Annotated in this window: 49 protein-coding genes (1 of these 49 running past the window's edge); 18 read left to right on the top strand and 31 right to left on the bottom strand. The window is 62.5% G+C overall.

Annotation, left to right across the window (positions count from 1 at the left end; all coding sequences use genetic code 11):
• On the bottom strand, positions 1-1,232 hold the 5' portion of the coding sequence (locus B0G75_RS33960; protein WP_106314202.1) for an NYN domain-containing protein. It extends 205 nt beyond the left edge of the window; the window shows 1,232 of its 1,437 coding nt (coding positions 1-1,232); it begins with the start codon at positions 1,230-1,232; its stop codon lies off the left edge, out of view.
• A gap of 243 nt (positions 1,233-1,475) precedes the next feature.
• Positions 1,476-2,123 (bottom strand): ATP-dependent Clp endopeptidase proteolytic subunit ClpP, encoded by a 648-nt coding sequence (clpP, locus tag B0G75_RS33955; RefSeq protein ID WP_106314201.1) that lies wholly within the window; start codon positions 2,121-2,123, stop codon positions 1,476-1,478.
• A 299-nt stretch (positions 2,124-2,422) separates the two neighbouring features.
• On the opposite strand from clpP, the gene B0G75_RS33950 reads away from it, so the two are divergent.
• Positions 2,423-3,409, top strand: a complete 987-nt coding sequence (locus B0G75_RS33950) for a sigma-70 family RNA polymerase sigma factor (RefSeq protein WP_106314200.1) — start codon at positions 2,423-2,425, stop codon at positions 3,407-3,409.
• Here B0G75_RS33950 and B0G75_RS33945 read toward each other — a convergent pair.
• The 3 genes from B0G75_RS33945 to B0G75_RS33935 all read right to left on the bottom strand — a co-directional run bounded on the left by B0G75_RS33945 (position 3,365) and on the right by B0G75_RS33935 (position 7,844).
• Complete coding sequence (locus B0G75_RS33945) at positions 3,365-4,639, bottom strand: EAL domain-containing protein (RefSeq protein ID WP_106314255.1); 1,275 nt, start codon at positions 4,637-4,639, stop codon at positions 3,365-3,367. The genes B0G75_RS33950 and B0G75_RS33945 overlap by 45 nt on opposite strands.
• Positions 4,640-4,891: 252 nt before the next feature.
• Positions 4,892-6,349: a multidrug transporter subunit MdtD gene (mdtD, locus tag B0G75_RS33940; RefSeq protein ID WP_106314199.1), complete on the bottom strand. Its 1,458-nt coding sequence runs from the start codon at positions 6,347-6,349 to the stop codon at positions 4,892-4,894.
• Between the two features lie 76 nt (positions 6,350-6,425).
• Positions 6,426-7,844, bottom strand: a complete 1,419-nt coding sequence (locus tag B0G75_RS33935; protein WP_106314198.1) for a PLP-dependent aminotransferase family protein — start codon at positions 7,842-7,844, stop codon at positions 6,426-6,428.
• Positions 7,845-8,033: 189 nt separating this feature from the next.
• On the opposite strand from B0G75_RS33935, the gene B0G75_RS33930 reads away from it, so the two are divergent.
• Complete coding sequence (locus tag B0G75_RS33930) at positions 8,034-8,339, top strand: DUF2917 domain-containing protein (RefSeq protein ID WP_106314197.1); 306 nt, start codon at positions 8,034-8,036, stop codon at positions 8,337-8,339.
• Positions 8,340-8,376: 37 nt separating this feature from the next.
• Here the strand turns inward: B0G75_RS33930 and B0G75_RS33925 are convergent, their stop codons facing one another.
• Positions 8,377-9,618 carry a citrate/2-methylcitrate synthase gene (locus B0G75_RS33925; protein ID WP_106314196.1) on the bottom strand — a complete coding sequence of 414 codons (1,242 nt, stop codon included), beginning with the start codon at positions 9,616-9,618 and terminating at the stop codon, positions 8,377-8,379.
• A gap of 125 nt (positions 9,619-9,743) precedes the next feature.
• Between B0G75_RS33925 and B0G75_RS33920 the strand changes: the two genes are divergently transcribed.
• Complete coding sequence (locus B0G75_RS33920; protein WP_106314254.1) at positions 9,744-11,135, top strand: CoA transferase; 1,392 nt, start codon at positions 9,744-9,746, stop codon at positions 11,133-11,135.
• 80 nt (positions 11,136-11,215) lie between these two features.
• Here B0G75_RS33920 and B0G75_RS33915 read toward each other — a convergent pair whose 3' ends face one another.
• Positions 11,216-11,962 (bottom strand): GntR family transcriptional regulator, encoded by a 747-nt coding sequence (locus B0G75_RS33915; protein ID WP_012434145.1) that lies wholly within the window; start codon positions 11,960-11,962, stop codon positions 11,216-11,218.
• Between the two features lie 191 nt (positions 11,963-12,153).
• On the opposite strand from B0G75_RS33915, the gene B0G75_RS33910 reads away from it, so the two are divergent.
• Positions 12,154-12,999 (top strand): aldo/keto reductase, encoded by an 846-nt coding sequence (locus tag B0G75_RS33910; protein WP_106314195.1) that lies wholly within the window; start codon positions 12,154-12,156, stop codon positions 12,997-12,999.
• A 15-nt stretch (positions 13,000-13,014) separates the two neighbouring features.
• On the opposite strand, the gene B0G75_RS33905 is transcribed toward B0G75_RS33910, so the two are convergent.
• The 11 genes from B0G75_RS33905 to B0G75_RS33855 form a co-directional block, all read right to left on the bottom strand.
• Complete coding sequence (locus B0G75_RS33905; RefSeq protein WP_106314194.1) at positions 13,015-13,497, bottom strand: Rap1a/Tai family immunity protein; 483 nt, start codon at positions 13,495-13,497, stop codon at positions 13,015-13,017.
• A gap of 276 nt (positions 13,498-13,773) precedes the next feature.
• Positions 13,774-15,936 carry an ABC transporter ATP-binding protein gene (locus tag B0G75_RS33900; RefSeq protein ID WP_106314193.1) on the bottom strand — a complete coding sequence of 721 codons (2,163 nt, stop codon included), beginning with the start codon at positions 15,934-15,936 and terminating at the stop codon, positions 13,774-13,776.
• Positions 15,933-16,799: an ABC transporter permease gene (locus tag B0G75_RS33895; RefSeq protein ID WP_106314192.1), complete on the bottom strand. Its 867-nt coding sequence runs from the start codon at positions 16,797-16,799 to the stop codon at positions 15,933-15,935. Before B0G75_RS33895 ends, B0G75_RS33900 begins: the two co-directional genes overlap by 4 nt.
• The gene (locus tag B0G75_RS33890) at positions 16,796-17,806 is read right to left on the bottom strand and encodes an ABC transporter permease (RefSeq protein WP_106314191.1); all 1,011 of its coding nucleotides are present in this window, start codon (positions 17,804-17,806) and stop codon (positions 16,796-16,798) included. The genes B0G75_RS33895 and B0G75_RS33890 overlap by 4 nt, the downstream gene beginning before the upstream one ends.
• Before the next feature lie 44 nt (positions 17,807-17,850).
• Complete coding sequence (locus B0G75_RS33885; RefSeq protein ID WP_106314190.1) at positions 17,851-19,515, bottom strand: ABC transporter substrate-binding protein; 1,665 nt, start codon at positions 19,513-19,515, stop codon at positions 17,851-17,853.
• A 316-nt stretch (positions 19,516-19,831) separates the two neighbouring features.
• Positions 19,832-20,851 carry a HoxN/HupN/NixA family nickel/cobalt transporter gene (locus B0G75_RS33880; protein WP_106314189.1) on the bottom strand — a complete coding sequence of 340 codons (1,020 nt, stop codon included), beginning with the start codon at positions 20,849-20,851 and terminating at the stop codon, positions 19,832-19,834.
• Positions 20,852-20,869: 18 nt separating this feature from the next.
• Positions 20,870-21,385, bottom strand: a complete 516-nt coding sequence (locus tag B0G75_RS33875; protein ID WP_106314188.1) for a cupin domain-containing protein — start codon at positions 21,383-21,385, stop codon at positions 20,870-20,872.
• A gap of 176 nt (positions 21,386-21,561) precedes the next feature.
• Positions 21,562-23,667 carry an elongation factor G gene (gene fusA / locus B0G75_RS33870; RefSeq protein WP_106314187.1) on the bottom strand — a complete coding sequence of 702 codons (2,106 nt, stop codon included), beginning with the start codon at positions 23,665-23,667 and terminating at the stop codon, positions 21,562-21,564.
• Between the two features lie 324 nt (positions 23,668-23,991).
• Positions 23,992-24,510 (bottom strand): DUF192 domain-containing protein, encoded by a 519-nt coding sequence (locus B0G75_RS33865; protein WP_106314186.1) that lies wholly within the window; start codon positions 24,508-24,510, stop codon positions 23,992-23,994.
• Between the two features lie 145 nt (positions 24,511-24,655).
• Positions 24,656-24,850, bottom strand: a complete 195-nt coding sequence (locus B0G75_RS33860) for a hypothetical protein (protein ID WP_011489640.1) — start codon at positions 24,848-24,850, stop codon at positions 24,656-24,658.
• A 453-nt stretch (positions 24,851-25,303) separates the two neighbouring features.
• Complete coding sequence (locus B0G75_RS33855) at positions 25,304-25,873, bottom strand: pseudouridine synthase (RefSeq protein ID WP_106314185.1); 570 nt, start codon at positions 25,871-25,873, stop codon at positions 25,304-25,306.
• A gap of 315 nt (positions 25,874-26,188) precedes the next feature.
• On the opposite strand from B0G75_RS33855, the gene icd reads away from it, so the two are divergent.
• A complete protein-coding gene (icd, locus tag B0G75_RS33850) occupies positions 26,189-27,445 on the top strand; it encodes an NADP-dependent isocitrate dehydrogenase (RefSeq protein ID WP_106314184.1) in 1,257 nt (418 codons plus the stop codon).
• A 282-nt stretch (positions 27,446-27,727) separates the two neighbouring features.
• On the opposite strand, the gene B0G75_RS40905 is transcribed toward icd, so the two are convergent.
• Both B0G75_RS40905 and B0G75_RS33840 read right to left on the bottom strand, forming a co-directional pair.
• On the bottom strand, positions 27,728-27,976 hold the full coding sequence (locus tag B0G75_RS40905) for a hypothetical protein (protein ID WP_181309410.1): 249 nt from the start codon (positions 27,974-27,976) through the stop codon (positions 27,728-27,730).
• A 258-nt stretch (positions 27,977-28,234) separates the two neighbouring features.
• Positions 28,235-28,441, bottom strand: coding sequence for a cold-shock protein (locus tag B0G75_RS33840; RefSeq protein ID WP_007180614.1), 207 nt, complete (start codon positions 28,439-28,441; stop codon positions 28,235-28,237).
• Positions 28,442-28,990: 549 nt separating this feature from the next.
• Between B0G75_RS33840 and clpS the strand changes: the two genes are divergently transcribed.
• Together clpS and clpA are read left to right on the top strand one after the other, a co-directional pair.
• The gene (gene clpS, locus B0G75_RS33835) at positions 28,991-29,305 is read left to right on the top strand and encodes an ATP-dependent Clp protease adapter ClpS (protein ID WP_012434130.1); all 315 of its coding nucleotides are present in this window, start codon (positions 28,991-28,993) and stop codon (positions 29,303-29,305) included.
• Positions 29,302-31,599, top strand: a complete 2,298-nt coding sequence (gene clpA / locus B0G75_RS33830; protein WP_012434129.1) for an ATP-dependent Clp protease ATP-binding subunit ClpA — start codon at positions 29,302-29,304, stop codon at positions 31,597-31,599. The genes clpS and clpA overlap by 4 nt, the downstream gene beginning before the upstream one ends.
• 67 nt (positions 31,600-31,666) lie before the next feature.
• On the opposite strand, the gene B0G75_RS33825 is transcribed toward clpA, so the two are convergent.
• The 7 genes from B0G75_RS33825 to B0G75_RS33795 all read right to left on the bottom strand — a co-directional run bounded on the left by B0G75_RS33825 (position 31,667) and on the right by B0G75_RS33795 (position 41,982).
• Complete coding sequence (locus tag B0G75_RS33825; protein ID WP_106314183.1) at positions 31,667-34,177, bottom strand: hypothetical protein; 2,511 nt, start codon at positions 34,175-34,177, stop codon at positions 31,667-31,669.
• Positions 34,178-34,577: 400 nt separating this feature from the next.
• The gene (dut, locus tag B0G75_RS33820; protein ID WP_106314182.1) at positions 34,578-35,024 is read right to left on the bottom strand and encodes a dUTP diphosphatase; all 447 of its coding nucleotides are present in this window, start codon (positions 35,022-35,024) and stop codon (positions 34,578-34,580) included.
• A 13-nt stretch (positions 35,025-35,037) separates the two neighbouring features.
• Complete coding sequence (locus B0G75_RS33815) at positions 35,038-36,057, bottom strand: LLM class flavin-dependent oxidoreductase (protein WP_106314253.1); 1,020 nt, start codon at positions 36,055-36,057, stop codon at positions 35,038-35,040.
• 75 nt (positions 36,058-36,132) lie between these two features.
• Positions 36,133-37,347, bottom strand: a complete 1,215-nt coding sequence (gene coaBC, locus B0G75_RS33810) for a bifunctional phosphopantothenoylcysteine decarboxylase/phosphopantothenate--cysteine ligase CoaBC (protein ID WP_106314181.1) — start codon at positions 37,345-37,347, stop codon at positions 36,133-36,135.
• A 111-nt stretch (positions 37,348-37,458) separates the two neighbouring features.
• Positions 37,459-37,977, bottom strand: coding sequence for a signal peptidase II (gene lspA / locus B0G75_RS33805; protein WP_106314180.1), 519 nt, complete (start codon positions 37,975-37,977; stop codon positions 37,459-37,461).
• The gene (ileS, locus tag B0G75_RS33800; protein ID WP_106314179.1) at positions 37,977-40,814 is read right to left on the bottom strand and encodes an isoleucine--tRNA ligase; all 2,838 of its coding nucleotides are present in this window, start codon (positions 40,812-40,814) and stop codon (positions 37,977-37,979) included. Before ileS ends, lspA begins: the two co-directional genes overlap by 1 nt.
• A 172-nt stretch (positions 40,815-40,986) precedes the next feature.
• Positions 40,987-41,982, bottom strand: a complete 996-nt coding sequence (locus B0G75_RS33795; protein ID WP_106314178.1) for a bifunctional riboflavin kinase/FAD synthetase — start codon at positions 41,980-41,982, stop codon at positions 40,987-40,989.
• Positions 41,983-42,099: 117 nt separating this feature from the next.
• On the opposite strand from B0G75_RS33795, the gene purN reads away from it, so the two are divergent.
• From purN to nadC, 6 genes are all read left to right on the top strand, one after another.
• Positions 42,100-42,753: a phosphoribosylglycinamide formyltransferase gene (gene purN, locus B0G75_RS33785; RefSeq protein ID WP_106314177.1), complete on the top strand. Its 654-nt coding sequence runs from the start codon at positions 42,100-42,102 to the stop codon at positions 42,751-42,753.
• Entirely contained in the window at positions 42,750-44,009 is a 1,260-nt protein-coding gene (locus B0G75_RS33780) for an RsmB/NOP family class I SAM-dependent RNA methyltransferase (protein WP_106314176.1), read from the top strand. Before purN ends, B0G75_RS33780 begins: the two co-directional genes overlap by 4 nt.
• Before the next feature lie 75 nt (positions 44,010-44,084).
• Positions 44,085-45,440, top strand: a complete 1,356-nt coding sequence (locus B0G75_RS33775; RefSeq protein ID WP_106314175.1) for a mechanosensitive ion channel family protein — start codon at positions 44,085-44,087, stop codon at positions 45,438-45,440.
• 202 nt (positions 45,441-45,642) lie between these two features.
• Positions 45,643-46,839 carry a fatty acid desaturase gene (locus tag B0G75_RS33770; protein WP_106314174.1) on the top strand — a complete coding sequence of 399 codons (1,197 nt, stop codon included), beginning with the start codon at positions 45,643-45,645 and terminating at the stop codon, positions 46,837-46,839.
• Between the two features lie 130 nt (positions 46,840-46,969).
• Positions 46,970-48,109: a quinolinate synthase NadA gene (nadA, locus tag B0G75_RS33765; RefSeq protein WP_106314173.1), complete on the top strand. Its 1,140-nt coding sequence runs from the start codon at positions 46,970-46,972 to the stop codon at positions 48,107-48,109.
• Positions 48,109-49,008 (top strand): carboxylating nicotinate-nucleotide diphosphorylase, encoded by a 900-nt coding sequence (gene nadC, locus B0G75_RS33760; RefSeq protein WP_106314172.1) that lies wholly within the window; start codon positions 48,109-48,111, stop codon positions 49,006-49,008. Before nadA ends, nadC begins: the two co-directional genes overlap by 1 nt.
• A 90-nt stretch (positions 49,009-49,098) precedes the next feature.
• Here the strand turns inward: nadC and nadB are convergent, their stop codons facing one another.
• The 4 genes from nadB to radC all read right to left on the bottom strand — a co-directional run bounded on the left by nadB (position 49,099) and on the right by radC (position 52,377).
• Positions 49,099-50,697 carry an L-aspartate oxidase gene (gene nadB, locus B0G75_RS33755; protein WP_106314171.1) on the bottom strand — a complete coding sequence of 533 codons (1,599 nt, stop codon included), beginning with the start codon at positions 50,695-50,697 and terminating at the stop codon, positions 49,099-49,101.
• Between the two features lie 249 nt (positions 50,698-50,946).
• A complete protein-coding gene (gene rpmG / locus B0G75_RS33750; protein WP_007180630.1) occupies positions 50,947-51,114 on the bottom strand; it encodes a 50S ribosomal protein L33 in 168 nt (55 codons plus the stop codon).
• 10 nt (positions 51,115-51,124) lie between these two features.
• The gene (gene rpmB, locus B0G75_RS33745) at positions 51,125-51,358 is read right to left on the bottom strand and encodes a 50S ribosomal protein L28 (protein WP_012434114.1); all 234 of its coding nucleotides are present in this window, start codon (positions 51,356-51,358) and stop codon (positions 51,125-51,127) included.
• A gap of 239 nt (positions 51,359-51,597) precedes the next feature.
• A complete protein-coding gene (gene radC / locus B0G75_RS33740) occupies positions 51,598-52,377 on the bottom strand; it encodes a DNA repair protein RadC (RefSeq protein WP_106314170.1) in 780 nt (259 codons plus the stop codon).
• A 165-nt stretch (positions 52,378-52,542) separates the two neighbouring features.
• Here radC and B0G75_RS33735 point away from each other — a divergent pair, with 165 nt between their 5' ends.
• From B0G75_RS33735 to B0G75_RS33715, 5 genes are all read left to right on the top strand, one after another.
• A complete protein-coding gene (locus B0G75_RS33735) occupies positions 52,543-52,998 on the top strand; it encodes a peptidylprolyl isomerase (protein ID WP_075302429.1) in 456 nt (151 codons plus the stop codon).
• 2 nt (positions 52,999-53,000) lie between these two features.
• Complete coding sequence (gene ispH / locus B0G75_RS33730) at positions 53,001-53,960, top strand: 4-hydroxy-3-methylbut-2-enyl diphosphate reductase (protein WP_106314169.1); 960 nt, start codon at positions 53,001-53,003, stop codon at positions 53,958-53,960.
• 541 nt (positions 53,961-54,501) lie between these two features.
• Complete coding sequence (locus B0G75_RS33725; protein WP_106314168.1) at positions 54,502-55,701, top strand: branched-chain amino acid ABC transporter substrate-binding protein; 1,200 nt, start codon at positions 54,502-54,504, stop codon at positions 55,699-55,701.
• A 230-nt stretch (positions 55,702-55,931) separates the two neighbouring features.
• Positions 55,932-56,882, top strand: coding sequence for a branched-chain amino acid ABC transporter permease (locus tag B0G75_RS33720; RefSeq protein WP_091799725.1), 951 nt, complete (start codon positions 55,932-55,934; stop codon positions 56,880-56,882).
• Between the two features lie 18 nt (positions 56,883-56,900).
• A partial coding sequence (locus B0G75_RS33715) for a branched-chain amino acid ABC transporter permease (protein WP_106314167.1) occupies positions 56,901-57,671 on the top strand: 771 nt, incomplete at its 3' end.

Raw genomic sequence — 57,671 nt, 5'->3', positions numbered from 1 at the left:
GCGCGTTCGTTGCGGCGCTTGGATTGCCTCGCGCCTGTCTCCCGCTCGTCTGCCAGGCTCCCCGAGCCGTCCGGTTCCTCGGCCGTCACGGTTTCCGGCACCGCCGAAGGCGTTTCCGGCAGTTCAAAAGTGAACTGGGCATTTTCCGGCGTTTGCGCGTGCACTTCGCCCGTTCCAGGCTGAGCGCTGCCGCTCTGTTCGACGGCCGTACGCTCTTCGTGAACGGTCTCCTGCTGGCCGCGTCCCGCTTTGCGATTGCCTCGCCCCCGACGGCGCGACTCGTGTTTGCCGCCGGACTCGGCGATCACCGTTTCGGCGACCTGTGCCTCATACAACTGTTCCGCCGATTCGACGATTTCAGCAGGCTCGCCCGTGTTGTCGCCGGCCACATTCGCAGCCGTGCTCCGATAGACATACGCGCCCGACTTCTCGTCGCGGCCGAACTCGAGCAGCCCGCGAGCATGCGCTTCTTCGAGCAGATTGCCGAAAGCGCGAAAGCCGTAGTACGTCTCGTTGAAATCCGGCTTGCGGCGCTTGATTGCGTTCTTCAGCACCGACGCCCAGATTTTGCCGCTGTCGCCGCGTTCGGACGCGAGCGCGTCGAACGTTTGCACCGCGATCTCGACCGCCTTGGTGCGGCGTTTTTCGAGGTCTTCCTTGTTGCGGGTCTTCTCCTCGTCGGGCGCACGCTTAGCCGCCGGCTGGGCGGACTGTTGCGGGCGCGACGACTCGCGCTTGGCGACCGTGCGCTGACTCTCACGCACGAGGTCGTCATAAAAGAAGAACTCGTCGCAGTTCGCGATCAGCAGATCCGACGTGGATTGCTGCACGCCGACACCGATCACCTGCTTCGCGTTCTCACGCAGCTTCGACACCAGCGGCGAAAAATCCGAGTCGCCGCTGATGATCACGAACGTATTGACGTGCGATTTCGTGTAGCAGAGGTCGAGCGCGTCGACCACGAGCCGGATATCGGCGGAATTCTTGCCCGATTGGCGCACGTGGGGAATCTCGATCAATTCGAAATTGGCCTCGTGCATTGCGCCTTTGAAACTCTTGTAGCGATCCCAGTCGCAATACGCTTTCTTCACGACGATGCTGCCCTTGAGCAGCAAACGTTCGAGCACCAGCTTGATATCGAACTTGTCGTACTTCGCGTCGCGCACGCCGAGTGCGACGTTTTCGAAGTCGCAGAATAGCGCCATGCTGACGGTTTCGTTGGATGACGCCATGGTTTTCTCCCTTGAAACGATCGTCGAATTCGACGAATCGCGACCATGATAGCGATTCCAGCGGAGGTGATCAGCTTTTGTATTCCGGGCGCACCGATGCGCACGGCACGAACCCGCGACGGCGCGCGCTTCTTGTGACGTTCTCCAAGTTTTTTTTCAGGCCAGTCGACACTGCGCCTGAGCAGTTTCAGGATCGCAGCTCTACGGCGTTGATTAGCAGTGAATGCACCACGCGGGCCACCGCTAACTATCCATGTGATACGGCGCGACATTCAGCGCCGCGCGTGTTTCCAGCACCTCGTCGACGAGACCGTACGTCTTCGCGGACTGCGCTGACATGAAATTGTCGCGGTCGGTGTCGCGGGCGATTTCCTCGATGCTGCGCCCCGTGCGCTCCGCCATCATGGCGTTCAGCCGCTCTCGCAAATAGAGCACCTCCTTTGCCTGAATCTCGACGTCCGCCGCCGTGCCCTGGCTGCCGCCTGACGGCTGGTGAATCATGATGCGCGCGTTGGGCAGCGCATACCGTTTGCCGCGCTGACCGGCGGTCAGCAAAAAGGTGCCCATGCTCGCGGCAAAGCCGGTGCACAAAGTCGATACCTCCGGTTTGATGAACTGCATGGTGTCGTAGATCGCGAGGCCGTCGTACACCGAACCGCCCGGCGAGTTGATGTAAAAAGAAATATCCTTGTCGGGATTCTCGGACTCCAGAAACAGCAACTGCGCGACAATCAGACTGGCCGACTGCTCGTTCACGGGCCCGACCAGAAACACGATGCGCTCGCGCAGCAGACGCGAATAGATGTCGTAGGCGCGCTCGCCGCGACCGGACTGTTCGATCACGGTGGGCACGAGGCCGAGGCCCGTAATGTTTGGATAGTTCGAATGCATATTGACCTCGCGTATGCGGCCTGGGTGACCGCGGTTTGTGCGGAGCGCGTGGCTTCATGGCACGAAGCCTCTGACCGTGCGTTCGCCGATCCGGAACCTGCGCATTCTTTGCGTGGGTTGTTGTCCCTATGACGACGCGACGAAGCGCGACGTGACAGAAATATTTTTTTGCGGGGCTGTCACATCGTTGGATACCCGGCCGTCAAGACAAAAAGAATCAGGATGCCGGCGCGCGCCCGGTTCGCTTCGCAGGCAGGGTGCCGCGCGCTTTTCACCACGCACGATCTGGAGGTCTACATATGACGGAACAAGGAATCGACAAGGCATCCAGCTTCGAGGCCGCGCGCGCCCGCCTGCTCGCGCTGGCGTACCGGATGCTCGGCAGCCGCGCCGAAGCGGAAGACGTGGTGCAGGACGTCGGATTGAAATGGCACCTCGCGGACACGCAGGAACTGCAGGTACCCGCCGCCTGGCTCACCACGATCACCACGCGGGTAGCGATTGACAGGTTGCGGCGTGTGCAGCGCGAACGCGCCTCGCAGGCCGCCGGCTGGTTGCCGGAGTTGTGGCTCGACGAGGTGGCGCCATCGGCGGAAGAACTGGCCTTGCGCGCGGCGGAGATGTCCTATGGCGTGATGCTGCTGCTCGAGCGCCTGAAACCGGATGAACGGGCCGCGTTCGTGCTGCACGAAGCCTTTGATTGCGACTACGCGGAAATCGCCGCCATACTGGAGCGAACGCCGGCGGCCTGCCGGCAGATCGTCCATCGGGCCAAGGCGCGCGTGCAACGCGCGGGTGCGCCGATCGAGCCACCGGATCCCGCCGCTCATGCGCAGATCGTGGAGCGCTTGCGCACGGTGCTGGAGGCGCAAGATCGGGGCGGTCTATTGCAGCTCTTCAGTGACGCGCCGGAAGTGGTCAGCGACGCGCCTGTGTGCGCAGCTGTGAGCACATGCAAAGCGGCGGCGGCAGGGTGGATGGACACGGTAACGTCGCTGGTCGAGCACGCGAGCAACGCGGAGACAGTGTCGGTGGCGGGCACATTGTGTATCGCCTTGCTCTTCGAGGGCGACGTCGTCGGAGTGCTCGACGTGTCCACGAACAGCCTGGGCGATGGCTCAACGAAGATCGTCTCCATGCGCGTGGTGACGAGCACGGCGCGTCTGCAGGCCACCAACAGCGTGCTGGGCCGCGCGGCGGTCAGGCAACTGCTTGCACGGATCCAGCAGCGCGCTATGAGCTCAGTTGCGGTGGGCTGCGACTTCCCAGTTGATGTCCACGCATAGCACCTGCGTGCCCGTCGGTGTGTGCGCGGCGATCGAGGCGGTCACGCACAGATGCGCTTCGTTGATGGACAGATAAGGCGGGGTGAGATGCACGTGGCCGGGCGTGCGCATCGCCTGGATAAAGTACGGCCGGCGTTCCCAACTGGCGCCTTCCGAATGCAGAAGCGGGCGGAAACGCTTGGCGCGTTGCGAGGCGCGCCCTGGCGGGAGCACGTTGTCGCCGATCTGCCGGCCCGACCCGTCGAGCACGAAGCAGCGTGCCGTCTCGCCGAGCATCAGGAGCGGCGCAGTGGCTCGCGCAACGGACTCGCCGGCCACCAGTTGCGCGGCAGCCGTTTCGAGGGCCGTGACATACGGTGCGAGCCGCGCCGATTGTGCGTGTTCACGCGCAGTGACCCGTTCGCGCAGCGCCGCGGAGAGCGAGTCCATCAAACCGGCCGCCGCTTGCGGCTTGACCGGTTCGACGCTCGGGCCCGCGAAGAAGGCGCCTTGCACGAAGTCCACGTTGCATTCGAGCGCGATCAGCGCATCGCGTTCGGTGCTCAGGCCGCCCATCAGCACCAGTTGGCCGGATTCGTGCAGCAGCGAGACGAGGCCCGGCAGCACGCGCTCAATGTGCGAATGTTCGCTGGCTTGCGCGAGAATGCAGCGGTCGAGCGTGACGATGTCCGGGCGCAGATTCCACACGCGGTCAATGTTCGAATGTTTCGCGCCAAAGCCGTCGAGCGCGATCAGGAAGCCGGACTTACGCAACGCATCGACGATTTCGGCAAAGCGCGTCGTTTCGCCGCCCGCCTGTTCGGACACTTCGAGCACCACGCGCTGCGGCGGCAGGCCGAGCGCCTTGAGGCCTGCGAGCAGCGCGTCGCCGTAACTGGTGTCCATCAGCGCGGCGGGGTGCAGGCTCAGGAAGAGCCATTCGTCGTGACTGTCGAACGCGTTGAAGTTGCCCAGATGCAGCGATTCGGCGAGCCGTCCGAGTTCGAGCAGGTCGCCGCGTCGCGCGGCTTGCGTGAAGACCTCGTGGGACGGCACTTGCAGTGCGTGTTCATCGTGGGCGCGCAGCGACGCGTGATAACCGATCGCGCGCCGGTGCGATACGGAGAAAACCGGCTGGAACACGCTGAAAACGGTGTAGCCGCCGTACAGAACGGTGCGCCGGGAGCCTTCGTCGCCGGCCATCGGGCGCGGCGGCTGAAAGCCGGGAGGATCGAGGTCGATCATGCTCATCATGTCAGTCGTGTGGAGGTGGCTGCGCGCCTGCATGCTCGGCACTGGTTCGCACGCGCAAAATGTGAGTTTACAGGATAGGCGAGCAAGAACTATGCGCGTGCGGAAACACAGCACGCATGCCCGATTGTCACACTCGGATAAGACGATTGTGCGCCGGTACGGGCGCGAAGACGGCGATCCGCACTTTGCTGGTGCGGCCCGCGCCCCGTTGCGGGTCGGCGGCGGGCCCGGCGGCTAGGTGGCCGCGCATCAGGTTCGTTCGGACGGATCGGTCTTCTTCGCGGGCGTGCGGATGTCCGGCGACAGTTGCGCGAAGATCCACGACGAGCCTGCCGTGATGATGCCGACACACAGGAACGTCGCGTGGAATGCGGGCAGCGAGTTGGCGGCCGTCACTCGCGGCAGCAGGCCGGTGAAGGTCGCGAGCAGAGCGCCGGCAACGGTCACGCCGAGACTCATCGACAGCATTTGGACCAGCGAAAACAGGCTGTTGCCGCTGCTCGCGCCGCCGGTGCCCAAGTCCTTGAGCGTCAACGTGTTCATCGCGGTGAACTGGATCGAGTTGACGCCGCCGAAGAACGCCAGTTGCACGAGGCGCAGCCACAGCGGCTGATTCGCGGCCGTAAGTGCGAAGCTCGCCATGGTCAGGCCGACCAGCACCGTGTTGACGATGAGTACGCGTCGATAGCTGTGCTTGATGATCAGGCTCGTCACGAGTCGTTTGGACGCCATGCCCGCAGCCGCTACCGGCAGCATCATCATGCCGGCTTCAAAGGCGCTATAGCCGAGACTCACCTGCAATAGCAGCGGGATCAGGTAGGGCATCGCGCCGCTGCCGATCCGCGCGAACAGATTGCCGAGCAGGCCGACGCTGAAGGTGTGAATCTTGAAGAGGTCGAGCGAGAAAATCGGCGAGGGCTCGCGCACGGCGTGCAAACCATAGGCGACAAAGCAGGCGAGGCTCAGGATCAGCAGCACCAGCACCGTGGCGTGCTGAATGCCGAACTCGGTACGGCCGTCGAGCGCGAACGAAATCGCCACCATGCCGACGATCAGCAGCAGGTAGCCTTTCATGTCGAATTTGCCGACATGTTCGTTCCGGCTGTCCGGCATAAAGATGAGCGTGGCAATGCAACCCACGATCCCGACCGGCACGTTGATCAGAAAGATCCAGTGCCACGAGGCGATCTTCACGAGCCAGCCGCCGAGCGTGGGGCCGATCAGCGGTCCGATGAGACCCGGGATCGCCACGAACGAGAGCGCCGGCAAATAGCGTTCGGCCGGAAAGGTGCGCAGCACGGCGAGCCGTCCCACCGGCAGCAGCATCGCCCCGCCCACGCCCTGCATGATGCGGAAGGCCACCAGTTGATTCAGCGTATGCGCGTTCGCGCATAGCAACGAGGCGATCGCGAACACGAGGATCGCGCTGAAGAACACGCGGCGCGTGCCGAGCTTGTCGGCGAGCCAGCCGGACACCGGGATCATGACGGCCATCGTCAGCGAATAGGCGATCACTACTGATTGCATGCGCAACGGCAACTCGCCGAGGCTCGTCGCCATCGCGGGGAGCGCGGTGTTGACGATGGTCGAGTCGAGCGTCTGCATGAAGAAGCCAGTGGCGACGACCCACAGCATCACGGTGAGCGAGCGGGGCGAAGGTGTACTGGACGTAGTGGAAGCGGCGGCGGGCGGAGTCGGCGTGGACATGGAGGGCGGCTAGGCGCGCAGGGACGGGCTGGGACTCGCTATTCTAGGGAAAAGCGCAGGCTGGTGCTCATTCAACTCACTCCGACGCCGGCAATGCTGCCGCCGCGTGAAAGAACGCCTGCGCACGCGGGTCGTTACCGAATGCGATGTGAATTCTGGTCCACGGGCTCACTTCCATATTCGGCCGGAAGTGATTCCCCGGCACGACGGTCACCCCCAGCGGCACGCCGCATTCCACCAGCCGTTCCGCATTGGCGACATGCGGCACGCGAGCCCACACGAATTTCCCGCCCACGGGCTTGTCGAAAATTTCCCAGCCTGCGTCTTCGAGCGTCTGAATGGTCGAGCCGAGCGCGTCGCGCATACGCCGACGCAGGCGCTCCAGATACTTGCGATACGCGCCGCGCTCCAGCATCGCCACGGCGACCGCTTCGGCAAAACGCGAGCCGCCGATGCTCGTCAGCATCTTGATGTCGACCAGATCCTTGATGATCGCGTGGCTCGCCACCACACAGCCAATCCGCAGCGACGACGACAGCGTTTTCGACAGTCCGCCCACATAGATCACGTGTTCGAGCTGGTCGAGCGTGGCGAGCCGATCGGTGAGGTCGGTCTGAAAATCGGCGTAGATATCGTCTTCGATGATCGAAAAGCCGTGCTCGCGCGCCAGCTGCAGCAGCCGGAAAGCCACCGGCGGCGCCACATTGGTGCCCGTCGGATTGTGGAACACGGTGTTGATGAACAGCAGCTTGGGCCGATGCGACTTCAACTGTTCCTGCATCACGTCCAGATCGGGACCGTTGCGTGTGCGCGGAATGCCGACCAGTTTCACACCGTGCAGCTTCAGCAGACCGTGGAGGTTGTAGTAACCGGGGTCTTCGACAAAGATCGTGTCGCCTGCCTTGAGCATGTAGCGCATCAGCAGATCGAGCGCCTGGCTTGCGCCGTTGGTGATGAGGATTTGCGACGTGTCAGCCTGAATCCCCAACTGGCCGATGCGGCTCTGCAGATGTTCGCGCAACGTCAGGTTGCCGAGCGGGGTGGCGTAATCGACCATGCTCGCGAGATCGGTGCGCGACACGTGGCGGATTGCCTGCGCGATGCTGTCCGTGTCGCGCCACGCTTCAGGGATAAAGCCGCTACCGAGCTTGAGCGTTTCGCCCGGATGGTTGAACTGCTGCAAAAGATGGTCCGACTCGTCCTCGGCGCGGCGCGGATCCGAGGAACCCTGGCACTGCGTGCTCGCCGGCTGGCGATCGGCGACATAGAAACCGGAGCCGTGGCGCGAGTCGACGTAGCCGAGCGACACCAGCCGGTCGTACGCCTCGATCACCGGAAAGCGGCTCACGCCGTAGTCGGCGGAAAACTGGCGAATCGAGGGAAGCTTAGAGCCGGGGTGGGCGATGCGCGAGCGGATCCACGCCGTGACGCCAGTGACGATCTGCTCGGTCAGCGGCACGCCGTTGTCCCGATCGAGCTGGATTTCGAGTTTCAAGAGGATCCTCCTTCACCGAACCGCAGGCCGGATTCGCCCGAACTCTGCGCAAAGAACCCGCTGCCCGCCCAAACTGTCCGGTTTTTCAACTGAACAGTTCCGATAGAAGTGTTCGGAACTGTGCATGGGTAACGGATCATCGCACGTCAATAATCGGTACAACAGAAAAGTTCTTTGAAGGAGAGAGCGATGCGTGAAGTCCGGATTTTCGAATTGGAACATGACGAGCCCGCGACGGCCTGGCGTGTCGCGCGTCCGTCCATCTTCAAGGTCATCTCGGGCGAGATCTGGCTGACTATCCAGGGCGACAGCGAGGATCACTGGCTCGCGACCGGCCAGTCGATCGAACTGCCGCGCCGGGCGGTGGCGTGGATCAGCGCGGGTCAGGCCGGCGCGCGCTTCGCGCTGGCGAGCGGCTCCGAGCGCACCGCAACCAGGCCGATGTCGGGCTCGCCGGTCTTGAACTGGCTGCCGCGCTGGCTCGGCGCAGCCTGACGATTCGCGAGGTCCATCGAGCCGGGTCCGCGGCGTCTCAGTCCGGCCCGGCAGCCTCATATTCACCGATGTAACGTGCGCGCGGCCGGATCAAGCGGCCGTCGCGCGTCTGTTCCATGGCATGCGCAATCCAGCCGACCACCCGGCCGACCGCGAACAGCGTGAAGGCCGAGCCCGCCGGCAATGCCAGCACACGCTCGATGGCGGCAAGCGCGAAGTCCACAGTCGGCTCCGCGCCGGTCGTATCGCGCACCGTGCGCGCCAATCCCAGTACTTCAGCCAAAGGCGAACGCGCCGGCGCGCAGTCAGCGAGGAAGGCTAACAACAGTCGCGCCCGCGGGTCGCCGTCCGGATAAAGCGGATGGCCGAAGCCCGACAGCACCGGCCCGTGCGCGCCGTGTTCGACGCGGGCGAGGCGATTAGCCAGATAGCGGTCGAGATCGGGCGCGCGCGCGGCCTCTTCGAGCAGCGCGGCGATGCGCACCGTTTCGCCGCCATGACGCGGGCCCGACAAGGCGGCGAGACCACCCGCCACCGCGCCGAACAGATGCGTCCCCGTCGATGTAATGCAGCGCACCGTGAAGGTCGACGCATTCAACTCATGATCCGCGCAGGCCACCAGCGCCGCGCGCAGCAAGCCAGCCTGCTGGCGATTACGCACGTGCCACGCTAAAGCCAGTTGCCGATGCAGCGGTTCGTTCGACGGCGCCGCCGAGATCATCGCGGCGGCCAGCAGGCGCATGACGGCGCAGGCCGTATCGAGTTGCGCATCGCGGCCGAGCGCCCACACTCGCGGCATTTGCGCCGCTGCGGCCGGCAACAGCACGAGCGCGCGATCGAGCGGCGTGCTGTCGCCCCACAACTTGAGCCACGCGGCCCATTGAGCGGTGGCGAACGGCACGGCCGGCGCATCGGTAATGCGCCGTGTGCTGCATTCCCACAGCAGCGCCGCGATGTCCTCGAGCGACGCGCTTTGCGCCAGTTCCATCGCATCGTGCCCGCGATACAGCAAGCGCCCATCGGCCACCAGCGTGATGGACGATTCGAGCACCGGCACGCCCCAGTCCAGCACCTTCTGCGCGACCTTGCCCGCGCGCTTGCCGTCTTCCTTGCGGCGCGCGAGGCGCCGCACTTCGCCGGCGTCGTAGAGACGATGCTTGCCTTGCGCATCCGGCGACGAACTCAGCATGCCGCGGCTCACATAAGCATAGAGTGTAGGCAAGCTGATGCCGAGCGCGGCGGCGGCTTCAGCAGCGGTCAGGGAGTTGGATGTCGGCATGGGTCTGCATGGAAAAGTGCGGAAACCGAAGAAATCAATATATATTGATTATCATAATCAAGGTTGATTGCGACGGGGCGGAATTCTAGACTCGGTTCACCTCTTCCTGCTTCGCTATGGACGACATGACACCTGAACTCGCTCTCAAACATATCTGGACGCTGGCCGGATGTGATCCGACCGCGCTGCATTCCGTGACGATGACGGGCGCTGATCCTGGCTTGCCGTCGGTCTACCGGGTCGGCAGCCTGGCCTCGGCGAGCATCGCCGCGACCGGTCTTGCTGCGGCCGAATATCAGCGTTTGCGCACAGGGCACCGGCAGCACGTGACGGTGGAGATGCGGCGCGCGCTGGCCTCGTTTCGCAGCGAGCGCTATCTGCGTGTCGACGACGGCCCGCCGCCCGCCTTGCGCGATCCTGTAACGGGTTTCTACGAGACACGCGACGGCCGCTGGATTCAACTGCATACGAATTTCGCGCATCATCTCCGGGGCGTTTTGCAGGTGCTCGGCTGCGAGAACGATCCTGCTGCCGTGGCCGCCGCGATTCGCAACTGGGATGGCGCGACGCTCGATCAAACCCTCGCTGACGCCGGCCTCTGCGCGGCGCTGATTCGCACGCCCGACGAGTGGGCCGCGCTCGATCAGGCGAAAGCGATCGCGGGCTTGCCGCTTTTCGAGATCGAGCGCATCGGCGACGCGGCGGCCGGGCCGCCGCGCGAGGACGGCGCGGCTCGGCCGCTGGCGGGCGTGCGGGTGCTGGATCTGTCGCGCATCATTGCCGGTCCGGTGGCCGGGCGGGCGCTCGCGCAGCATGGTGCGGACGTGTTGATGATCAACGGGCCGCATCTGCCGAACATCGCGCCGCTGGTGATCGACAACGGGCGCGGCAAGCGTTCGGCTCTCGCCGATCTGCGCGACGCGGCGGGGCGTGAGATGTTGCGCGGCCTCGCCGCCGACGCCGATGTATTTCTGCAGGCATATCGCCCGGGAGCGCTGGCCGCGCGCGGTTTCGGTCCGGAGGAACTGGCGCGTATGCGGCCGGGGATCGTCTATGTCTCGGTGTCGGCTTATGGGCATCAGGGGCCGTGGGCGCAACGACGCGGGTTCGATAGCCTGGTGCAGTCGGCGAGCGGGATTGCCTTCACTGAGCGGCAGGCGGCGGGGTGGAACGAGCCCAAGCATTTGCCTTGTCAGGCGCTGGATCATGCGACCGGCTATCTCGCGGCATTCGGCGCGATGGTCGCATTGGCGCGGCGGGCTACCGAAGGTGGAAGCTGGCATGTACGCGTCTCGCTCGCGCAAACGGGCCGGTGGCTGCAATCGTTAGGGCAGATCGCCGATGGCTGGCAAGCGCCCGACGTCACACTCGACGATGTGCGCGATTGCCTCACGACCGTGGAGTCGGAGTTTGGACGCGTGCTAGGCGTGCAGCCGGCTGAGGCTTTAGACGAGACGCCTGCGTACTTCGCGCTGCCGCCGACCCGAATTGGCGCCCATGAGGCTAAGTGGACGTGAGGGCTTCAGGTCAGCTGGCCTCCGGCGGGGCGTGTGCCGACACACAACCAACGCACCCCGTGCACAGTGCAAAAGGCCAGCTACTTCCTCAATTCCGCCACGAAGTCGTAGTAATCGTTACGGCAGTACGTATCGGTCAACTCGATCGCGCGCTGATCGGCGGTGTAGCCCACACGCGTGATCAACAGCAACGCCTCGTTCGGCGCGATGCTCATTTGCTGCGCGATTTCCTCGCTCGCGTTCACCGCACGAAAATGCTGCAACGCGCGGACAATCGTCAGTCCACGATTCTCCAGATACGTGTAAAGCGAATCGCCAATCGCCTGAGGATCGGGAATCACCGCGGCGGGAAAGGTGGAATTCTCGACCGCCATCACAATGCCGTCGGCCATCCGCAAGCGGCGCAACCGCGTCACTGCCGCCGCTGGCGATAAGCCGAGCTGAATCACCTCGTCGCGATTGGCGGGCAAAATTTCGCGCGACAGCCACTTCGAACTCGGCGTGAACCCGCGCCGCCGCAGCATTTCGCTAAAGCTCGACAGACGCGACAGCGGATCTTCGTAGCGTGGTGTGATGAAACTGCCCGCGCCCTGAGTGCGTCGAATCAAACCCTGCTCGACCAGCAAGGCAATCGCCTTGCGTGACGTGATGCGCGATACGCCGAGCGCCTCGGAGAGCACACGCTCCGAAGGCAGCGCCTCGCCCGCGTTCCAGCGGTTCTCGTGGATGGCCGCGCCAAGCTTGCGAGCCAGTTGCAGATATAGCGGCGTGTCGTTTTCCGGGTCCGGGCGCAGGTCGCGCCAGCGGTCTTCCGAGGCAGAGGTCATGGAGCTCACGCAAGAAGGGCAAGCGGCAATTCTATGACATCGGCGCGCTGTGTTATAGCGGGCTTTTGCCTGGTGCCCGATCGAATGCCCGTTGAACGGCTAAACTCGTCGCTATGATTTTCCGTGGCACGCGCCGCGCATTCGCTTGCGCAGCGATATTGCCGACCACTGAGCCACTTCGAGGAGTCAGCATGACGAGCGACATCGCAAGCGTGAGCCTGCCAGACGGCGAACGCATTCCGAAACTGGGGCAGGGCACCTGGGAGATGGGAGAACTGCCGGCGCGGCGTGCCGCCGAGATCGACGCGCTGCGTTGCGGCATCGAGTTGGGCATGACGTTGATCGACACGGCGGAAATGTACGGCGACGGTGCGACCGAATCGCTGCTCGGCGAAGCGCTGGCCGGATTGCGCGACAAGGTGTTCCTGGTCAGCAAGGTGTATCCGCACAACGCCAGCCGGCGCGGCGTGATCGCGGCCTGCGAGCAGAGCCTCAAGCGTCTGAAGACCGATCAGCTCGATCTCTATCTGCTGCACTGGCGCGGCTCGGTGCCGCTCGCGGAAACGGTCGAGGGCTTCGAAGCGTTGCGCCGCACGGGCAAGATCCGCCATTGGGGCGTCAGCAACTTCGACACCGAGGACATGGAAGAACTCGTCGCCACGCCGGGCGGCGATGCCTGCGCGACCAATCAGATTCTCTACAACGTGGCGCGCCGCGGGCCGGAGTTCGATCTGCTGCCGTGGCTCGCCGCGCGCAAGATGCCGGGCATGGCGTACAGCCCGGTCGATCACGCGCGCTTGCCCAGGCGCTCACCGCTCGACGATATCGCCGACGCGCGCGGCGTCTCCGTGTTTCAGATCGCACTCGCGTGGGTGCTGCGCCGGCCTGACGTGCTCGCGATTCCGAAGGCGGCGCGCGTCGAGCACGTGCGCGACAACCATCGCGCGTCGCAATTGCAACTCGGTGCCGATGAACTAGCCGCTATCGACGCTCACTTCAAACCGCCGCGCGGCAAGCGGCCGCTCGAAATGCTGTAAGCGCGGCGCGCCTTGTCAATTGCAGCTGTGGTGCATGTGAACGGAGCCGAGCACCGCGACTTCTGCAGGCGTGTGCTTGAGGGAATCCTCGTTGACCTGGGCGGCGTCCGCAACGAATTCGTCGATGATCGACGACACCTGCACATTGCGCAGGCACAGCGACACGCGTTGCGTTTCATTGGCCGGCAACGCGCTGCGCTGACCGAGGAACAGCACGCCGTACTGATAGCCGTGGATGATCCCGCGAATCGCGCCGACGCATTGACCTTGCGCGACGTTGTCGGTTTTCTGCTTGCAGGTTTGCGCGAGCGAATAGGCGGAGAAGGTGGGATCGACCGGCGGGGCGGCTTGCGACAGTGTCGGTGAGAGCGGCTGTGCCGCTTGGGCCGGTGTTTGCGCCGACGTCTGCGCATTAGCGAGCGATGCAAGGCTGAGCGCGGCGGCGATCAACAGACCGGTGGCCGCGCGTGCCGCGGAAGGGGGGACGTTTCGTTGCATGTTGTGGTGCCCTCATATCGAACGTTGATTCTGATATGAGGCGATCGCTTCGGTTTGGTTCCAGGCGCGCGCGCACGGGCGGCTGATTGTTCGAGGTCTTGCCGCCTACGGGTGGGTCGGCGTGCACGGTTCGAGTGTGCGGCCCCGGCGTGCCGTCCAGATTCGCGCCACCGCGGTTATCGGCCCGCTTATATGCATCGCTCGACCGGGGATCGAGACATCACCGTCGATGCCGGCGGATCGGGAACGGTAAATCGGAATGTGAGGCCGGTGAGGTCAGGGCGCGTTTGCCGATCCGTCGCCAGGCACCTTGCCCGCGACTTTTCCCGCATCGCCGCGCGAGACCGTTTGCAGCGCGCGCAATTCGTCCGCGGGGATGTGGCAGCGGATTCGATGCGCGGACGGCGTCGCCGCCTTGCCTTCGCCGGCATCGACGAACGGCGGGTCCCGCTGCTCGCAGATCGCGCCGAGCTTGCGTGGGCAGCGCGTATGAAACACGCAGCCGGACGGCGGCGATGCCGCGCTCGGCAAATCGCCGGACAGGTGGATACGGGTCGCGCCGCCTTGACCGTCGAGTGTCGGCACCGAGGACAGCAATGCTTCCGTATAGGGATGATGCGGTCCTTCGAACACGGCCGCTGCCGGTCCGATTTCCAGCAGTCTCCCCAGATACAGCACCGCGATACGATCCGCCAGATAGCGTACAACGTGAAGATCGTGCGAGATGAAAACGTAACTGACTCCGCGTTCGCGTTGCAGATCAGCGAGCAGGTTCAGGATCGCGGCCTGCACGGAGACGTCGAGCGCGGAAGTCGGTTCGTCGCAGACCACCACGCGCGGTTCGCCGGCAAACGCGCGGGCAATCGCCACACGCTGTTTGAGCCCGCCGGACAATTGCCGCGTGCGTGAGCCGAGATAGCGCTGCGGCAGGCGCACGGCGGCCGTCAACGTGGCAAGCCGTTCGTCGATGGCCGGCCCGCGCAATGCGGTGAGACGCGACAGCGCGCGGCCGATCAGCCGTTTTACCGAATGCGCGCGATTGAGCGCGGAGTCCGGATTCTGAAAAACGATCTGCAGCGACTTGACCTGCTCGGTGTTGCGCCGCGTGACGCGCGCGGCGAGCGGCGCGCCGTCGAGTTCGAGCACGCTGCCCGCATCCGGCGTGAGCAGGCCGAGCATCAGCTTGGCGAGCGTCGTCTTGCCACTGCCCGATTCGCCGACGAGGCCGAGCGTTTCGCCGCTGGCGAGATCGATCGAGACGTTGTCGACCGCACGCAGCGGAGCGCCGGACACGTGAAAGGTCTTCGAGAGTTTTTCTGCCCGCAGCACGAGAGCGGAGGGCTTGCCGTCGACCGGCGCACCACGGCGCTCGGGCAAATCTTCCGCGCTCGCACGCGGCAATTCGATTGCGCGTTCGTGGTAATGGCAGCGCGACATCTGGTCGCCGCGCGCGGCACTCACGCGATACGGCGGCGGCGCTTCGCGGCGGCAGCGGTCGTCGGCGAGGCGGCAGCGGTCCGCGTAGATGCAGCCCTGCGTGACCGAACCGGGCGAGGGCAGACTGCCCGCGATCGTATCGAGCCGTTCGCTGTCCTTGCTGCGCCCAGCCGTGGGCAAGCAGCGCAACAGCCCGACCGTATACGGATGGCGAGGCCGCGTGAAGACATCTTGCGTCGCGCCTTCTTCGACCAGTTTGCCCGCGTAAAGCACGCCGACGCGTTCGCACATGCGCCCGATCACCGCGAGGTTATGACTGATGAAGAGCACCGCGGTGCCGAGCTCTTTGCGCAACTGCGCGACGAGGTCGAGCACTTCCGCTTCGACGGTCGCATCGAGCCCGGTAGTCGGTTCGTCGAGAATCAGCAGCGCGGGGTTCGAGGCGAGCGCCATGGCGATCACTACGCGCTGTTGCATGCCGCCCGACAGTTGATGCGGATAACTCTCCATCACGCGCTCGGGCGCGGCGATGCGTACGCGCTGCAGCATCTCGTGCGTGCGCCGCAAGGCTTCGTCGCGCGCGACACCGGCGGCTTCGAACGCTTCGGAGACTTGCCGCGCGATCGTCAGCGACGGATTCAGCGCGCGCCCCGGATCCTGATAGACCATCGAGATCGCGTTCGCTCGCATGTTGCGCAACGCGTCGGCGTTGAGCTTCTGCACGTCCTCGCCGGCAATGATGATCTTGCCGGCCTTCACCTTGCCGTTGCGCGGCAGATAGCGCAGCGCCGCCATCGCGACCGTCGATTTGCCGCAGCCGGACTCGCCGACCAGACCGTACGCCTCGCCGCGCCGCACACGAAACGAAATATCCTGCAGCACTTCGCGGTCGCGTCCGCGTATCCGGTACGTGACCGTCAGGCCGACGACGGTCAGCGCGTCCGTGCGGTCGCTCTTCGAGACGTCGAAGGCGGGGAACGAGGAGGGCGGCGGGCCGTTCATCGGTCGAGCACGCCTTGCACGCTGTCGGCGATCAGATTTACGCCGACCACGAGACTCGCAATCGCGCCGGCCGCGAACACCACGGTCCACCATGCGCCGCCCGCCATCAGCGTATATGACTCGGACAGCGCGAGGCCCCAATCGGCCGATGGCGGCTGAATGCCGAAGCCGAGAAACGACAGCGTCGCGACGGCGAAGATCGCGTAGCCGAGCCGTACCGTCGCTTCGACGATGATCGGCGGCAGCACGTTCGGCAGAATCTCGGCGAACATGATGTAGGGTGCGCGTTCGCCGCGCAATTGCGCCGCGGCGACGTAGTCGAGATGCCGCTCGGCGAAGACGGCGGCGCGCACCGTGCGCGCGGTGATCGGTGTGAACGTGATGCCGATCACGAGAATGACGGTCAAGTTCGACGCACCGACCGCGGCGAGCGCGAGCAACGCGACTATCACGAGCGGCAGCGCGAGCACGGCGTCGATCGCACGTCCGACCACGTTGTCCACCCAGCCTTCGAAGTAGCCGACGATCAAACCCAGCGTGGTACCCGCTATCGTGCCGAGCAAGGTCGCGAGCGGCGCGATGGTGAGAATGTCGCGCGCACCGACGATCACGCGCGAGAACACGTCGCGCCCGAGTTGATCGGTGCCGAACCAATGCGTGCTGTCGGGCGGCGTTAGCGAATTGAGCGGATCGGATGCGTACGGATCGATGCGCACGATCCATTGCCCGGCAATCGCGCACACGATCCACCATGCGACGATCACTACGCCTACCACGAAGGTCGGCGAGCGCAGCAGCAGGCGCAACTGGTCGAAGCGTGGCTCGGTAGCCGCGCGCGGAGTCGGCGGAACGATGGTGTTCATTCGGCGCTCCTCACCCGCAGCCGCGGATTGAGCAGCACATGCAGCGCGTCGGCAACGAGATTGGCGACGGTGTAGACCACGCCGATGGTCAGCACGCCCGCTTCGAGCATCGGAAAGTCCTTGGCCTTGGCCGCGTTGTAGATCAGCGAGCCGATACCTTGATAGTGGAACAGCGTCTCGACCACCACGAGGCCGCCGATCATATAGCCAAGTTGTGTGGCGGCGACCGTGATGGTGGGCAGCAATGCATTGCGCAACACATGCCGCCAGATCACGATATGACGCGGCAAGCCTTTGAGAATCGCGGTGCGCGTGTAGTCGGCATCGAGCGCCTCGACGGTGCCCGCACGCGCCATTCGAGCGATATAGCCGAAGAACACAAGCACGAGCGGCAGGACCGGCAGCACCAGATGACGCAATTGTTCGAGCGCGCCCGCTTCGGGCGGATACGACGCTTCGATCGGCAGCCAGCGCAACCAAACGCCGAACACCAGAATCAGCACGATCGACGAAACGAATTCCGGCACGACTGTCGCCGACAATCCCGCGATGCTGATCGTGCGATCGAGCCAGCGTCCCGCGTGCATGGCCGACCACACGCCGCCCGCAATGCCGAGCGGCACGACGACGATGAACGCCAGCAAGCCGAGCTTGGCGGAATGCGCGAGCGCCTCGGCAATGAACGGCCGCACCGGCTCGCGATACGCGTAGGACAGCCCCATATCGCCGCGCACGAAATGCGAAATCCAGTCGACGTATTGCGTCATCAGCGGACGGTCCGCGCCGAGCTGATGGTTGAGAGCAGCGACCGCGCGCGCGTCGGCGAGCGGGCCGAGCACCGCGCGGCCGATGTCGCCGGGCAGAAGTTGCCCGCCCGCGAACACGATCAGCGACAGCAGCCACAGCGTGATCAGCGACAAGCCCACACGTGTCGCCAGAAAACGCACGACGCGGCCCGCGTTGCCGCTCGGCGCAGAAGAAGCGGAAGGGGTCACCGTGGTCGACATCGTGCTCTCCTGTCGCAAACGCGCCGGCGCTCAGGCATTCAACATCACGCGCTCAACACCGCGCGGTCGAAATAGAGTTGCGCGAGTGCGGTGAAGCGCACGCCGTTCACACCCTTGCGCATGGCGATCAGTTGATCGTAGAAGAACGGAATGATGATGGGCGTTTCGTCGAGCAATAGCGTCTGGATCTGCCCGGAGATTTTCTTCTGCGAGCCGAGATCGATGGCGGCGACGAATTGCGCGACCAGTTGATCGTATTGCGGATTCTTGAAGTGCGCGGCGTTCCACGTGCCGGTGCTGGTGAGCGGCGCATTCAGGAACACGTTCGGCACGCCGCGATGACCGTAGTCGGTAATGCCGAGCGGCGAGTCGAGCCAATCCGATTTGCCCGGCGTGCCCGCGCCGTAATACAGCGACTGGCTCTCGACCTTCAGATTGATGCGCACGCCGATCGCCTTCGCCGCGTTTTGCACGACCACCGCGAGATCGGGAATCTCCATGTATTTTTCGGTGGTCAGCGTCACGTCGAATCCGTTCGGCACGCCCGCTTGCGCAAGCAACTGCTTCGCTTTCGCGACGTCGATCTTGCGTTGCGGCACGCCCGCATCCGACGACGGAAACACCGGCGCGAACGGACTGTCGTTGCCGAGTTGCGCGCGCCCTTTGAAGAGGCCGCGCACCAGCACGTCGCGATCCAGCGACAACGCCAGCGCCTGGCGCACGCGCTTGTCCTTGAACAGCGGACTGTCGTTGCGCATGTGAATCTGCCGATGCGCGCTCGACTTCACGCCCACGGCTTTGTAATCCGGATTGTTCAGAATTCCGGCGCCGCCCTGCACGGTGAAGGTGCCCATCACGTCGGCCTGGTGGCCTTGCAGCGCGAGCAATTGCGCCTGCTCGTCGGCGTAGAAGGAGAACTGTACGCGTTGCGGTAACGCTTTGTCGCCCCAGTAATCGGGATTGCGCACGAACGATGCGCCCACCTTCGCCTGATACTTTTCGAGCTTGAACGGACCCGTGCCGATGAAGCTCTTTTCATAACCGCCCGCATAGTTCGCGGGCAGGATCACGGCGTTGTAATTGTCCGAGGAAACGTAGTAGGGGAAATTGCCGTTCGGCGCATCCAGATGGAACGCGACCGTGTGGTCGTCGACCACTTTCGCGCCGCCTTTCGACAGCACGCCCTTGAGCACGGACAGCGCGGCCGAGCCGCTTGCCGGGTCGGCGAGGCGGTCGAAGGTGGCGGCCACGTCTTTGGCGGTGAACGGCTGGCCGTCGTGGAACTTGACGTTCGGACGCAGCTTGAAGGTCCACACGTCGCCCTTGTCGTTCGGTTTCCACGACAAGGCGAGCGCCGGCTTCAGCACGAGCTTTTCGCCGTCGTCGTCGATCAGGAATTCGCCGGTCTGGTTCAGCAGCGCGAGACTGGCGGCGTCGGTCACCGTGAGCGGATCGACCGCGCCCGCCGGCGTCAGGTGAGCCACGCGGATCGTCTGATTCGACGCGCCCGCAGTGCCTTGTGCCTGTGCTCGCGGCGCATTCAGCACGCCGCCGCCGACCAGCGACAAACCGATCACGCTGGCATAGCGCAGCAGATCGCGGCGCGTGATGCGGCCGGCGAGGAATTCGTCGATGGCGTGGTTGCCGTAGGCGTCGGCGGTGAGGCGGGCTGCGTCGAGTGCGAGAAATCGGTCCGCGGGAGTCTTCATCGATGGAGTGTCCAGTCCGTTCTGTTGCCGGTTCTGAAGGGCCGCGCCGGATGCGCGCGACAGGCGACGGTATTGCAATGACGAAAGCGTCGAGGCGAAGCGGGTTTAGTGTAAGCGATTGCTCATGGATTCGGAGCGCTTGCGCCGCCGCCGGGTTCACGTTTGGCGGATAAAAGGGCGGCTGTGTATCGTCACCACAACGTTTGTCGCGGTTGTGCCGCGAGCCATGTCTGCGACGCCCGCCGCTGCGGCAGCGCAACGGCCAATGCGGCGAATGGAAACCTTACCGACCGCGACGCGCGGCAGGGTGTTGGATTTACCGCGCGACCGCGTCCGGGCGCCGCCAGCGGTGGAACAGCACCGAGCCGATCCAGCACGCCATGAACATCGCGACGATGCCATAGCCCAACGCGCCGAAGCGCTCGTTCACGCTGGCCACCGCTGCCCAGACGCCGCCGTTCAAGCCGAGCTTGTCCGACAGCAGACCGAGCGCCTCGACGCCGCCGATCACGATCGCCACCACCGCCGAAACGAACGTGATGCTCGCGTTGTAGTAGAGCTTGCGTTTCGGGTCGTCCATAGCCCAGCCGTAGGCGTGGACCATCAGCACGTTGTCGGTCGAGTCCACCAGTGTCATGCCGGCGGTGAAGAGTGCGGGAAACACGAGAATCGAATAGAGCGGCAGACCTTTGCCGGCCTCGGACGCGGCAATCGCCAGCAAACCGATCTCGGTCGCGGTGTCGAAGCCAAGGCCGAACAGCACGCCGACGGGGTACATGTGCCAGCTTTTCGTCACGAGCCTGAAGAGCGGTCGCAGCGCGCGCGACAACAGACCGGCCGGTGCAATCGAATCCGCCGTTTGAGCGGGTAGTTCGCCACCGCGTTGAACGTGCCGATAGCGGCGCCACATGTCGCGCAGAATCACGAGGTTGACGGCGGCCAGCATCAGCAGAAAGCTCGCGGAGACAAGCGTGCCGATCGTGCCGCCGACGGCTTTGAACGTCTCGAAACGGCCGTGCAGCGAATGCGCGGTCCACGCGATGCCGATCGTCGCGAGAATCACGATCGTCGAATGCCCCAGCGAAAACGACAGCCCGACGCCGAGCGGACGCTTGCCGGTTTGCATGAGCTTGCGCGTGACGGCGTCGATCGCCGCGATGTGATCGGCGTCGACCGCATGACGCAAGCCAAAGCCATACGCGAGCAGCGCGGTGCCGAGCAGCAGCGGGTAGTGGCGAAACGCGATCAGCGCCCACGCCCACGCGCCGAGATTGGCGGCGATCAGCACGGCGTACAGCGTGAATAGGCGTGGGCGCAGGGAAGCGGTCGGCGTCATGAGTCGCGTGGGCAAAAATTAGTGATCGTGCGGATGCTTGTGAATCGGATCGACCCAGAACACCGTTTCGGGCTGTTCCACCGCGTCGATGTTCAGATTGACCACCACCGCTTCGTTGTCGCTGCGCACCAGCACGCATTCGAGCGGGTCGTCCGTGCTCGCGTTGATTTCCTGATGCGGCACATACGGCGGCACGAAGATGAAATCGCCGGGGCCGGCTTCCGCGGTGAATTCCAGATGCTCGCCCCAGCGCATGCGCGCCTGGCCGCGCACCACGTAGATCACGCTTTCGAGCGCGCCATGATGATGCGCGCCGGTCTTCGCATTCGGATGGATCGTGACGGTGCCGGCCCAGATCTTCTGCGCGCCGACGCGCGCGGCGTTGATCGCGGCCGCCCGATTCATGCCCGGCGTCTGCGCGGTGTTGGTATCGAGCTGATCGCCTTTGATGACCTTCACGCCGTGTTCGCGCCAATCGACCGGCGCAGCCGGCGGCGCGTCCTTGTAATGCGGGTGTTCGTGATCCTGGCTCATGATGTGTCTCCTCGAGGGCGAGAGTCCCGGCGTTCGGCACGGCGCCGTCTGGCATTTTTGCATGTTCAAAAACGCGCGTGTGAAGAAGCCCTGTGTGCGGCGCAGCGGACAAAAAAAAGCCCGTCCACAGGGGACGGGCTTCGAGCCGTTGGCGTGTGCTGCCTCCGGCGTTGTGCTTACTTGTGCTTCGCGTTGATCACGGCTTCAGCGACGTTGTTCGGCGTTTCCGCGTAATGCTTGAACTCCATCGTATAGGTCGCGCGGCCCTGCGTCGCGGAACGCAGCGACGTGGAGTAGCCGAACATTTCCGCAAGCGGTACTTCGGCGCGCACCAGCTTGCCGCCGCCGCCGGCGATGTCTTCCATGCCTTGCACCATGCCGCGACGGCTGGACAGGTCACCCATCACGTTGCCCATGAAGTCTTCCGGCGTTTCCACCTCGACGGCCATCATCGGTTCGAGCAGCACGGGCTTGGCTTTGCGCATCGCTTCCTTGAAGGCCATCGAGCCGGCCATGCGGAACGCGTTTTCGTTCGAGTCGACATCGTGGTACGAACCGAAGGTCAGCGTCACCTTCACGTCGACCACCGGATAGCCGGCCAGCACGCCGGCCTTCAGCGTTTCGACGATGCCCTTGTCGACTGCCGGAATGTATTCGCGCGGAATCACGCCGCCCTTGATCGCATCGACGAATTCGTAACCCTTGCCTTGCGGCGCCGGCTCCAGCGTGATCACCGCGTGGCCGTATTGACCGCGACCGCCCGACTGCTTGACGAACTTGCCTTCGACGTCTTCGACCTTGTTGCGCACCGTCTCGCGATACGCGACTTGCGGCTTGCCGACAGTCGCCTCGACGCCGAACTCGCGCTTCATGCGATCGACCAGAATTTCCAGGTGCAACTCGCCCATGCCCGAGATGATCGTCTGGCCGGATTCTTCATCCGTCTGCACGCGGAACGACGGATCTTCCTGGGCAAGACGGTTCAGCGCGATGCCCATCTTTTCCTGGTCGACCTTGGTCTTCGGCTCGACAGCCTGCGAGATCACCGGCTCCGGGAAGATCATTCTTTCGAGGATGATCACGTTGTTCGGATCGCACAGCGTGTCGCCCGTGGTCGCTTCTTTCAGGCCGACGGCCGCGGCGATGTCGCCCGCGTAGACTTCCTTGATTTCCTTGCGCTCGTTCGCGTGCATCTGCAAGATCCGGCCAAGACGTTCCTTCTTTTCCTTGACGGCGTTGTAGACCGTGTCGCCCGAATTCACCACGCCCGAATAGACGCGGAAGAAGATCAACTGGCCGACGAACGGGTCGGTCATGATCTTGAAGGCGAGCGCCGAGAACGGATCGGTGTCGGTCGGATGGCGCTCGATTTCCTTGTCGTATTCGTCGTGGCCGGTAATAGCGGGCACGTCGACCGGCGAGGGCAGATAGTCGATCACCGCGTCGAGCATGGCTTGCACGCCCTTGTTCTTGAACGCGCTGCCGCACAGCATCGGCACGATTTCGTTGGCGATGCAGCGCGTGCGAATGCCGTACTTGATTTCCTCTTCGGTCAGCGTCTCGCCACCGAGGTATTTGTCGAGCAATTCCTCGTTCGCCTCAGCCGCGGCCTCGACCATTTTGTCGTGCCATTCCTTCGCGGTCGCCGCGAGTTCCGGCGGAATATCACGGTATTCGAACTTGATGCCCTGGTTCTCTTCGTCCCAGTAAATCGCCTTCATCTTGACCAGATCGACCACGCCCTGGAAATGATCTTCCGCGCCGACCGGAATCTGGATCGGCACCGCGTTGCCCTTCAGGCGATCGCCGATCTGCCGCTGCACGCGGAAGAAATCCGCGCCGACGCGGTCCATCTTGTTGACGAACGCAATGCGCGGCACCTTGTATTTGTTCGCCTGACGCCACACGGTTTCCGACTGCGGCTGCACGCCGCCGACCGAGTCGTACACCATGCACGCGCCGTCGAGCACGCGCATGGAGCGCTCCACTTCGATTGTGAAGTCGACGTGTCCGGGGGTGTCGATGATGTTGATCCGGTGTTCCGGATAGTTGCCGGCCATGCCCTTCCAGAAAGCGGTGGTGGCCGCCGACGTGATGGTGATGCCGCGCTCCTGCTCCTGTTCCATCCAGTCCATCGTTGCCGCACCGTCGTGAACCTCGCCGATCTTGTGGGTCACGCCGGTGTAGAACAGGATGCGTTCAGTGGTGGTGGTTTTGCCGGCATCGATGTGAGCGCTGATGCCGATATTCCGGTAGCGCTCGATGGGAGTCTTGCGGGGCACGTGAACCTCCTTGGAATGGCGCGCCTGAAACGCTTGCCGGGCGGCAGTCTGTGCTGCCCGGGGAGCTTTGGGTGCTGCTTTACTAAGATTACTAGGATAGCGCGTCGGCCCGTCTTTTGCAGGAATCTTGCCAGCCGGACGCGAAGGCGTGCTGGCAAGGCTTCGGCTGCCGGCGCCGCGCGCTTCGTTGCGCCACAAGGCGCGCTTGTATCGCGTGGTCAGATGCCGCGGCGCAGAAAAGAAAAAAACCGGCGCCTCGAAACGAGGCGCCGGCTCCTGGAAAGCGGTGGGGCGAAGCGGCAGTGTCTGCGCGCGACTAGCGACTTATTGCGCGGCCGGCAAACCCTGAATCTTCATCCCGGGTTTGATGCCCTTCGACGTGAACCAGCCTTTGCTCATCTCCAGCGCATATACGCCGTTGTTCTTCGGGCAGTGATTATTGGTGGTCTCGGCCTGCATCTCGTCGATGTCGGTGACCGTGCCGTCGGCGCGCATGAACGCGATCGACAGCGGGATCAGCGTGTTCTTCATCCAGAAGCAATGCACGGCATTTTCGCCGAAGACAAACAGCATGCCTTCATTCGGCGCGAGGCTCGTGCGATACATCAGCCCTTGCTCGCGGTCCGGGTCGTTCGCGGCGACAGCGGCGTCGATCACGAACATGCCCGCGGTCAGCTTCGCGCGGGGAAATTCGCTAGGCTGTTTGGCGCCGGCCGGCATCTGCTGCGCATGCGCAGGCGCGGCGGTAGTAGCGACCAATGTGATCGATGCGGAAAGCGCGGCGAGCGGCAGTGCAACGGCAACAGCAAAACGCGCAATCAACGAGCGCATGGAAAATCGCACGGCATGACTCCTTGCTGGAAATTAACCCGCGAATGTTACGCGAGCGCGTCAAAAACAAAAAGGCAGATCGCCTTGCGGTGATCTGCCTTTCAACGCCGTAAGAACGGCAGTGAAGCTAGTTCTTGACTGCGTTTTTACAACAAACTTACTCCGAAGCGCCCGAAGCTGCAGCAGCTGCTGCTGCCTTCTTGTGCGACTTCTTGTGAGCGTGCTTCGTGGTCTTCTTTGCCGACGAAGCTGCTGCTGCCGGAGCTGCCGAAGCTGCTGCCGGTGCCGAAGCTTGTGCGAATGCTGCCGTTGCGAAGAGACCAGCGACCAGAGCGGCGATCAGTTTGTTCATTTTGTGAATCCTCAGCTTTAGTTAATTAACCAAATGACCCGGTTATATATGGAGTCATGTCGGTAAACGTGCCATCCACCTTTCGGTTGACATCCGCATCGACAAATTTTTCGACACGTCTGCTTTAGCGCTCAGACTGCCCGCACCTACCGCAAGAGCGGCTTGCACAAAGGCCCTTAAGGCTGAATGCCGGATAGCTTTAGGCGGCATCTGCGTCGAATAACGCCTGAGCTCGCGCACCGGTTGACGTGAATTTTGTGGAAAAGTTATATGCGCTTGCGTTGATGCGGATGAGAGACTGCGGCGTACGCGCGCATGCAACTGTTTCACGCGTTTTCACACTGGTTTCACGCGCTCTTTTGTTTGCCGATACAACGAGTTAGCTTATCTGTTGGTAACGTGAATCGCAGGCGTGTCGTGGATTCGATCGTCAGTCGACACGTGTGCGGATGATCAGGCGACGCCTTCCCACGGCGCCTTCGGTGGCAATTCGACGCTCTCTCCCGGTTGCAGTTCCAGCGAAAAAATGTCGAGCGCGCCGATGCCGACACGTACTAATCGCAGCGTCGGAAACCCCACCGCGGCTGTCATGCGACGCACCTGGCGATTCTTGCCTTCGGTGATCGATAGCTCTATCCATGTAGTCGGTATCGCGGCGCGAAAACGGATCGGCGGCGTGCGTGTCCAGAGCGCGTCGGTCGGCTCGACGTATTCCGCGCGGCAGGGCTGCGTCACGTAGTCGCCGAGATCGACGCCGCGCGCAAGCTTTTTCAGCGCGGCCGCATCGACGGCGCCTTCCACTTGCGCCCAGTAACGTTTGACAAGCTTGTGACGCGGCTCGGCAATGCGCGCTTGCAATGCGCCGTCGTCGGTGAGGAGCAACAGGCCTTCGCTGTCGGAGTCGAGCCGGCCCGCGGGATACACGTCGGGCACCTTGACCCAGTCGGTCAGCGACGCGCGCGTCTCGTGCGGCGAGAACTGACAGATGGTGCCGAACGGTTTGTTCAGAGCGAGAAGGTGCATAGGAAAAAGAAGAATGACGTAGCGAGGCTTGTGAAAGCGCCAAGTGGCACCGGGCCGACCGCAAATGGCGGGATAATAAAGCAAAATGCGCGACCAGATACCTTTAGTCTTATATAAGACATAAGACTTGTGTCTCACCGTTTCGCATCGTCCATGTTGGAAAACCCCGAGCCGTCGCGGCCTCGAAGCGGCGGCCGCGTGGGCTAGAATAGCGGCCAGGCCGCTTGCAGTTGTCCGGCATTGCGCGTAGCGAGGAGCGCCCCATTTCGCAGTCTCCCCATCAGCTTTCAGCACAGCCTTCACTGGAGTCCGATCATGCCGTATCAGCACATCAAGGTTCCGACCGGTGGTGACAAGATCACCGTCAACGCCGATTTCTCGCTCAACGTGTCCGATCAGCCGATCATTCCGTATATCGAAGGCGACGGCACCGGCCTCGACATTACGCCGGTCATGATCAAGGTCGTGGACGCCGCGGTCGAAAAAGCGTACGCCGGCAAAAAGAAAATCCACTGGATGGAAATCTACGCCGGCGAGAAATCGACCAAGGTGTATGGCCCGGACGTGTGGCTGCCGGAAGAGACGCTGCAGGTGCTCAAGGAATACGTCGTGTCGATCAAGGGCCCGCTCACCACGCCGGTCGGCGGCGGCATCCGCTCGCTGAACGTCGCGCTGCGCCAGGAGCTGGACCTGTACGTGTGTTTGCGTCCGGTGCAGTATTTCAAGGGCGTGCCTTCGCCGGTGCGTGAGCCGGAGAAGACCAACATGGTGATCTTCCGCGAGAACTCGGAAGACATCTACGCCGGTATCGAATGGCCGGCCGAATCGGAACAGGCGAAGAAGGTCATCAAGTTCCTGCGCGAAGAGATGGGCGTGAAGAAGATCCGCTTCCCGGATACGTCGGGGATCGGCATCAAGCCGGTGTCGCGTGAAGGCACGGAGCGTCTGGTGCGCAAAGCGATTCAATACGCGATCGACAACGAACGCCGCTCGGTCACGCTGGTTCACAAAGGCAACATCATGAAGTTCACCGAAGGCGCGTTCCGCGACTACGGTTATGCGCTGGCGCAAAAAGAGTTCGCCGCGGAACTGATCGACGGCGGCCCGTGGATGAAGATCAAGAATCCGAAGACCGGCGGCGACATCGTCCTGAAGGATGTGATCGCCGATGCGTTCCTGCAGCAGATCCTGCTGCGTCCGGCGGAGTACGACGTGATCGCCACGCTCAACCTGAATGGCGACTATGTGTCGGATGCGCTGGCCGCGCAGGTCGGCGGTATCGGCATCGCGCCGGGCGCGAACATGTCGGATTCGGTCGCGATGTTCGAAGCCACGCACGGCACGGCACCGAAGTACGCCGGCAAGGACTACGTGAATCCGGGTTCGGAAATTCTCTCGGCGGAAATGATGCTGCGCCATCTCGGCTGGACCGAGGCGGCGGACCTGATCATCAAGTCGATGGAAAAGTCGATTCTCCAAAAGCGCGTTACGTACGACTTCGCGCGCTTGATGGAAGGCGCGACGCAGGTGTCGTGCTCGGGCTTTGGCCAGGTGCTGATCGAGAATTTGTGAAGCGCGGTTCGCGCTGAACTGATGCAGGCCGTATCCGCAACCCCGGCGCTGAGAAGCGGCCGGGGTTGTTTGTTTTGGGCGCGCGGAATGTCGCGAGTTCGAATGCATCGCGATAACGCAAAAAACGCGCGATAGCTTCGCCGGCGCGGCCGTCACGAGCGTCATAGGCATTGCAAACCGTTATTGAGATGCCTGCCTTGCGGCGTCGGTTAAGTTACGCCGCAGCGAGCGCCCGCTCGCCCGGCGCGAGGCTCGTGCGACCTGGTCCGAGCCTCGGCCGCGTCACTGCATGCAAACACAATAACGATGAATACGAACCTCACACCCGTCGTCGCGAACCTCTATGTCGCCACGCCGAGCTATGGCGCGGTCGTCACCACCGGCTAGGCGCGCGGGCTGCTGGATCTGCACGATCTGGCGCAGCAATACGGCTTCGGCGTGCGCGTGAACTTCAACAGTTTCGACAGTCTCATCACACGCGCCCGCAACACCATGGTCGCGGAGTTTCTCGCCGAGGATCGATTTACGCATCTCATGTGGATCCATAGGTCTGGAACTGCAGCGCGCGACGATGCGCCATACCGCCGCATAGGCGTGGCGCCGGCGCTGCCTGCCGACGCCTGGGGCGAAAACGACGCACGGCCATCATCGCAAAACCGGAAGCCGGCATTAAACCGCAGCCCTACCCGATATGTGGGACGTGCGTTCAATCAGCACGACTAGATACTGACGTCCAAAAAAAGAAACCCGGCACGAAGCCGGGTTTCAAAGGACGGGTATCGAGCAGTATCAGGCAGGTGCCTGGATGTTCGATGCCTGTTTGCCTTTCGGGCCTTGCACGACCTCGAAGGTCACCTTTTGGCCTTCCTTGAGGGTCTTGAACCCATTCATCTGGATGGCCGAGAAGTGTGCAAACAGATCCTCACCACCTTCGTCAGGCGTGATAAATCCGAAACCTTTTGCGTCATTGAACCATTTGACCGTACCAGTTGCCATTCCAACTTCCCCTGTAACTCATGTCACTACCACGAGCCCTCGAAAAGCTCGACGACCGCGCGATGCAGCCGCTCCCTCCTCACAAGCTCACCATCGGCATTTTTTCGAAATTATGGCGCAGTGAAAAAAGTGCCAGCTTGATTGTTGAGGCTCTTTATTCGGGTGTCAAGAAAATTTTGAGATGCAGTTGTGACGTTGCAAACAGGCCATTTCCAGGGTTTTTCCCGCTTTCGTTATGTGCGGTTGCGCAAGCGGGCCGTCTTGAAAAGTCGCATAATCGACTCACATGCTGTTCTGCGGCGCGCTCCGCTCAAGTTGAGTCCAGGCGAGCCGTCAGCCAGTTAAGGCAGGTTGTGCGATACTCGATCCGACTGCGGTGCAACACGACCGCAAGGCATCACAGGATAGGGGCCGGCTCCGCAATCGGCTCGTCGATTTAACGCACCCATGGCGGGTAATCACCCATCAGGCGGTAGCGAACGGGCTCACCGGCCGGTTGCCGGGTTTTGACAGGATTGCGGGCCTGTCCTAGTTGTTTAGAATGGGTGTATGGCGATTATCCCGGACAAGCAGGACGGCACCGTACTGGAGCGGCAGGAGAAAAAGCTCAAGCCGCCATCCATGTACAAGGTGGTGCTGCTGAATGACGACTTCACGCCAATGGAATTTGTCGTGATGGTCGTGCAGGAATATTTCAATAAAGATCGTGAAACCGCAACACAGGTAATGTTGAAGGTGCATCGCGAGGGCAGGGGAGTTTGTGGGGTCTATACGCGGGACATCGCGTCGACCAAAGTCGAGCAAGTCGTTACCCACGCACGGCAGGCCGGGCATCCGCTGCAGTGTGTGATGGAGGAAGCATGATTGCCCAGGAACTGGAAGTCAGCCTGCACATGGCGTTCATGGAAGCACGCCAGGCGCGGCACGAGTTCATAACGGTCGAACATCTTTTGCTGGCACTGTTGGACAACCCAACGGCCGCGGAGGTGTTGCGTGCATGCGCGGCCAATATCGAGGATCTGCGCCAGAACCTGCGCAACTTCATTCATGACAACACGCCGACCGTGCCTGGCACGGACGACGTCGACACGCAGCCCACGCTGGGATTCCAGCGTGTGATCCAGCGCGCGATCATGCATGTGCAGTCCACCTCGAATGGCAAGAAGGAAGTGACTGGCGCGAACGTGCTGGTGGCGATCTTCGGCGAGAAGGATTCGCATGCGGTGTACTACCTGCAACAGCAGGGTGTGACGCGTCTGGACGTGGTGAATTTCATCTCGCACGGCATCGCCAAGACGAGCAGCACGGACGCCGCGAAAGCGAGCGACGCGAATGCCGAGTCCGACGAAGCCGCCGCGCAGAAGGAAACCCCGCTCGCGCAGTTCACGCAGAACCTGAACCAGATGGCGAAAGACGGCCGCATCGATCCGCTGATCGGACGCGAGTCGGAAGTCGAGCGCGTGGTCCAGGTGCTGTGCCGCCGTCGCAAGAACAATCCGCTGCTAGTCGGTGAGGCGGGCGTGGGCAAGACGGCGATCGCCGAAGGTCTCGCCTGGCGCATTACGCGCGGCGAAGTGCCGGACATTCTCGCGGATGCCCAGGTGTATTCGCTCGACATGGGCGCGCTGCTCGCCGGCACCAAGTATCGCGGCGACTTCGAACAGCGTCTGAAGACGGTCCTCAAGGAATTGAAGGAACGTCCGCACGCGATACTGTTCATCGACGAAATTCATACCCTGATTGGCGCAGGCGCTGCGTCGGGCGGCACGCTGGACGCGTCGAACCTGCTCAAGCCGGCGTTGTCGTCGGGCACGCTGAAGTGCATTGGCGCGACCACGTTCACGGAATATCGCGGCATCTTCGAAAAAGACGCGGCGTTGTCGCGCCGTTTCCAGAAGGTCGACGTGACCGAGCCGACCGTCGAACAGACGGTGGCGATCCTGCGTGGCCTGAAGTCGCGTTTCGAAGAGCATCACGGCGTGAAGTATTCGTCGGGCGCGCTGTCTGCGGCGGCTGAGTTGTCGGCACGCTTCATCACGGATCGTCATTTGCCGGACAAGGCGATCGACGTGATCGACGAAGCGGGCGCGGCGCAACGCATCCTGCCGAAGTCGAAGCAGAAGAAGACCATCGGCAAGAACGAGATCGAGGAAATCATCTCGAAGATCGCTCGCGTCCCGCCGCAAAGCGTGTCGCAAGACGATCGCAGCAAGTTGCAAACGCTGGATCGCGATTTGAAGAGCGTGGTGTTCGGGCAAGACCCGGCCATCGATGCGCTGTCGGCCGCGATCAAGATGGCGCGTGCGGGTCTCGGCAAGCTGGACAAGCCGATCGGCGCGTTCCTGTTCTCCGGCCCGACCGGTGTCGGGAAGACCGAAGTGGCGAAGCAGCTGGCGTTCACGCTGGGTATCGAACTGATCCGCTTCGACATGTCGGAGTACATGGAACGTCATGCGGTCAGCCGGTTGATCGGCGCGCCGCCGGGCTATGTCGGTTTCGACCAGGGCGGTCTGCTGACCGAAGCTGTCACGAAGAAGCCGCATTGCGTGCTGCTGCTCGACGAAATCGAGAAAGCGCATCCGGACATCTACAACGTGCTGCTGCAGGTCATGGACCACGGCACGCTGACGGACAACAACGGCCGCAAGGCGGATTTCCGCAACGTCATCATCATCATGACGACGAATGCGGGCGCCGAGGCAATGGGCAAGTCGGTGATCGGCTTCACGAATCGTCGGGAAACCGGCGACGAAATGGTCGACATCAAGCGCATGTTCACGCCTGAGTTCCGTAACCGTCTGGACGCAACGATCAGCTTCCGCTCGCTCGATGAAGAAATCATCATGCGCGTGGTCGACAAGTTCCTCATGCAGCTGGAAGATCAGCTGCACGAGAAGAAGGTCGATGCGCTCTTCACCGACGCGCTGCGCAAGCATCTCGCCAAGCACGGTTTCGATCCGTTGATGGGCGCTCGGCCGATGCAGCGTCTGATCCAGGACACGATCCGTCGTGCACTGGCCGACGAACTGCTGTTCGGCAAGCTGATGAACGGCGGCCGCGTGTCGGTCGACGTGGATGCCGAAGACAAGGTGCAATTGACCTTCGACGAACATCCGGCGCCGCGCAATCCGAATCCGGAAGCAGTGGAAATCGAGTAGGCATACGCGGTAGTACTGACAAAAAACGGCGTGGACCTGGTCCACGCCGTTTTTTTTCGAGCCGACGTTATTGATCGAACGTGATTGGCTTGTTCATGTAGGCGTTGAGTTTCTGTCTTGCCCAAGGCTCGGGATTACCGATCGCGGAAACGATGCCGGTCGTCGCGCCACCGCCGAGCAGCACGGTGAAGATGCCTCGCAACGGGAAGTCGGCGTACAGAGGGTTCGAAACGTCGAATGGTTCGGAGCGGATGAACATGTCCTCGGCCGTAGCACCCATGCTTTGCTGGAACGCTTCCGGGAACTGCAACGCGAGAATGACGGGATGCACGTTGTGGTAGTCGGAGCCGATTGCAGGATCGCCGAGCAGACAACTCCCGCCCGTGCCCCAGTGTTGAGAGTCGAAATTCGTCGCGACCGGGTCGGTCGTGTTCGGAATGCGGCTCGCGGGTATCTGCCATGGCATCACCGGCAATTTGAGCGCGCGGCTGACGGCCTTGCAGAAATCGAAGTAGCGATCCCATTCGCGAGGGCCGTAGCAGTAGCCGTTCACGTAGGCGCGTTGCGTGAAGTCGTCGGCTTCGTAGCGGTCGATCGCCAGGAAGTCGGGCGCGTAGGGCGCGTTGTAGACGCCGAGGCTCGTCACATAGTCCGCAGTCTGTTGCGCCATCTCAGCCGGATCGGTGTCGTCCGCGTAGATCCATTCCGAGAAGCCGACCCCCCAGAGATTGATCTGCCAGCCGAACGTCACGCTGGGCGCAACCGTGCGCGTCAGCCAGTTCACTGCGAGCACGTAGCCCGCAATGGTCTCGCTGACGTCGGCAGGAATGGCGGCCGTGATCGACCAGCGGTCGAGTGCTTGCTGTAGCGGCCCACGTACGGGCATCGGATAGGTCGCCCCGTAGTTGGCTTGCTGGCAAGCGCCCAGAAAGTCAGGGTTCACAATAAAGCCCGCGGGGACCGGGTGTTCGCTGTCGACGGCCTCCATCGCGATGTTGAGCGCCAGAATGTAGTTGGAAAAACTGTGCGCGTGAGCGTCGGCGTTGGCGAGGATGGTGGGCGTGTCGCCGAGCGACAGATTGCAGGTGTACGACACCATGACGGGCAAGACGGGCTGAATGTTGCCCAGTTGGCTTTCGACGGTGCGCGCGAGCGTGATGGTCGCTCGGGTCTGTGGGTCGTCGGTCAGATAGACGGACGAATCGCCGGCGCCGTCGGTGCCGGCGTAGTCGAAGACCGAGGTCGCACGTGCCGCAGCGAAGTCCGCCTGATTGGACGGCGTCAGGTTGGCGCAGCCGCCGAAGCACAGGTAGGCGGGAAAGCCGCGCACACCGAGATTTGCCGATGCCTCGATCGTCACGTCGAGTTCAGCGCTGCCGCTACCTGGCACGCTCAGATGCGACGGCGTCTCGACTGCGTAGACTACGCTGGCGGAGAGGAAATCGTTGGCCACTACGGTGTAGTCGCCCGGTTGAACCAGGGCCGAGAAAGCGGTCTGTTGCGACGTTGCCGTAACGTTCTGCAGATAGTTCATGCTGCCGCCGATCAGACGCAACGGGAGCTGCCGGTCGAGCGGGTCGTCGGCGGTGACATTGATCGCGACCCTGACGTATCCCGAGGTGTCGGCGTTTTCCGTATTCACCATGGAATTGTCGATGGCTACGGTCTGCAGTGCGTTCGTCAGCGTGACAAGCGGGACGTCGAACGAATAGTCGACATTGTCGAGTGCGATGTTCTGAATCGACACTCGTGCCGTGCCCGATGGCGGCAGCTTGCGCAGGGAAGTTACGTGGTTGGTCGTCGTGGCGAATGCGGCCAGCGTTTCGCCCGTCGTGCCGTCAGTCAATGTGACGTTGAGTGTTTCGGTCGATAACCCTGACAGCGACCCAATCGAAATATCAAGCGCGCAATAGTATTCGACGGGAGCGAATGTCACCCCGAGCGTGGCCGTCGCGCCAGCCACGACGTCGATCGTGTTGCGGTCGATCACCAGCGGCGCTATGACCGTCTGATCGCTTGTGCTGACACTGTCGCCCGTCACCGCGTAGGTCCCCTGGTCGACGGTGATGCTGTCAGTGGCCCCATAGCCAAGCGGCATCGTAACGTCTGCGCTCCCTCGCGTGAGGGTGAGCACGGGCGCAATGCCGGCGAGCGCCGGATCCGGCGCGGGCGCACAAGTCGCAGACACCGTCCCGGTGATGGCCGGCGCCTGGTCGGCGGCGAACACGAATGAATCGAGCCAGGTTTGCGAGTTGGTCAAGAGATCACCGTTCACGCCGATCGTAATCTGGTCGGCCGGCTGCATCGTATAGCTGGTCGTGTAGCGGATCATGGCCGTGACATCGAAGGTGCCGTCGCCGATCTGCGTGGCGTCCGCGGTGATGGCGCCGATGACCCATGTGCCAAACGACGGCTGGATAGCCGTGGCGTCCAGATTGGCCGGCGAGCGAAAGTTGAACTCGAGGAACTGGTTGACGGCGACCGCGCTACCGTCTTCATAGCGCAGGTTGGAAACGATGATCGTGCCATACCATTCGTTAGCGCCTGAACCAACGATTGCATCATATTCGATCTTCATACAAGCTCCATTCAGCGTAGACCGGCGAACATCGAGCACCCGCATGGGCTAAAAAAGAGTTCTGTCCGGACGGTTGATTATCAGCAATACGTTAAAACTAATACGTATGCCTAAATAACAAGTCTGATATAAGAATGTGCTTTCGGTCTTTAGCCTCCTGCGTTTGCGTGGATAAGAGTGGGAAAGGCGAGCAGTAAGGCGGCCGAATGTCGATTAATTTTTTAGGCCGAGTGAATCGTTAGTGATGTTGATTGATTTATAGGTGGGGGGTGGTCATGTCCAAATGGGACAAGTCCGAATTTAATCTGCCGCTCGCGAAAGGCGCGAGGGATATGTGAAGGGGGAGGGAACCGTGCTGATTTAAGCTTATTCAGCACGGTTTTAAGCAAACGTGACGGACTTAATGCTTGCCTGTACTGCCAAAGCCGCCGGCGCCGCGGTCGCTGGTTTCAAAATCGCCGACGATATTGAACTCCGCTTGCACGACCGGCACGATTACCAGTTGCGCAAGACGTTCCATCGGATTCAGCACGAACGTGGTCTCGCCACGGTTCCACGTCGAAATCATCAGTTGACCCTGGTAATCCGAATCGATCAGCCCTACCAGATTGCCCAGCACGATTCCATGCTTATGTCCCAGGCCCGAGCGCGGCAGAATCAACGCGGCATAGCCCGAATCGCCGACGTGAATCGCCAGACCTGTCGGCACCAAAGCGGTTTCGCCGGGCTTCAGCGTCAACGGTTCGTCGAGGCACGCGCGCAGGTCGAGGCCCGCGCTGCCGGTGGTGGCGTAGGCCGGGAGCTGATCGCGCATGCGCGCGTCGAGAATCTTCAGGTCGAGTTTCATGCAGGTTCGAAGGTTAAGAAGTGGAGATTGGGCGTTCGAGCTGGAACGCTTCGGCGAGAAGTTCATAGGAGCGCTGACGGGCGCGGTAGCTGCCCGCTACGGTGAGCACGATGAGTTCATCGGCGTCGAACTGTTCCTGCAAGGAGTGCAAGCGCTCAGTGACCGTTTCCGGCGTGCCGATGATGCTGCGCGGTTTTTCGCGATCGATCACCAGACGCTCGCGCTCGCCGTATTCCTGCGCGAGGCCCTGTTCGATCGTCGGGATCGGTTCGTTCAGGCCGTAGGCCATTTGCACGCGGCGTAGATCGACGGCTTTTTCCAGATCGGCTGCTTGCTGTTCGGTGTCGGCGCAAATTACGAAGACGGCGGCCGCCAGATACGCTTGTTGAATGTCCTGGCCGGCCTTGAAGCGCTCACGATACGCCTGCGCGACCTGATGCCCGAAATGCGGGTTGATGAAGTGCGCAAACGCGAAGGGAATGCCGAGCTGCGCCGCCAGCAAGCCACCGAATTCGCTCGACCCGAGCATCCAGACCTGCGGACGTGTATCGATTTGCGGCTGCAGCAGCACGCCGCTCGCAATGTGATCGGTGGGCAAGGTGCCGTGCATCAGCCCAAGGAGATCGGCCACCTGCTGCGGAAAAATATCGCCGCGATTATAGGCTCCGGCCGCGACCGCTTGCGCCGTGTGCATGTCGCCGCCCGGCGCGCGTCCCACGCCCAGATCGATGCGATTGGGGAACAGCGCTTCGAGCATCATGAATTGCTCGGCGACCTTGAACGGGCTGTAGTACGGCAGCATCACGCCGCCGGAACCGAGCCGGATGTGTCGGGTCACGCTGCCGAGGCGCGCCAGCATCACCTCGGGGCAGGGGTTCGACACGCCGCGCAAGCCGTGATGTTCGGCGCACCAGTAACGCGTGTAGCCGAGGTCATCGGCGAGTTGCGCGAGTTCGACCGTGGCGGCAATCGCATCCGCCACCGAGTGCCCGGCAATCACGGGCGTTTGATCGAGTACGGAGAGTCGCGTCATGTCAGTACCGCTCCAGATGATTCCGTTCACCAACGCGACCCACGGCGACCGCATTCAAGCGGCTGCCGGAATCGTTCAGCGAATCAGACTTGTGTCGGGCAGACGCTTTGCGATCTCCGCGATCAGCGCGCGCGCGAGCGTCTGCTTGTCGGCGCGTGGCAGCTTCGTGGCGCCGCCTGCTTCGAACAGGATCACTTCGTTGTCGTCGAGGCCGAAAGTCAGCGGGCCGAGATTGCCGATCAGAAGCGGCACGTTTTTGCGGACGCGCTTTTCTTCGCCGTGAACTTCCAGATCGCCGCTTTCCGCGGCGAAACCGACCGTGAACGGCGGATGCGGCAGCTTCGCCACCGAGGCCAGAATGTCCGGATTTTCAACGAAAGAAAACGTGGGCAGCGCACGCTCCGCAGTCTTCTTGATCTTGTGCTCGCTGGCGTGATCGACACGCCAGTCGGCCACCGCGGCCACGCCGATGAAAATGTCGGCGTCCGCGACCGAGCGCATTACCGCGTCATGCATCTGCTGCGCGGTTTGCACGTCCTGACGGAAAACGCCCCACGGCGTTTCGAGCGCGACGGGGCCGGCAATCAGATGCACCTCGGCGCCGGCCTGCTGCGCGGCGCGCGCCAGCGCGAAGCCCATCTTGCCGCTTGAGCGGTTGGTGATGCCGCGTACCGGGTCGAGCGGTTCGAACGTCGGCCCGGCGGTCAGCAGCACGCGCTTGCCGGCGAGGATTTTCGGCGCGAAGAACGAGGCGATCGCTTCGTAAGTGGCCGCGGCTTCGAGCATGCGGCCGTCGCCGACTTCGCCGCACGCCTGCGGGCCGGAATCGGGTCCGAGTACTTCGATGCCGTCCGCGCGCACTTGTGCGACGTTGCGTTGCGTGGCCGGGTTCTGCCACATCTGCCGGTTCATGGCCGGCACCACCAGCAGCGGACAATCGCGGGCGACACACAACGTGGACAGCAAATCGTCGGCCATGCCGTGCGCGAGTTTGGCGAGGAAGTCGGTCGAGGCGGGCGCGATCACGATCGCATCCGCTTCACGCGACAGGTCGATGTGCGCCATGTTGTTCGGCACGCGCCCGTCCCACTGGCTCGTGTAGACCGGGCGGCCCGAGAGCGCCTGCATGGTGACGGGGGTGATGAACTGCGTGGCCGCTTCGGTCATGACGACCTGCACGGTCGCGCCGGCCTTGGCCAACAGACGCGTGAGTTCGGCGATCTTGTAGCAGGCAATGCCGCCCGTCATGCCGAGGACGAGGTGTTTTCCTGCGAGTTCTGCGGTTGCCAACGAAAGCCTCCGACAAAGCGTGATGGCGAGCAGCGAGGCGTTGCGTCCCCGCCGCCGCGTCTTTCAAAGCGTACTTGCGCGCAAACGTCAGCGCGCAGTCGGCGTGTGCCGTTAGCGCGAGCCGCGCACGCGCCGCAACTCGTCGAGCACCAGCAGCACCGCGCCGACCGTAATCGCGCTGTCGGCGAGATTGAACGCCGGCCAGTGCCACGTTCGCACGTGGAAATCGAGGAAGTCGATCACGTGGCCATACGCGAGCCGGTCGATCACGTTGCCGAGCGCGCCGCCGAGAATCAGCGCGAGCGCCGTGCAGAACATTTTCTGCCCGCCGTGGCGCTTGAGCAGATAGCAGATCACCAACGCGGCCACCACGCCGAGCGCGGTGAACGCCCAGCGTTGCCAGCCGCCCGCCATGGCGAGGAAGCTGAATGCCGCGCCGCGGTTGTACACGAGGATCAGGTTGAAGAACGACGTGACCTCATGCGCGACACCGTAGGCGAACACTTTCTGCACCGCGATTTTCGTCAGCTGATCGAACAGAATGACGATCAGTGCGACGCCCAGCCAGGGCGCCAGCGAACCGTTTGCAGCAGATGTTTTCGGCGCGGTTTTCGACATGGTTCTGGCCATTATGCCGCGCTCCTGATTTCACCGTTGCCGAACAGATTGCTGAAGCAGCGGCCGCACAGCGTGGGGTGTTCGGCGTTCGCGCCGACGTCCGCGCGGTAGTGCCAGCAGCGTTCGCACTTCAGATACTTCGAGGCGATGACTTCGACGCCTTCTTCGGCTTCGCCATCGACCTTCACGACCGTTGCAGCCGACGTGATCAGCACGAACTTCAGGTCGTCGCCGAGGCTTGTGAGCGCGTCGTAGCGTGCGCCGCTCGCGCGGATTTCCACTTCCGCCTGCAACGAAGAACCGATCAGGTTCGCGACGCGTGCTTCTTCCAGCGCCTTGGTCACGTCGCTGCGTGCGGCGCGCAGGAGCGTCCATTTGTCGAGCAGCGCGCCGGCGTCCGGCACGGCCGGGAACGCGTGATACGTCTCGGTGAAGATCGTTTCGCTATTCGGCTGGAAGATCTTCCACGCTTCTTCGGCGGTGAACGACAGGAACGGCGCCATCAGACGCAGCAGGCCGTGCGCGATGTGATACAGCGCGGTCTGCGCCGAGCGGCGCGCGACGGAGTCCGCGGCCGTCGTGTAAAGACGGTCCTTCAGCACGTCCAGATAGAAGCCGCCGAGGTCTTCCGAGCAGAACGTCTGCAGCTTGGCGACCACCGGGTGAAATTCGTACTTGTCGTAGTGCGAGAGGATGTCGTTTTGCAGATTCGCCGACAGCGCCACCGCATAGCGATCGATCTCGAGCCAGTCTTCGACCGGACGCGCGTGTTGCGCGAAGTCGAAGTCCGACAGATTCGCGAGCAGGAAGCGCAGCGTGTTGCGGATACGGCGATAGCCTTCCGTCACACGCTTCAGGATTTCTTCCGAGATCGCCAGTTCGCCCGAATAATCGGTCGACGCGATCCACAGGCGGATGATTTCCGCGCCAAGGCGGTTCGACACTTCATGCGGATCGATACCATTGCCGAGCGACTTGCTCATCTTGCGGCCTTCGCCGTCCACGGTGAAGCCGTGCGTGAGCAATGCGTTGTACGGCGGACGGCCGTCGAGCATCGAGGCGGTCAACAGCGACGAGTGGAACCAGCCGCGATGCTGGTCCGAGCCTTCCAGATACAGGTCGGCCGGGAATTGCAGCTCGTCTTTGTGCGAGCCGCGCAGCACGTGCCAATGCGTGGTGCCCGAATCGAACCAGACGTCGAGCGTGTCGCGGTTCTTTTCGTACATGTTGGCGTCGTCGCCGAGCAACTCGCGCGGGTCGAGCGTTTGCCATGCTTCGATACCGGCCTTTTCCACACGTTGCGCGACTTCTTCAAGCAATTCCAGCGTACGCGGATGCAGTTCGCCGGTTTCCTTGTGCACGAAGAACGCCATCGGCACGCCCCATTGGCGTTGGCGCGACAGCGTCCAGTCCGGGCGGTTGGCGATCATGCTGAACAGGCGCTGCTTGCCCCACGCCGGATAGAAGGCGGTGTTCTCGATGCCTTCGAGCGCGGTATCGCGCAGCGTCTTTTCAGTATCGTTCGGCTTGACGTCCATGCCGGCGAACCATTGCGACGTCGCGCGGTAGATGATCGGCGTCTTGTGACGCCAGCAGTGCATGTAGCTGTGCGTGTACTTCTCGGTGCGCATCAGCGAGCCGGCGCCTTGCAGCGCTTCGACGATCTGCGGGTTGGCCGCCCAGATCGACAGGCCGCCGAACAGCGCGAGCGATTCGATGTAGCGGCCGTCGCCCATCACCGGATTGATGATGTCCGAGTCGGCCATGCCGTGCGCCTTGCACGACACGAAGTCTTCCACGCCGTACGCCGGCGACGAGTGCACGATGCCCGTGCCCGTTTCGGTCGTCACGTAGTCGCCGAGATAGACCGGCGCCGTGCGCTTGTAGCCCGGATGCGCGGACGCAAGCGGGTGGTTGAAGCGCAAGTTGACGAGCTTCGCGCCCGGCGTGGTGGCGACGATCGTGCCTTCGAGGCCGTACAGCTTCAGGCACGCTTCAACGCGCTCTTCAGCGAGGATCAAGAGGCCGCGCGGTGTGTCGACCAGCGCGTAGACGATTTCCGGATGCAGGTTCAGCGCCTGGTTGGCGGGGATGGTCCACGGTGTGGTGGTCCAGATCACGATGCCGCCTTCTTCACGCGGCAGTTCGGGAAGACCGAACGCTTGCGCCGTCTTTTCCGGCTCGGCGAAGCTGAACAGCACGTCGATGGTCGGATCGGTCTTGTCCTTGTATTCGACTTCCGCTTCGGCGAGCGCCGAGCCGCAGTCGAAGCACCAGTTCACCGGCTTCAGGCCGCGGAACACGTAGCCTTTCTCCATGATCTTCGCGAGCGCGCGGATTTCGCCGGCTTCGTTCGTGAAGTTCATGGTCTTGTACGGATTGTCCCAGTCGCCGAGCACGCCCAGCCGACGGAAGCCGACCTTCTGCTTCTCGATCTGTTCGGTCGCGTAGGCGCGCGCCTTCTGCATGACTTCAGCGGCCGGCAGCGACTTGCCGAACTGCTTTTCGATCTGGATTTCGATCGGCATGCCGTGGCAATCCCAGCCCGGCACGTAGACCGCGTCGAAGCCCGCCAGATTGCGCGCCTTGACGATCATGTCCTTCAGGATCTTGTTCACCGCGTGGCCGAGGTGGATGTCGCCGTTCGCATACGGCGGGCCGTCGTGCAGGATGAACTTCTTGCGGCCCTTGGAGGCGGCGCGGATCGTTTCGTAGACCTTGCGCTCCTGCCATTCCTTGACCCATTGCGGCTCGCGCTTGGGCAGGTCGCCGCGCATCGGGAACGGCGTGTCGAGCAGGTTGACCGGGTAGCGTGACTGCGGTTTCGAATCGGCTTTCTTATTGCTCATGATGAGGTCGCGGTGAATTCTTTCTATGCGCGGTAGCGCGCGGAATGCGCACGATGCGCGAGGGCGTTGGGCGCGCCCGGCAGGCATGTCGCGTGATCCACGGACGCCCTTCGATGCGCGCGGCGAGGGTCCACACACGCGGCGTTCAGCACGCTTGCATGGACCACGGCGGCTATCTAATTCGATCGGTGGCCGAGGTGGCGAAGCCCGTGGAACGGCTGCCCGGCGTGCCGGCGCCGACTGCCGCGAACCACGCGCGGGCGTTGGCGACGTCGCGCGCGATGGCGGCGGTCAGCGTTTCGAGGTCGACGTACTTTTCCTCGTCGCGCAGCTTCTTCAGGAATTCGACGCGCACGAGTTTGCCATACGCGTCGCCGTGCCAGTCGAGCAGGTGAACTTCGAGCAGCACGCGGCCGGAGTCGTCTACCGTGGGACGCAGGCCGAGGCTCGCGACGCCCGGCAGCGGTTCGTCCGCCACACCGTGCACGCGCACCACGAAAATGCCCGCGAGCGCAGGCCGCTTATGTGCGATGGCCAGATTGAGCGTGGGAAAGCCGAGATCGCGGCCGAGCTTCATGCCGTGCACGACGTGGCCGCTGATCAGATAATCGCGGCCTAGCGCGGCGCGCGCCGAGTCCAGGTCGCCCGCCACCAGCGCGGCGCGCACGCCCGAGCTGGAAATGCGCGCGCCCGACGGGTCGGCCACGGTGGCCATCTGCTCGACTTCGAAACCGTATTGCTGCCCCGCGGCCTTGAGCGAGCCGAAATCGCCCGCGCGTTTCGCGCCGTAGCGGAAGTCGTCGCCGATCATCACCCAGCGCGCATGCAGCCCGTTGACGATGATCCGTTCGACGAACGTGTCCGGCGACTGGCTCGCGAACGTGTGATTGAAGTGCTCGACCACCACCCGGTCGACGCCGTTGGTGCGCAGCGCCTCGAGCTTGTCGCGCAGCATGGCGATGCGCGGCGGCGCGCCCGCCGGATTGAAGAACTCGCGCGGGTGCGGCTCGAAGGTCATCACGCAGACGGGCAGGCCGCGCGCGTCGGCAGCTGCGCGCACGTGGGCGAGCAAAGCCTGATGGCCGCGGTGGACACCGTCGAAGTTGCCGATGGTCAGTGCGCAGGGCGCACGGCTTTCAGCATTGGGAAGACCGCGGAAGACTCTCACGATAGCGGGTTTGAGATGGAGCGGCCGGGGTGCCGCAAAACAATCGATTATAAACGTTCAGCGCAGTGGACGGCGGCGCGTCGCGGTTTCGGTGTCCCCGAATGATAAAATCCGCGGATGAAAAAACTCGTCATCCTGATTTCCGGACGGGGAAGCAACATGGAAGCCATCGTTCGAGCGTGCTCGAACGAGGCCTGGCCGGCGCAAGTCGCCGCCGTGATTGCCAACCGTCCCGACGCCGCGGGCCTTGCGTTCGCGGCGTCGCACGGCATTGCCACGGCGGTGGTCGACCACCGCCAGTTTCCCGACCGCGACAGCTTCGACGCCGCGCTCGCCAAAGAAATCGATAGCTTTGCGGCCGACCTGGTAGTGCTCGCTGGATTCATGCGGGTGCTGACAGCCGGTTTCGTCGATCATTACGCCGGGCGCATGCTGAACGTGCATCCGTCGCTGCTGCCGAGCTTTCCGGGCCTGAAAACCCACCAGCAGGCGCTCGACGCGGGCGTGCGGCTGCACGGCGCGTCCGTGCATTTTGTCACGTCGCAGCTCGATCACGGGCCGATCGTCGCGCAAGCGGCGGTTCCCGTCGAAACAGGCGACACCCCCGCCATGCTCGCCGAACGCGTGCTGGCAACCGAACACATCATTTATCCACGCGCGGTGCGCTGGTTCGTCGAAGGGCGTCTTGCTCTGGATGGCCTGCGTGTCACGCTTACGCCGCCGGAGCCGCAATGGCTCTTTGCCGGTCACACCGCCGGAGAGGGCGCATGAGATTGCATGGTTTTCTGATTGGACAAACTGAGACTTTGTTGGCTGAAGTCCTAAAGCTTACCGGCCCGGCCGATGCCACCACGAGCCGTTTTTTCCGCGCGCATCCGAAGCTCGGGCACGGCGAGCGCGGTGTGATCGCCGAGGCCGTCTTTGCGGTGCTGCGCCGCCGGATGGAGTTCGCCCATCTGGCCGAAGGTGGCGCCGGCAGCCCGGCGCGCCGCATGGCGTTGCTCGGCTTGATGCAGACGGCGGGGCGTAACGCGCTCAAGCCGTTCGTGTCGGAACAGGAGCTGAGCTGGCTCGAACACGTGTCGAAGATCGACCCGGAAAGCTTGCCGTTGCGGATTCGCCTGAATCTGCCTGACTGGATCTATCAGGCGCTCTCAAAGCGTTTCGAAGCCGCGGAACTGGCGCAACTGGCCGCGGCGCTGAATTACCCGGCGCCGCTGGATCTGCGCGCGAACCCGATCAAGGCGAGCCGCGACGACGTGCTCAACGCGCTGTCGAAGGCGGGTATCGAGGGCGGCGCGACGCCGTTCGCGCCGTTCGGCGTACGTGTGGTCGGCAAACCGCCGCTCACCAAGCTCGACGCGTTCCAGCACGGCTGGGTCGAAGTGCAGGACGAAGGCAGCCAGTTGCTGTGCTCGCTGGTCGCGCCCAGGCGCGGCGAGATGATCGTCGACTTCTGCGCGGGCGCTGGCGGCAAGACGCTGGCGCTGGGCGCCGCAATGCGCTCCACCGGCCGGTTGTACGCCTTCGACATCTCCGAGCGGCGTCTCGCCAAGCTGAAGCCGCGGCTTGCGCGCAGCGGTTTGTCGAACGTGAACCCGGTGCTGATCGACAGTGAACACGACGCCAAGATCAAGCGGCTTGCCGGCAAGATCGACCGCGTGCTGGTCGACGCGCCGTGCAGCGGCTTGGGCACGCTGCGCCGTAACCCGGACCTGAAGTGGCGCCAGTCGCCGGAATCGGTCGCCGAACTGGCGCCGAAGCAGGCGTCGATTCTGGCCAGCGCGGCGCGTCTGGTGAAGAAGGGCGGCCGTCTCGTCTACGCCACCTGCTCGATTCTGGAGGCGGAAAACGAAGCGGTGGTGCAGCAATTCCTCGCCGACCATCCGGATTTCGCTCTGGTGCCCGCGCGCGACGTGCTGGCCGAGCAGCACATCGATCTGGAAATGGGCGATTACCTTTCGCTGTGGCCGCATCGCCACGCAACCGACGGCTTCTTCGCTGCCGTGCTGGAACGCCAGAGCTAAGCGCAACAGGCCTTTGCCGGCGCGCGCGGGTTTGATTCACGAATCTGTCCGTGCGCCGGCAATTGCGGCGACATCATGCAAAACCGTCTCTTCCCTCATATGTTCAACGACCTGGCGCGCGACTTCGGTCAGCCCGTGATGCTGTGGCAGGTCGGCGTGCTGGTCGCGACGCTCGCGATCGCGTGGCTGCTCGCGCGCGTGTTGCGCCGCGCGCTGGATCTGCGCCGGCAGACGCGTTACCAGACGCTGCGTTTCGGCGCAGAAAGCCTGAATCGCGCGTTCTTTCCGCTGATCGGTGCGGTCCTCGTGTGGCTTGCGCGGTTGATCACCGGCCAGTTCATGCACACGGCGCTGCTCGATCTGGCTCTGGTGCCGCTCTTCGGCATCGGCTTGATTTACATCGTGTTTTTCCTCGCGCGACGGGTTTTCAGCCACGACGGCGAGACCCATCCGCTGCTTTTCCTCGTCGAGAAGATCGTCTCGCTAGTGGTCTGGGTCGGCATGGTGCTCACGGTGATGGGCATTCAGGACGACGTGATCGCGTGGATGGCCGGCGTGCATTTCAGCGTCGCCAACGCGCATCTGACGCTGCTCTCGCTTATTTCGGGTCTGCTGTGGGTGTGCGTGACGATGATCGTCGCGATGTGGCTCGGCTCCACCTTCGAAGACCGCCTGATGCGCTCTAAGACCCTCGACGCCAATCTGAAGGTCGTGGTGGCGCGGGTCGGCCGGGCGGCGTTCGTGCTGGCGGCGGTGCTGATCAGCCTGTCGCTGGTTGGCATCGATATCACCGTGCTGGGCGTGTTCGGCGGCGCGCTGGGTGTCGGACTCGGCTTCGGTCTGCAGAAGATCGCGAGCAACTATGTGTCGGGCTTCATCATCCTGATCGACCGCTCGCTGCGTATCGGCGACACGATCAGCGTGGGCGGCCTGCAGGGCATGGTCACGCAGATTCGTACGCGCTACACGGTTGTACGCGGGCTGGACGGCATTGAAACGCTGATTCCGAACGAAAAGCTGATTACGGACGTGGTGCAGAACCAGTCGTCTTATCTGACGCGTGGTCACGCGAAGGCGGCCGTACAGGTCGCCTATACGTCCGACGTCGAGCGGGCGATGGCGTTGCTCGCCGAAGCCGCACAGGGCGTGCCGCGGGTGCTGCAGGAGCCGGCGCCGACGGCTTATCTGGCGGGTTTCGGCGCGGACGGCATCAACCTCGAACTGGGCTTCTGGATCGAGGACGCGGCCACCGGCACTTCGGGTGTGCGCTCGGCTGTCAACCGAAATATCTGGCGTCTGTTCTCCGAGCACGACATCACGATTCCATTCGCGCAACGCGAAGTACGGATCGTCGGCAACCTCAGCGACGCAATGCCGCAACCGGTAACAAATACCGTTGAAGCAGGAAATCCCTCCGACGGCGCCCGCTGACGGGCACTTTGAGCGCGCCAACAGGTCTCACGTAGCCATTCGGCGCGTTCCTTCTGTTGATCCCGCACAAAAAATCCCCATTTGTTACAAACACTTGGAACGCTTCAAGTAGAATGTCGTCCAATCCCGCTGTATGCTTTCACTTTCTTGACACGCGCATTTTGCGTGTGTCTCGTGTCTCTCGTTCCACAGGTAAATTGCCTTGTTGAATTCTTTGCTCGACTTCCTTGCCCACGGTCTGCTGCACTTCTCGTGGTGGCAACTCGTGTTGTACACGGCGATCGCGACGCACATCACGATCATCGGTGTGACGGTCTATCTGCATCGCTGCCAGGCGCACCGTGCGCTGGAGTTGCATCCGATCGTCAGTCATTTTTTCCGTTTCTGGCTGTGGATGACCACGGGCATGTTGACCGGCCAGTGGGCCGCGATTCACCGTAAGCACCACGCCAAGTGTGAGACCGAAGAAGATCCGCACAGCCCGCAGACGCGCGGCATCTGGAAGGTGCTGCTTGAAGGTGCGGAACTGTATCGCGTCGAAGCGAAAAACGAAGAAACCATGCGCAAGTTCAGTCACGGCACGCCGAACGACTGGATGGAGCGCAACGTCTACACCAAGTACCCGATCCTCGGCGTGAGCCTGATGATGGTGCTGAACGTCGCGTTGTTCGGCGTCGTCGGTCTGACCATCTGGGCCGTGCAAATGGTGTGGATCCCGTTCTGGGCCGCCGGCGTGGTCAACGGCCTGGCGCACTTCTGGGGCTATCGCAACTTCAATTCGTCGGATGCGAGCACCAACATCTTCCCGTGGGGCATCATCATCGGCGGTGAAGAACTGCATAACAATCATCACACGTATGCAACGTCGGCCAAGCTGTCGAACAAGTGGTACGAGTTCGATATCGGCTGGATGTACATCCGTATCATGTCGGCTTTCCGTCTGGCCAAGGTGAAGAAGGTTGCGCCCACGCCGCGTCTGACTACTGGCAAGCTGGTGCTCGATCAGGACACGCTGCAAGCCGTGCTGGCCAACCGCTACGAGGTGATGGCGCGTTACGGTAAGGCGCTCAAGCGCGCCTATCGTCAGGAACTCGCGCATTTGAAGGAAGTCGGTGCGCGCGAGAAGTACCAAGTAATGCGCGGCGCGCGTAGCTGGTTCCACAAGGAAGAAGCGGGTCTCGACGAGCCGCAGAAACGCCAGCTGCCCCAAATCTTCGCGAACAGTCAGAAGCTCAAGACCTACATCGACATGCGCAATGAGCTTGCTGCCATGTGGGAGCGCTCGAATGCATCGCGCGACCAGTTGCTGATCCAGTTGCAAGATTGGTGTCATCGCGCTGAGCAGAGCGGTATTAAAGCGCTGCAAGAGTTTGCGATGCGACTGCGTCGTTATGCCTGACAGCGAAATCCATTAAAATCTCTGTACGTCACAAAACCCCGCGTTGGCGGGGTTTTGCTTTTTGGGCCGCGGAAACTGCAACCACACCCGATTGACAGTCCGCGGCGGCGAAGCGAAGGCAGAGGAGATCATGGACCAGCAGGCGATCAGGACCGTCGAATACGACCGGCCACAGGCGCAGGGCACGACCTGCGGTATCGGGCAGGCGTGGGCGAAGGTGCCCGACATGCCGTCGGCGCAAGAGAAGGTGGCGCTGAAGGCACGTATCCGCGCATTGCTCGAACGCGAGAAAGCGGTGCTTGTCGCGCACTATTATGTCGATGCGGAATTGCAGGAGCTGGCCGACGAGACCGGCGGCTGCGTGGCCGACTCGCTGGAAATGGCGCGCTTCGGGCGCGATCACGCGGCGCAAACGCTAGTCGTCGCGGGCGTGCGCTTCATGGGCGAGACGGCGAAAATCCTCAGTCCAGACAAGCGCATTCTGATGCCGGATCTCGATGCGACCTGTTCGCTCGATCTCGGCTGCCCGGTCGATGAGTTCTCGGCTTTCTGCGACGCGCACCCGGACCGCACGGTGGTCGTGTACGCGAACACGAGTGCGGCGGTGAAGGCGCGCGCGGACTGGATGGTGACGTCGTCGATCGGCCTGGAGATCGTTGCCGATCTGCACGCGCGCGGAGAAAAAATCATCTGGGCGCCGGACCGGCACCTCGGCAGCTATATACAGAACAAAACCGGCGCGGACATGCTGCTGTGGCAAGGTTCGTGTCTGGTGCACGACGAGTTCAAAGGCATCGAACTCGATCTGCTGCGCGCCGAATATCCCGGCGCGAAAGTGTTGGTGCATCCGGAGTCGCCGGCTAATGTGGTCGCGCAAGCGGACGTGGTGGGCTCGACCACGCAATTGATCGACGCGGCGCAAAAACTCGACGCGACGCATTTCATCGTGGCGACCGATCTCGGCATTCTGCACAAGATGCAGCTCGCGGCGCCTGGCAAAACCTTGATAGCCGCACCGACGGCCGGCAACAGCGCAACCTGCAAGAGCTGCGCGCATTGTCCGTGGATGGCGATGAACGGCCTCGCGAACCTGGCCGATGTGCTCGAGCGCGGGCACAACGAAATTTTCGTCGATCGTGCAATCGGCGAGCGTGCGCGCCTGCCGATCGACCGGATGCTGGACTTCGCGGCGCGTCACAAGAAGCGCGTGCAGGCAAGCGGCGATCTCGCGCGCGACACGCAACTCTATTCGAACGTGGGGGCGGCTTAATGGGCGCGGTAGAAGGCAACAAGCTCGAAGCGGTGTCGCCGCTGTTCGCTGAAATTTACGCCCAATACGGCACGGCATTCGACGCCGCGCTGACTCGCAACGTAACCGATGCACTCGCCGAAGACATCGGCGCAGGCGACCAGACAGGTCGCCTCGTTCCGGCGGACGATGTGCGCGATGCACGCATCATCGTGCGCGAAGATGCGGTGCTGTGCGGCGTGCCGTGGTTCGAAGCGGTCATGCGCCAAGTCGATCCGCGTATCGAAGTCCAGTGGCGTTATCGCGAAGGCGAGCGGATGACGGCCGACACAACGGTCTGTGAAATGCGCGGTCCTGTTCGCGCGTTGTTGACTGCGGAACGCAACGCGCTGAACTTCCTGCAATTGCTGTCGGGCGTGGCGAGCGCGACGCGCCGTTATGTCGATGCCGTCGCGCATACGCGAACGCGCATTCTCGACACGCGCAAGACCTTGCCGGGCTTGCGGCTCGCGCAGAAGTACGCGGTGCGCGTGGGTGGCGGGGCGAACCAACGGCTCGCGCTGTACGACGGCATTCTCATCAAGGAAAACCACATTGCCGCGGCCGGCGGTGTGGGCGCGGCAATGGACGCGGCGCTGGCGCTGAATGCGGGCGTGTCCGTCCAGATCGAAGTCGAGACGCTCGAGCAGTTGGAAGCGGCGCTGGCTCATCGCGCGCAATCCATTCTGCTGGACAATTTCTCGTTCGATGCCATGCGCGACGCGGTGCGCATCACAGCGGGGCGAGCAGTGCTGGAGGTGTCGGGCGGTGTGAACTTCGACACGGTGCGCACGATTGCGGAAACCGGCGTCGATCGTGTGTCGATCGGTGCGCTGACGAAAGACGTGCGCGCAACGGATTACTCGATGCGAATCGTCTAACGCTCAAGCGCGCAATCAGTCACGTCCAATCGGACGAAAGGCCATCGCCGGATCATTTCTGCGATGGCCTTTTCGTTTCACGTGTCTCGGTCACACGTTGCGGTTGCGCACATGCTCCGGCGAGAGTACGGTCGGCAGCGCCTTGGGCAAGGTCGCCGGCCAGTCGCGGCTGAAGTGCAGGCCGCGGCTCTCGCGCCGCGAACGCGCGCCTTCGACAATCAGCGACGCCACGTCGACCAGATTGCGCAATTCGAGCAGGTCGCGGCTCACCTTGAAGTTCGCGTAGTACTCGTGGATCTCGTCGCGCAGCAGGGCGAGCCGGTGCTTCGCTCGCGCGAGCCGCTTGTCGGTCCGTACGATACCGACGTAATTCCACATCAGGCGGCGCAGCTCGTCCCAGTTGTGCGCGACCACGACTTCTTCGTCGGGATCGGACACGCGGCTTTCATCCCAGTCCGGCAATGGGGCGTGGACGGCGGCGCTAAACCCTTCTTCTTCGATGGCCTGCGCCGCGGAGCGCCCAATCACCAGGCACTCGAGCAGCGAATTGCTGGCCAACCGGTTCGCACCATGCAGGCCCGTGCATGATGTTTCGCCGACCGCATAGAGGCCCGCGAGATCCGTGCGGCCCGCCAGATCGGTTACGACGCCGCCGCACGTGTAGTGCGCGGCCGGCACGACCGGAATCCCTTCTTTGGTGATGTCGATGCCGAATTCCTGGCAGCGCGCCAGAATCGTCGGGAAGTGTTCGCGCAGGAATTCAGGCGGTTGATGGCTAATATCTAGATACACACAGTCGATGCCGCGCTTCTTGATTTCGAAGTCGATTGCCCGCGCGACGATGTCGCGCGGCGCGAGTTCGGCGCGTTCGTCGTGATTCGGCATGAAGCGCGTGCCGTCCGGTAGTTTAAGAATGCCGCCTTCGCCGCGCACGGCTTCCGAGATCAGAAATGACTTCGCATACGGATGGAACAGGCAGGTCGGATGGAACTGGATGAACTCCATATTCGACACGCGGCAACCGGCACGCCACGCCATCGCGATGCCGTCGCCGGTCGCGGTGTCGGGATTCGTAGTGTAGAGATAGACCTTGCCGGCGCCGCCGGTGGCGAGCACGGTGTGCGGTGCCTCGATCGTCACGGTGCGCCCGCTTTGCAGATCCAGCGCGTACAGGCCGTGACAACGTCGACCCGGCAAACCGAGGCGGTCGGACGTGATCAGGTCGATGGCGTAGTGATCTTCGAGCAGCGTGATGTTCGGATGACGGCGCACCCGCTCGCTGAGCGTGGCCACCACGGCATGGCCCGTTGCATCTGCCGCGTGAATGATCCGGCGATGGCTGTGACCGCCTTCGCGTGTGAGGTGGAAGCCAAGCTCGGCGGCGTCGTCTTTGGTGAACGGCACGCCTTGCGCGATCAACCATTCGATCGCTGCGCGCCCATGTTCGACGATGAAGCGTGTGGCCGCTTCGTCGCAAAGACCGCCGCCGGCGATCAGCGTATCGCGTACGTGATTTTCGATGCTGTCTGTCGAATCCAGAACTGCTGCGATGCCGCCTTGCGCCCAGTCGCTTGCGCCTTCGGTCATGGATCGCTTGGCGACCACCGCCACACGCCGTGTCTGCGCCAGATTGAGCGCGACGCTCAACCCAGCCAGACCGCTACCGACAATCGCCACATCGAATTCCATTGCCTACATCTCCGTCTTTTCGTTTTGCGGTGACGGCGTGCCATTCGCTCGCCGCTAAAACGAGAAAGCATACGCGCCGCAACGGATGAGGGAAAGCTGGCCGAACGACATAAGACTGTTCGCGTTGGCGAATAGGTAGCAACAGAAACGCTGGAGCGAAAAACAAACACGCGCTGAAAACAAAAAAGCCTCGCACGAATGCGAGGCTTTTTTGCATGTCTTTTGCCTTCGTCAGGCTGGAGCCAAGATTTATTTAATCTTGGTTTCCTTGTACTCAACGTGCTTACGGACGACCGGATCAAACTTCTTGATCAGCATCTTTTCCGGCATGTTGCGTTTGTTCTTCGTCGTCGTATAGAAGTGACCCGTGCCTGCGGTCGATTCCAACTTGATCTTGTCGCGTGCACCTTTTGCCATGATTTACTCCTTAGGCTTCGCCGCGTGCGCGCAGATCTGCGAGCACGGAGTCGATACCGTTCTTGTCAATCAAGCGCAGACCGGCGTTCGAAATGCGCAGACGCACGAAACGGTTTTCGCTTTCCACCCAGATACGGCGGCTTTGCAGGTTCGGCAGGAACCGGCGCTTGGTTTTGTTGTTCGCGTGGGAAACGTTGTTGCCGCTCATCGGCGCTTTCCCAGTTACTTGGCATACGCGTGCCATGAGAGCACTCCTAATACGCTAATTCTGAGTTCGAACGCCGTGAAAGTTTCCCGAAAAGACTCGCGCTGAGCTTGTGACAACTCTAGGCACGTTTCCTTTCCGGAACGCCTTGGTGGCTTCGGAACAGGGGGTTGGAAATAGGCAAACCGGAATTATAGCGGAAAAAAAGCCGCAAAATCAAACCTTATTTGCGATGCCGGACCCGGCGCCACGTCGGCGCGACTCTGGTTCGTGCCGTCTCACGGCCAGCCGGCGCGGGCAAACGAGTAAACGCTGTCGACGCCGACCACCAGATGATCGACCAGTTGCACGTCGATCAGTGTCAGGGCGTCGCGCAGCGTATGCGTCAGACGGCAGTCGCTTGCGCTCGGCTGGACGGCGCCGGACGGGTGATTATGCGCGACGTTCAGGCTGGCGGCATTCAGGCTCAGTGCGCGCCGCACGATTTCACGCGGATACACGGCCATGCGCGTGAGCGTGCCTTGCGCGCTTTCCTCGCAGTGTATCAGCCGATGCCGCGCGTCAAGGAAGAGCGTTACGAAAACCTCTAGTGGACGCCCGCCGATCCGCAAACGCAGGTAGTTTTCCACGGCTTCGGGTGAATTCAACAGCGAGCGCGAACGCAGCTTGTCGACTAACGAACGTCGCGCCATTTCCATGATGGCGAGCAGTTGCGCTTTTTTCGCCGGGCCGACGCCGCGCAGGCCGTCGAAATCCGTGTAGGTCGCGTCGAGCATGGCGCGCAGCGAGCCGAAACGGTCCAGCAGTTCGCGCGCGACGCTAAAGACGTCGTGACCGGGCAGGCCAGACCCAAGTATCAATACGATCATCTCGGTATCCGACAGCACGCCGGGCCCTTGCCTCAGCAACCGCTCGCGCGGCATATCGTCTTTGAGCCATTTGCCCCGCAGGAGCGGCGAGGGCGCGGGTGCGCCGCGAGCCGTCGCCTTGGGCGGCGGCGACTCGCTGGTGGCCGCCTCGAGGGCTGCCTCGTCAAACAGGGTGGCGTCATCTGCCATATATAGAGTGTCCTCCGCTTCGGGTTTGGGGCGCCACGACGCAAGCCGCTGCCCGCCATGTGGCTTACAATAGACGCTTTGCGCACGGCACCCGACGGTTTGCCACACGCGTCGACCGCGCCAGCGGCGCACGCGTGCAGCGCGCTTCGACTGAGCGAGCATTGCATGAGCATCATCGACATTTCCGAAGTGAAACCCGGTTCACATGTGACGCTTCACTACCGGCTTTCCCTTGCCGATGGCGCCGAAGTCATCAATACGTTTAACGACAAGCCGGCCACGCTGCTGCTCGGCGCCGGCCAACTGGCGCCGCCATTGGAAGATATTTTGCTAGGTTTGAAGGTGGGCCACCACTCGACCTTTCAGCTAGCGCCGGGGCAGGCGTTCGGTCCCCGCAATCCGGAATTGATTCAGCGCGTGTCGCTGGCCACGTTGCGGGAAAACAGCATGATCGGCGAGGATTTTTCGCCGGGCGACCTGGTCGAATTCAACGCGCCGGGTGGCGGCCGTTACGCCGGCGTCCTTAAAGAAGTCGGCGAAACCTCGGCTCTGTTCGATTTCAACCACCCGCTTGCTGGCCAGGCGCTGGCATTTGAAGTGAAAATCATCGGGATTCTGTAAACATGAGCACCACGGATACGACTCTTGCTGAAACCGAGATCCTGCTGGCGCAGCCGCGCGGGTTCTGCGCCGGCGTCGACCGGGCGATCGAGATCGTCGAGCGGGCTATCAAGCTGCACGGCTCGCCGATCTACGTGCGTCACGAGATTGTTCATAACGCATATGTCGTCGAGGATCTGCGCAAAAAAGGCGCGATCTTCATCGAGCGGCTTGAAGAAGTGCCGGCCGGCAATACGGTCATTTTCAGTGCGCATGGGGTGTCCAAGGCCGTGCGTTCGGAAGCCGAGTCGCGCGGGCTGCGCGTGTACGACGCGACGTGTCCGCTCGTGACCAAAGTACATATCGAAGTCGCAAAGATGCGCCAGGACGGCTTCGACATCGTGATGATCGGCCACAAAGGCCATCCTGAAGTCGAAGGCACGATGGGGCAGGCGGGCGAGGGCATGCATCTGGTGGAAGACATCGACGATGTGCAGGCCTTGCAGCTGGCCGACCCCGAGCGGATCGCCTTCGTTACGCAAACCACGCTATCGGTCGACGACGCCGCCGAGATCATCGGCGCGTTGAAGGCCAAATACCCGTCCATCCGCGAGCCGAAGAAGCAGGACATCTGCTACGCCACGCAAAACCGCCAGGACGCGGTGAAATTCATGGCACCGCAGTGCGACGTCGTGATCGTGGTCGGCAGCCCGAATAGTTCGAACTCCAACCGGTTGCGCGAACTGGCCGAAAAGCTCGGCGTGCCTGCCTATATGGTGGACTCGCCGGATCAGATCGATCCGGTCTGGGTCGAAGGCAAACGCCGCATCGGCGTGACGGCTGGCGCCTCGGCGCCGGAAGTGCTTGCGCAGGCGGTGATCGCCCGGTTGCGTGAACTCGGCGTGCGCAACGTGCGCGCGCTGGACGGCATCGAAGAAAACATCGCGTTTCCGCTGCCGCGAGGGCTAGGTCTGCCGGCCTGACAATCCGCCAACTGCTGAAAGAAAAGCGCGCCCCAAGGGCGCGCTTTTTTTATCTCCAGCCTTCAACAAGCTCATCGAAAATAAAGTGCCAGATCACAAGAAAATGCCAGTTTAGGTGTCCGTTCGCACAAATTTCTTTGAAATGTGATCTGGTTTTTTATAGATTTATAAGTGATGCGTCCCCGTTTTATATGACCTAACCCGGCCGCGCGTTTTTTTGACGCACTAAGATAGTGCGTGCATCTCGATATCGATGGAAACGTAATACCTAAGGCGAACCGCGCTGTAACCGGGTGTCGGAGGAATTGGCCGCAACACTTGATGCCATTGGGTGCAACGCTGGTGCAACTGATGCACGGAAAACAATCGCAACCGGGTTGCGCCTTTTAGGGGATTTCGCTCTCAAAATAAGGTTGCAATGCAGGAAAACCCTGCCGGTTCAACAATATTGCCCGTCGCAAAATTGGAGTTACAATGCGCGCGTTCTCAAGGCCTTAGGGCCCCGAACAATAGTTTCTGGAAGGCGCAGGAGACCTACTTAATGCGAGTCAGATTTGCTTACGCCGTGTCCATCGCGGCCGCGGTTGCGATGTTGACCGCGTGCGGCAAGAAACAGGATGGCGAGGCGGGAGCGGGTGCGTCGGCGGCTACGGTTGCAGCGGCACCGGCGAGTGAAGCGACTGTCGTGAAGATCGGTCATGCGGCCCCATTGACCGGGCCCATTGCACATCTCGGTAAGGACAATGAAAACGGCGCGCGTTTGGCGGTCGATGAAATCAACACCCAGGGTTTGACTATCGACGGCCACAAGATCCAGTTGGAACTCGACGCGCAAGACGACGCCGCAGACCCGAAAACGGGCACGGCGGTCGCCGAAAAATTCGTCGACGACCATGTCGTCGCCGTGGTCGGCCACTTGAATTCGGGCGTCTCGATTCCGGCCTCCAAGATATATAGCGATGCCGGGATTCTGGAAATCTCGCCGTCGTCGACGAACCCGGGGTACACGCAACAAGGTTTCAAGACGACTTATCGCGTGGTCGCGACCGATGCCCAGCAGGGGCCGGCGCTTGCCAACTACGCAACGAAAGTGCTCAACGCGAAACGCATCGCGATCGTCGATGACTCGAGCGTCTACGGCAAGGGCCTGGCGGACGAGTTTGCGAAGACAGTACAGGCGAGCGGGGCAAAGATCGTTGCGCGCGAAACCACGAATGACAGGGCTACGGAGTTTCAGGCCGTCCTTAGGAAGATCAAGAGTGTTCAGCCGGACGTGATCATGTTCGGCGGCATGGACGCAACGGGCGGGCCGTTTACCAAACAGGCGGCGGCGCTCGGTATCAGGGCAAAAATCCTTGGCGGCGACGGTGTGTGTACCGACAAGGTGGGAGAGCTGGCGGGAACCGCCGTGCAAAACCTGGTCTGTTCGGAGGCAGGACTTGCGCTTTCGAAAATGGACAAGGGAGCGGACTTCGAAAAGAAGTACGTGGACCGCTTCCACACACCGGTGCAGATTTACGCGCCGTTCACGTATGACGCTGTGTACGTGATTGTCGATGCAATGAAGCGCGCTAATTCGATCGAGGCGCCCAAGGTGCTGGCTGCGATGCCGTCGACCGATTACAACGGGGTAATCGGTCACATCGCGTTCGACGACAAGGGTGATTTGAAAGAGGGCGCCATTACGCTTTACGACTTCAAGGACGGCAAAAAAGCAGTTCTCGACGTCGTGAAGATGTGATGACGGGACGTTCAGCCTGACGGCACCGAAACCACCCAACGGTGCCGTTTTTGCATCCGCTTAAGGCGAGTCCGCGACTGTCATCCAGTCGCCAAGACGAACCGGCAGCGGATAACCCTTACCGGTCTTTTACATCAGTACCCGCAGTGCCGTTGAGATTGGCGTACCGCATCACCGCCCACCGGCTGATGAAGAACGCGAATCCAGTCGCACGGGCTAAGGAGCATTAAATGGATATTTTCATCCAGCAGGTCCTCAACGGGCTGGTGCTTGGCAGCGTTTACGCCATCATCGCACTGGGCTATACGATGGTTTACGGCATCTTGGGCATCATCAACTTCGCTCACGGCGATGTGTTGATGGTGGGCGCGATGGTTGCGCTCTCAGCCATAGGCGTGCTTCAGAACCACTTCCCCGGCCTCGGCAATGTGCCGACGCTCGTCATCGCGCTGATCATTGCGGCCATTGTGTGCGCGGCGGTCGGCTACACGATCGAGCGCGTGGCCTACCGGCCGTTGCGCAAAGCACCGCGTCTCGCCCCGCTGATCACCGCGATCGGCGTGTCGATCCTGCTGCAGACGCTGGCCATGATGATCTGGTCGCGCAACCCGCTGCCGTTTCCGCAGCTGTTGCCCACCGACCCGCTGAACGTGATCAAGGCCACCGACACGACGCCTGGCGCCGTGATCTCGATGACCGAAATCGTGATCATCGTGGTGGCGTTCCTCGTGATGGGCGGCCTGCTGCTGCTGGTCCACAAGACCAAGCTCGGCCGCGCGATGCGAGCCATCGCGGAAAACCCGGGCAATGCCTCGCTGATGGGCGTGAACCCGAACTTCGTGATCTCGGCCACCTTCATGATCGGCTCGGCGCTCGCCGCTCTGGCCGGCGTGATGATCGCGTCGGAATACGGCAACGCACACTTCTATATGGGCTTCATCCCCGGCCTGAAGGCCTTCACCGCGGCGGTGCTCGGCGGTATCGGCAATCTCGGCGGCGCGATGGTGGGCGGCGTGATTCTCGGCCTGATCGAACAGTTGGGCGCCGGTTATATCGGCAACCTCACTGGCGGTGTGTTCGGCAGTAACTATCAGGACGTGTTCGCTTTCATCGTGCTGATCATCGTGCTGGTGTTCCGTCCGTCGGGCCTGCTTGGCGAACGTGTTGCGGATCGCGCCTGATCCCGGGAGAAAACAGACATGACCTCAATTCAACCGATCGAGCCGTCCACGACGCTCATCCCCGAAAAGAACCTGACGAAGACGCTGACCGTCGGCATCATCACCGCGATCTTCGTGATCGCCGCGCCGATGATCATCGGCAGCGCAGGCGGCAACTACTGGGTCCGCGTGCTCGACTTCGCGATGCTGTACGTGATGCTCGCGCTCGGCCTCAACGTGGTGGTCGGCTTCGCCGGCCTGCTCGACCTGGGCTACATCGCGTTCTACGCGGTCGGCGCCTACACGTCCGCGTTGCTGAGCTCGCCGCATCTGGCCTCGCAGTTCGAGTGGATCGCGCATCTCGCCCCGAATGGCCTGCACGTGCCGTTCCTGATCATCGTGCCTTGCGCGATGGCTGTCGCCGCGTTCTTCGGCGTGATTCTCGGCGCACCGACGCTGCGTCTGCGCGGCGACTACCTCGCCATCGTGACGTTGGGCTTCGGGGAAATCGTCCGGATCTTCCTGAACAACCTCGACCGTCCGGTGAACATCACCAACGGCCCGAAGGGGATCACGGGGATCGACCCGGTGCACGTCGGCGACTTCAGCCTCGCGCAAACGCACTCGCTGTTCGGCTTCCAGTTCCCGTCGGTGTACTCGTACTACTACCTGTTCGTGCTGGCCGCGCTGCTGGTGATCTGGGTGTGTACGCGCCTGCAGCACTCGCGTATCGGCCGTGCATGGGCCGCGATCCGCGAAGACGAAATCGCCGCCAAGGCGATGGGCATCAACACCCGTAACGTGAAGCTG

Source organism: Paraburkholderia sp. BL18I3N2 (genome assembly GCF_003001875.1).
GTDB classification, from domain to species: domain Bacteria; phylum Pseudomonadota; class Gammaproteobacteria; order Burkholderiales; family Burkholderiaceae; genus Paraburkholderia; species Paraburkholderia phytofirmans.
The sequence above is the reverse complement of the archived record's forward strand: the minus strand, read 5'-3'. Positions and strand labels throughout refer to the sequence as shown.

Excerpts from the sequence above, each read along its gene's own strand:
- clpP (WP_106314201.1), bottom strand. The coding sequence starts at position 2,123 with ATGCATTCGAACTATCCAAACATTACGGGCCTCGGCCTCGTGCCCACC.
- B0G75_RS33950 (WP_106314200.1), top strand. The coding sequence starts at position 2,423 with ATGACGGAACAAGGAATCGACAAGGCATCCAGCTTCGAGGCCGCGCGC.
- B0G75_RS33945 (WP_106314255.1), bottom strand. The coding sequence starts at position 4,639 with ATGAGCATGATCGACCTCGATCCTCCCGGCTTTCAGCCGCCGCGCCCG.
- mdtD (WP_106314199.1), bottom strand. The coding sequence starts at position 6,349 with ATGTCCACGCCGACTCCGCCCGCCGCCGCTTCCACTACGTCCAGTACA.
- B0G75_RS33930 (WP_106314197.1), top strand. The coding sequence starts at position 8,034 with ATGCGTGAAGTCCGGATTTTCGAATTGGAACATGACGAGCCCGCGACG.
- B0G75_RS33925 (WP_106314196.1), bottom strand. The coding sequence starts at position 9,618 with ATGCCGACATCCAACTCCCTGACCGCTGCTGAAGCCGCCGCCGCGCTC.
- B0G75_RS33920 (WP_106314254.1), top strand. The coding sequence starts at position 9,744 with ATGACACCTGAACTCGCTCTCAAACATATCTGGACGCTGGCCGGATGT.
- B0G75_RS33915 (WP_012434145.1), bottom strand. The coding sequence starts at position 11,962 with ATGACCTCTGCCTCGGAAGACCGCTGGCGCGACCTGCGCCCGGACCCG.
- B0G75_RS33910 (WP_106314195.1), top strand. The coding sequence starts at position 12,154 with ATGACGAGCGACATCGCAAGCGTGAGCCTGCCAGACGGCGAACGCATT.
- B0G75_RS33905 (WP_106314194.1), bottom strand. The coding sequence starts at position 13,497 with ATGCAACGAAACGTCCCCCCTTCCGCGGCACGCGCGGCCACCGGTCTG.
- B0G75_RS33900 (WP_106314193.1), bottom strand. The coding sequence starts at position 15,936 with ATGAACGGCCCGCCGCCCTCCTCGTTCCCCGCCTTCGACGTCTCGAAG.
- B0G75_RS33895 (WP_106314192.1), bottom strand. The coding sequence starts at position 16,799 with ATGAACACCATCGTTCCGCCGACTCCGCGCGCGGCTACCGAGCCACGC.
- B0G75_RS33890 (WP_106314191.1), bottom strand. The coding sequence starts at position 17,806 with ATGTCGACCACGGTGACCCCTTCCGCTTCTTCTGCGCCGAGCGGCAAC.
- B0G75_RS33885 (WP_106314190.1), bottom strand. The coding sequence starts at position 19,515 with ATGAAGACTCCCGCGGACCGATTTCTCGCACTCGACGCAGCCCGCCTC.
- B0G75_RS33880 (WP_106314189.1), bottom strand. The coding sequence starts at position 20,851 with ATGACGCCGACCGCTTCCCTGCGCCCACGCCTATTCACGCTGTACGCC.
- B0G75_RS33875 (WP_106314188.1), bottom strand. The coding sequence starts at position 21,385 with ATGAGCCAGGATCACGAACACCCGCATTACAAGGACGCGCCGCCGGCT.
- B0G75_RS33860 (WP_011489640.1), bottom strand. The coding sequence starts at position 24,850 with ATGAACAAACTGATCGCCGCTCTGGTCGCTGGTCTCTTCGCAACGGCA.
- B0G75_RS33855 (WP_106314185.1), bottom strand. The coding sequence starts at position 25,873 with ATGCACCTTCTCGCTCTGAACAAACCGTTCGGCACCATCTGTCAGTTC.
- icd (WP_106314184.1), top strand. The coding sequence starts at position 26,189 with ATGCCGTATCAGCACATCAAGGTTCCGACCGGTGGTGACAAGATCACC.
- B0G75_RS40905 (WP_181309410.1), bottom strand. The coding sequence starts at position 27,976 with ATGCGTAAATCGATCCTCGGCGAGAAACTCCGCGACCATGGTGTTGCG.
- B0G75_RS33840 (WP_007180614.1), bottom strand. The coding sequence starts at position 28,441 with ATGGCAACTGGTACGGTCAAATGGTTCAATGACGCAAAAGGTTTCGGA.
- clpS (WP_012434130.1), top strand. The coding sequence starts at position 28,991 with ATGGCGATTATCCCGGACAAGCAGGACGGCACCGTACTGGAGCGGCAG.
- clpA (WP_012434129.1), top strand. The coding sequence starts at position 29,302 with ATGATTGCCCAGGAACTGGAAGTCAGCCTGCACATGGCGTTCATGGAA.
- B0G75_RS33825 (WP_106314183.1), bottom strand. The coding sequence starts at position 34,177 with ATGAAGATCGAATATGATGCAATCGTTGGTTCAGGCGCTAACGAATGG.
- dut (WP_106314182.1), bottom strand. The coding sequence starts at position 35,024 with ATGAAACTCGACCTGAAGATTCTCGACGCGCGCATGCGCGATCAGCTC.
- B0G75_RS33815 (WP_106314253.1), bottom strand. The coding sequence starts at position 36,057 with ATGACGCGACTCTCCGTACTCGATCAAACGCCCGTGATTGCCGGGCAC.
- lspA (WP_106314180.1), bottom strand. The coding sequence starts at position 37,977 with ATGGCCAGAACCATGTCGAAAACCGCGCCGAAAACATCTGCTGCAAAC.
- ileS (WP_106314179.1), bottom strand. The coding sequence starts at position 40,814 with ATGAGCAATAAGAAAGCCGATTCGAAACCGCAGTCACGCTACCCGGTC.
- purN (WP_106314177.1), top strand. The coding sequence starts at position 42,100 with ATGAAAAAACTCGTCATCCTGATTTCCGGACGGGGAAGCAACATGGAA.
- B0G75_RS33780 (WP_106314176.1), top strand. The coding sequence starts at position 42,750 with ATGAGATTGCATGGTTTTCTGATTGGACAAACTGAGACTTTGTTGGCT.
- B0G75_RS33775 (WP_106314175.1), top strand. The coding sequence starts at position 44,085 with ATGCAAAACCGTCTCTTCCCTCATATGTTCAACGACCTGGCGCGCGAC.
- nadA (WP_106314173.1), top strand. The coding sequence starts at position 46,970 with ATGGACCAGCAGGCGATCAGGACCGTCGAATACGACCGGCCACAGGCG.
- nadC (WP_106314172.1), top strand. The coding sequence starts at position 48,109 with ATGGGCGCGGTAGAAGGCAACAAGCTCGAAGCGGTGTCGCCGCTGTTC.
- nadB (WP_106314171.1), bottom strand. The coding sequence starts at position 50,697 with ATGGAATTCGATGTGGCGATTGTCGGTAGCGGTCTGGCTGGGTTGAGC.
- rpmG (WP_007180630.1), bottom strand. The coding sequence starts at position 51,114 with ATGGCAAAAGGTGCACGCGACAAGATCAAGTTGGAATCGACCGCAGGC.
- rpmB (WP_012434114.1), bottom strand. The coding sequence starts at position 51,358 with ATGGCACGCGTATGCCAAGTAACTGGGAAAGCGCCGATGAGCGGCAAC.
- radC (WP_106314170.1), bottom strand. The coding sequence starts at position 52,377 with ATGGCAGATGACGCCACCCTGTTTGACGAGGCAGCCCTCGAGGCGGCC.
- B0G75_RS33735 (WP_075302429.1), top strand. The coding sequence starts at position 52,543 with ATGAGCATCATCGACATTTCCGAAGTGAAACCCGGTTCACATGTGACG.
- ispH (WP_106314169.1), top strand. The coding sequence starts at position 53,001 with ATGAGCACCACGGATACGACTCTTGCTGAAACCGAGATCCTGCTGGCG.
- B0G75_RS33725 (WP_106314168.1), top strand. The coding sequence starts at position 54,502 with ATGCGAGTCAGATTTGCTTACGCCGTGTCCATCGCGGCCGCGGTTGCG.
- B0G75_RS33720 (WP_091799725.1), top strand. The coding sequence starts at position 55,932 with ATGGATATTTTCATCCAGCAGGTCCTCAACGGGCTGGTGCTTGGCAGC.